Source organism: Escherichia sp. WS33 (genome assembly GCF_046486385.1).
In the GTDB taxonomy this organism is placed as follows: Bacteria; Pseudomonadota; Gammaproteobacteria; order Enterobacterales; family Enterobacteriaceae; genus ECMA0423.
In genome coordinates this window covers 56,437-112,513 of the sequence record NZ_JBJQLJ010000017.1, presented here as the reverse complement: position 1 = coordinate 112,513, position 56,077 = coordinate 56,437, and the positions used below count along the sequence as shown (strand labels likewise).

Here is a 56,077-nt window from a genome sequence, read left to right as displayed (position 1 = left end):
AGCATTATAACGAATGGCATCCGCATAGTGCACTGGGTTATCGCTCGCCACGGGAATATCTGCGGCAGCAGGCCAGTAATGGGTTAAGTGATAACAGGTGTCTGGAAATATAGGGGCAAATCCAGAAATATATCGACAGTACAAATCTATTTAACTGAACAACGCAGTGGGATGCGTTGGCCGGTAAAACTCAAAGGATTTAAAACAGCCATTGTAAGTAGCGATGAAGCGCCGCCAGGATGCAAGGGGGGCAAAGGGCTTCAGACGAATCTTAAGGATTCTAATAGATCTTCATGTACAGAAGATGGTCAACATTATTATATATACGATACAAAGTTTCTTACGCTCTACCTTGAGCAGACAGAGATGAAGAATTTGCCGATTGGTGGCGTCTGGAAGGGGAAAGTTAAATTACATTCGAACAGCCCGGCCCAGGACTATTTCGCAAATATTACCCTGAATACGCTCGACCCCAACCATATTGACGTGTTCTTCCCGGAGTTCGCCCACGCCACGCCAAGGGTGCAGTTAGACTTGCATCCAACAGGAAGCGTTAACGGCAGCAACTACGCGCAAGATCTGACCATGTTGGACATGTGCCTGTACGATGGTTTTAACGGTAATGCCATCAGTTATGAAATCATGCTCAAAGATGAAGGGCGACCAGCTGCAGGGCGCAGAGACGGTTACTTCTCTATCTATCGTCAGGGAGGGACCACCACCGACGAGGGAGAACGCATTGATTACCGGGTCAAAATGTACAACCCGGAAACCGGTGGGCAAATTGATGTGCGCAATAATGAAAATATGGTCTGGAACAGCATTAACCTGAAACGTGTGCGTCCGGTGGTACTGCCCGGTATTCGCTATGCCGTGATGTGTGTGCCGACACCCTTGACTCTGGCAGTCGATAAATTCAGCGTGATGGATAAACAGGCCGGGTACTACATGGGCAAATTGTCAGTAATCTTTACGCCTTCCTTGCCAACCATCAATTAACCCTGCAAACCGGACAAACGCTTTTTTCTATATAAACGACGAAGCCGTCTGATAAGGCGGCTTCGTCATTACAACTTAAGTTAAACGTTAATGTTGCGGTGCGGGATCGTTATGTGTTTCCTGCGCCACCTCAATCGCCGGTTTGTTCTGCAACACGGTCCAGATAACCAGCGCACCCAGCAGGTCAAATACTGCCAGAACTGCGAACAGCGGGCTGAAGCCGATGGTGTCAGCCAGTGCACCGACAACCAGCGCAAACAGCGTACTTGCCAGCCATGCGGACATCCCGGTTAAACCGTTCGCCGTCGCCACTTCGTTACGACCGAACACGTCAGAAGAGAGCGTAATCAGCGCGCCAGACAGTGCCTGGTGGGCAAAACCACCGATACACAGCAGCATAATTGCGACATACGGGTTGGTGAACAGACCGATCATACCCGGGCCAATCATCAGCACAGCACCCAGCGTTACGACCATCTTACGGGAAACGATCAGGTTCACACCAAACCAACGCTGGAACAGCGGCGGCAGGTAACCACCGAGGATACAACCGAGGTCAGCAAACAGCATCGGCATCCAGGCGAACATCGCGATCTCTTTCAGGTTAAAGCCGTAAACTTTAAACATGAACAGCGGGATCCACGCGTTAAAAGTACCCCAGGCCGGTTCTGCCAGGAAACGCGGCAGCGCGATACCCCAGAACTGACGGTTACGCAGGATCTGACCAACGGACATTTTCTTCGCCGTGCTCACCTGGTGCTGGGCTTCCTGACCATTAATAATATAGTCGCGTTCTTCATCGGTCAGATGCTTCTGGTCGCGTGGATGTTTATAGAAAATCAGCCATGCCATCGCCCAGATAAAGCTCAATGCACCGGAGATGATAAATGCCATCTGCCAGCTGTGCATTACGATTGCCCATACCACCAGCGGCGGCGCAATCATCGCACCAATCGAAGAACCTACGTTAAAGTAACCTACCGCGATGGAACGCTCTTTCGCCGGAAACCATTCGGAGCTGGCTTTCAGACCCGCCGGGATCATCGCTGCTTCCGCGGCACCGACTGCACCACGAGCAATCGCCAGGCCACCCCAGCTACCAGCCAGCGCGGTTGCACCACAGAACACGGCCCACAGCACAGCAAACATTGCATAACCGATTTTCGTACCCAGCACATCCAGTACATAACCTGCTACCGGTTGCATGACCGTATAAGCAGCAGAATAGGCTGCGATGATATAGGAATACTGTTGGGTGGAGATGTTTAACTCTTCCATCAGAGTTGGCGCAGCTGCCGCCACAGTGTTACGCGTCAGGTAACCAAGCACGGTGCCGAGCGTCACCAGTGCGATCATATACCAACGTAACCCTTTAATTTTACGCATGTAAAACCTCATCGTTTTGTTATATCCGCAGGAAGCGCGGCCATCATCCCGCCAGAGGCTGAAGATGTTAGTTACGACCGGGTAACCGAAAAAAAACCGGCACGCCCCGAACGTTGCCATGAAAGTTTCGTGCTAATTCGGCTTCCGTACCGGTTAACCCGATTCATCTAACAAATGAATGAATCGGCAATTTGCATTCCGTCGACTTATGATTTGCGACGGCAGAAAGATAACTTGTCATACAACTTTAAAAGGTGAGAGCCATCACAAATGTGCGAATATTTGTAGGGACATTACCTGACGACAGCGAGGCCAGTACTGGCGCGGCCTGCAGAGAGATTTACCACTTTGAGAGTAATTTTTTTAACTACGTTTATTGATCTAACTCACGAAAATATCTTCGGACTCTGGAAATTGGTGTGATAACTTTGTCAGCATCGCACCATAAGCAAGCTAGCTCACTCGTTGAGAGGAAGACGAAAATGACTCCGTTTATGACTGAAGATTTCCTGTTAGATACCGAATTTGCCCGCCGTCTGTATCACGACTACGCAAAAGACCAGCCGATTTTCGATTACCATTGCCATTTGCCGCCGCAGCAGATTGCGGAAGACTATCGTTTTAAAAACCTGTATGACATCTGGCTGAAAGGCGATCACTACAAATGGCGCGCTATGCGTACCAACGGTGTGGCCGAGCGTCTGTGTACCGGTGATGCGTCTGACCGTGAAAAATTTGACGCCTGGGCGGCGACTGTTCCGCACACTATCGGCAACCCGTTATACCACTGGACGCACCTCGAACTGCGTCGTCCGTTTGGTATCACTGGCAAATTGCTTTCTCCGTCAACTGCCGATGAAATCTGGAACGAATGTAACGAACTGCTGGCGCAGGATAACTTCTCCGCGCGCGGCATCATGCAGCAGATGAACGTGAAAATGGTCGGCACCACCGATGACCCGATCGATTCTCTGGAGCATCACGCAGAGATCGCCAAAGACGGCTCTTTCACCATCAAAGTGCTGCCGAGCTGGCGTCCGGACAAAGCCTTCAACATCGAACAGGCGACCTTTAACGACTACATGGCGAAGCTGGGCGAAGTTTCCGATACCGACATTCGCCGCTTTGCTGACCTGCAAACTGCCTTGACCAAACGTCTGGATCACTTCGCCGCTCACGGCTGTAAAGTGTCTGACCATGCGCTGGACGTGGTGATGTTTGCTGAAGCGAACGAAGCGGAACTGGACAGCATTCTGGCGCGCCGTCTGGCTGGCGAACCCCTGAGCGAGCACGAAGTGGCACAGTTCAAAACTGCGGTACTGGTGTTCCTTGGTGCCGAATATGCACGTCGCGGCTGGGTACAGCAGTACCACATTGGCGCGCTGCGTAATAACAACCTGCGTCAGTTCAAACTGCTGGGGCCGGATGTAGGCTTTGACTCCATCAACGACCGTCCGATGGCGGAAGAGTTGTCTAAGCTGCTGAGCAAGCAGAACGAAGAAAACCTGCTGCCGAAAACCATTCTCTACTGCCTGAACCCGCGCGATAACGAAGTGCTGGGCACCATGATCGGTAACTTCCAGGGCGAAGGTATGCCGGGCAAAATGCAGTTCGGTTCCGGCTGGTGGTTTAACGATCAGAAAGACGGTATGGAACGTCAGATGACCCAACTGGCGCAGCTCGGTCTGCTGAGCCGCTTTGTCGGTATGCTGACTGACAGCCGTAGCTTCCTGTCATACACCCGTCACGAATACTTCCGCCGCATTCTGTGCCAGATGATCGGTCGCTGGGTGGAAGCGGGCGAAGCACCGGCGGACATCAACCTGCTGGGCGAGATGGTGAAAAATATTTGCTTTAACAATGCGCGTGACTACTTCGCCATTGAACTGAACTAAGGTCTGGGGTTGATATGCAATACATCAAGATCCATGCGCTGGATAACGTCGCGGTCGCTTTAGCAGATTTGGCTGAAGGCACAGAAGTCAGTGTCGATAACCAGACTGTTACGCTGCGCCAGGATGTTGCTCGTGGACATAAATTTGCGTTAACGGATATCGCAAAAGGGGCCAACGTCATCAAATATGGCCTGCCGATTGGTTATGCATTGGCGGATATTGCGGCGGGGGAACACGTCCACGCCCACAATACGCGCACGAATCTGAGCGATCTGGATCAGTATCGCTATCAACCTGATTTTCAGGATCTGCCTGCGCAAGCGGCAGATCGTGAAGTGCAGATCTATCGTCGCGCTAACGGCGATGTCGGGGTGCGTAATGAGCTGTGGATCCTGCCAACCGTGGGCTGTGTCAACGGCATCGCGCGGCAAATCCAGAACCGTTTCCTGAAAGAGACCAACAACGCCGAAGGTACCGACGGCGTGTTCCTCTTCAGCCACACCTACGGCTGCTCACAACTGGGCGACGATCACATCAACACCCGCACCATGCTGCAAAACATGGTGCGCCACCCGAACGCGGGCGCAGTGCTGGTGATTGGTCTGGGCTGTGAAAACAACCAGGTTGCCGCATTCCGTGAAACGTTGGGCGATATCGATCCTGAACGCGTTCATTTCATGATCTGCCAACAGCAGGATGATGAGATCGAAGCCGGGATCGAGCATTTGCATCAGCTGTATAACGTGATGCGCAACGATAAACGCGAGCCAGGCAAACTCAGCGAACTGAAGTTTGGTCTGGAGTGCGGTGGTTCTGACGGTCTTTCTGGTATTACTGCTAACCCGATGCTGGGGCGTTTCTCTGACTACGTGATTGCTAACGGCGGTACTACCGTACTGACCGAAGTGCCGGAGATGTTTGGCGCAGAGCAGTTGCTGATGGACCATTGCCGCGACGAAGCAACGTTTGAAAAACTGGTCACCATGGTCAACGACTTCAAACAGTACTTTATTGCCCATGACCAGCCGATCTATGAAAACCCATCGCCGGGGAACAAAGCGGGCGGTATCACCACGCTGGAAGATAAATCCCTTGGCTGTACCCAGAAAGCGGGTTCCAGCGTCGTGGTTGACGTGCTGCGTTACGGCGAGCGTCTGAAAACGCCGGGGCTGAACTTGTTAAGTGCGCCGGGTAACGATGCCGTAGCGACCAGCGCCCTGGCGGGTGCGGGCTGCCATATGGTGCTGTTCAGTACTGGTCGTGGCACGCCATACGGCGGCTTTGTACCGACGGTGAAAATCGCTACCAACAGTGAACTGGCGGCGAAGAAAAAACACTGGATCGACTTTGACGCGGGTCAGCTGATCCACGGTAAAGCGATGCCGCAGTTGCTGGAAGAATTTATCGACACCATCGTTGAGTTTGCCAACGGTAAACAAACCTGCAACGAGCGTAACGACTTCCGCGAACTGGCGATCTTCAAAAGCGGCGTAACGCTATAAAGTCGAAATGAGTTGTTAATAAAAAACGGCGTTTCATAATGTGAAGCGCCGTTTGCTTTTCCATACCTGATAAGGATTTATCATGACCGCGTATTGGCTGGCCCAGGGCGTGGGTGTCATCGCCTTTCTGATTGGTATCACAACATTTTTCAATCGTGACGAACGTCGCTTCAAAAAGCAGCTTTCGGTCTATAGCGCCGTTATTGGCGTACATTTTTTTCTTCTGGGCACCTATCCCGCTGGTGCCAGTGCCATCCTTAATGCCATTCGTACATTGATTACCTTACGCACGCGCAGCTTATGGGTAATGGCGATTTTTATTGTGCTGACTGGCGGAATTGGCCTCGCGAAGTTCCATCATCCTGTCGAACTATTGCCGGTTATCGGTACGATTGTCAGTACCTGGGCGCTGTTCCGCTGTAAAGGGCTCACCATGCGCTGCGTGATGTGGTTTTCAACGTGTTGCTGGGTGATTCACAACTTCTGGGCGGGGTCGATAGGCGGCACAATGATTGAGGGTAGTTTTCTGCTTATGAATGGCTTGAATATCATTCGTTTCTGGCGGATGCAGAAAAGGGGAATTGATCCGTTTAAAGTAGAGAAAACCCCTCCCGCCGTAGACGAAAGGGGTTAAACAATTAATTACGCAGGGCGCTATTTGCCAGACGATCGTCTTCCGCCTGGCAAGCTGCCGCAGTGAACAGCACGTCAGTTGAAGAGTTCAGCGCGGTTTCGCAAGAGTCCTGCAATACGCCGATGATAAAGCCGACGGCAACCACCTGCATGGCGATATCGTTCGAAATACCGAACATATTACAGGCCAGCGGGATCAGCAGCAGAGAACCCCCCGCCACGCCGGATGCGCCACAGGCACACAGAGAAGCCACCACGCTCAACAGCAGCGCCGTGGGCAGATCGACCGGGATACCCAGCGTATTAACCGCAGCCAGCGTCAACACGGTAATGGTGATTGCTGCGCCCGCCATATTGATGGTGGCACCCAGCGGAATAGAAACGGAATAGGTATCGCGATCCAGATTCAGCTTTTCACACAGTGCCATATTCACCGGAATGTTCGCCGCAGAGCTGCGGGTGAAGAAGGCATACACGCCGCTTTCGCGCAGGCACAGCAGCACCAGCGGGAACGGGTTACGACGAATTTTCCACCACACCAGCAATGGGTTAACCACCAGCGCCACCAGTAACATACAGCCAACCAGCACGACCAGCAGTTGCGCGTAGCCCCACAGTGTGGAGAAACCGGTGGTTGCCAGGGTAGAAGAAACCAGACCAAAAATACCAATCGGTGCGAAGCGAATGACCAGTTTCACCATAAAGGTGACGGCATTCGACATATCGTTGACCAGGTTTTTGGTGGTCTCGTTACCGTGACGCAGTGCGAAACCGAGGCCAATTGCCCACACCAGGATCCCGATGTAGTTACCTTTCAGCAGCGCGTCGATGGGGTTGGAAACCATGCTCATTACCAGCCCGCGCATCACTTCGACAATGCCTGACGGCGGCGAAATATCACCCGCGCTACTGGATAAATGCAGGGTAGAAGGGAAGGCAAAGCTGAAGACTACTGCGGCCAGAGCAGCAGAGAAGGTACCCAGCAGATAGAGGAACAAAATAGGGCGGATATTGGTTTTCTGCCCGTGCTGGTGGTTAGCAATAGATGCCATCACCAGCATCAACACCAGGATGGGGGCAACGGCTTTCAGTGCGCCGACGAACAAAGTACCTAACAGACCAACAGCTTCCGCCGCGGGTTTTGAGATCCATGCCAGAAGAATCCCCAGAACAAGGCCGACCAGGATTTGTTTTACCAGGCTGCCATGAGCCAGACGCCGGAATAGCCCCGGTGAACGTTGCGTAGTCATTTTTCGATCCTTTCATTGTGTTGTCGCACATCCCTGGTGCGTTCTGTCGACGCATCTTTCAGGATGTAACAAAGTGTTTGCAAGGTCGAGTATAAGGAAAGTTACAGCTTCGGGAAGCGAAAAATGCTGGATTTTAAAGAGAGGTCATATTTTGCAACTTAATTGTTACATTTGTTTGACATAAACAGAGGGAAGGACTGGCTACTAAGGCTGATTAGATAACATATGGGCAAAACTATTTGGAATATGAGAACGGTTGCGCTCCTTTAATGTGTTATGCCATATAAAGTCACTGGCGCAGGGAGCGCGCAGGGGGCGGCCAATCGCCGCCGCCCCCTGCACCCCCAGGCTCTGGCGAACAAAATCGCCGCTGCGCGGTTCCCTCAGCTTATCCCTTGCGGCTACCGGGTCGGGCGCAAGGTAACGTCCCTGTAAGATGCGCCCTCGCCGCGCATCCATGCGCGTCGCCCCGGCCTCCAGGGAACGCTTCGGCGATTTTGACGCCACCAACACCCGTGCGGTCTTTTTGTAAAGAGCTATAAGCCGATTACATAATTAATAGCTCACCTTTGTCTGGAATGAGTTATCTCTAGTAATGGCTTAATATACAGCGGATCATTCTCCCCGCTGCTTATCATGCCGATAATTCACCCAGGCGTTGATAATAAACGTCATCACCAGAATGCCAAACACCACGCCCAGCGAGACGGCGATTGGAATATGGTAGAAGTCGACAATCAGCATCTTGATACCGATAAACACCAGAATCACCGCCAGGCCATATTTGAGCATCGAGAAACGCTCTGCTACGCCCGCCAGCAGGAAATACATCGCACGCAGGCCGAGGATTGCAAACAGGTTTGAGGTCAGCACAATAAACGGATCAGTGGTCACGGCGAAGATAGCCGGAATGCTATCCACGGCAAAAATCACGTCGCTCAATTCCACCAGAATCAGTACCAGCATCAGCGGTGTGGCGTACAGCAATCCATTCTTACGCACAAAGAAATGCTCGTTGTCGATGGTGTCGGTCATGCGCAAATGACCGCGTAGCCAGCGCACCAGCGGCTTGTCGCCAATGCCTGATTCATCTTCATGGGCGAGCGCCATCTTCACGCCGGTAAACAGCAGGAAGGCACCGAAGATATACAGGATCCAGTCGAACTGTGAAATCAGCCAGCTGCCTGTGAAGATCATGATGGTACGCAGAACAATCGCCCCGAGCACGCCATACACCAGCACGCGGCGTTGTAATGCCGCCGGAACAGAGAAATAGCTGAACAACATCAGCCAGACAAAGACGTTATCGACCGCCAGCGATTTCTCAATCAGATAGCCCGTGAGAAAGGCCAGTGCCTGTGGATCGGCAACGGCGCGACCTTCAGTTTGCACCAGATACCACCAGAAAGCGGCGTTAAACAGTAACGACAGCGTCACCCAGACCAGCGACCAGGCCGCAGCCTGTTTCATGGTCATGGCATGTGCCCCACGACGCCCCTGCAACAACAGGTCGATAGCCAGCATAATGGCGACAACAACAGCGAATCCGCCCCATAGCAACGGCGTGCCGACAGTATTCATAGAAGTTCCTTACACATAAAAAAACGGCCAACGTCGGAAGACGTCAGCCGCTGCTTTTTATGCATAGACCTCGCCTTCCGGCAAGGTCTCACTTACAACAAAAAAGGAATACGTCTGCGTATTCCTTTCGGGTTGCCCGGTGACCGGATGTGGTTTTTCACACATCGTAATGACGATCGACCGGCAATGAAGTTACTCCCCTTTGCAGGTAACAAAGTATGACAGACCATTCAGCCAGTCAATGGTCTGTTACATACCTTTTACACTGTTTTACTTTGGCAATTATAGTTTTACGCTATCTGCCGGAAAAATCACCCCAGTCTGGCGGCGGATCTCGGTCAGCAGTTTGGCGGTGATGCGACTGACCGCCAGCCCCGGATGATCCACCAGATGCTCATCCACCAGGGTAGCGAACAGCTCTGCTTCGTAGAGCATGGTATTAATATGCTGCGGCTGGGTGAGATCCTGCATTTGGCTGCCACGCGGCACGAAGCACACTTTCTGGCATTCAGACAGTTTTTCAATCACCAGCGATCCTGCTTCGCCCTGAATCTCGCTCGCCAGGACAGAATCACTGACTTTTGAGTGCTGCAAGGTGACGCTGAAATCACCGTAATCCATCACCACCACGCCGTGGGCATCTACACCGCTTGCCAGCAAACTGGCGGTTGCCTGCACGCTTTTCGGCTCACCAAATAACGCCACCGCCGACGCCAGGCAGTAAAAGCCGATATCCATAATTGAACCGTTAGAGAATGACGGATTAAAGGTGTTGGGATTTTCACCGTCCAGGTAACGTTGATAGCGCGAGGAATACTGGCAATAGTTGAAAAAGACTTTACGCAATTTGCCGACTTTCGGCAGCGCCTGGCGCAGCAAATGAAAGTTCGGCAGGCAGGCGGTTTTAAATGCCTCAAACAGCACCACCTGATTTTCCCGCGCACAGGCAATGGCGGCATCCACTTCCGCCAGATTCGACGCCAGTGGTTTCTCGCAAATCACATGAATTTTATGGCTAAGGAAAAGTTGTGTCTGGGAAAAGTGCAGGGCATTCGGGCTGGCAATATACACCGCGTCAATGGCATCGCTTTCCGCCATCGCTTCCAGCGAGGTAAACAGATGCTCGACAGAAAAATCATTGGCGAAGTGCTGAGCCTGCTCAAGGCTGCGGGAATATACGGCGGTTAACTTGTATTTACCGCTCTCATGGGCGGCCTCGACGAACTGGCGAGTGATCCAGTTCGTACCAATCACAGCGAAACGTATCATAACGCGTGGATACTCCATAAAGGGATTCTGTCGTCAATGTAGCACGCCTTTTTCATCTTCGACGTGCGCAGATACGCATTATTCTTTTGCCGGACAGCCATGCTCACTAAACGGCCCAATCATGACCGATGGCCCGAGATATTTCGGCTGGCGATGGAGGATTTTGGCGTCAATCACGGCGCTGACACGAGCGAGTTTCTCCCGCAGTTGAGTATAAAAACCGTGCTTCATATTGAGGTCAGGCGCGTTAAAACCGATAGCGTCGATGCCGTACTGTTTTGCCAGCCAGATGGCGCGTTGATTATGAAATTCTTGCGAGATAATGGTGATATGGTTTTCACCAAAAACCTTTTTGGCACGCACTACCGAATCCAGCGTTGAGAATCCGGCATAGTCGCAGAAGATCACTTTCGCCGGTACGCCTTTAGCGATCAAAGCCTGCTGCATACCTGAGGCTTCATCGTAATTTTTACGTCCGTTATCGCCACTTACCAGTAGCCATTTCACTTTTCCGGCGTGGTACAACGCTGCTGCGGTATCAATACGTCGGGTAAAGTAGCGATTACCCGGCCTGGCCCCCAGCAATAAGCCCACGTTACGCGCCGGAACTGCGTTGACATCGCTCCAGGTCAGCTGCTTGCTGGCGTTGACCATAACGCGATCGGCAATAAAAATGGTCGCTCCTGCTATAAGCAACAACAAACAGCCAATCTTAAGAGTCCGGCGAGAAAAACAAATACGGAGAAGAAGACGGGGCTGCATGGTCGTTATCCTTAACGAAAGGGGGGAGGTCGATTTTAGGCGCTAAAGAAAGAAAAGATAACGCCTGACATCATTTTCAGATTTTGTCCTGCCCAAGCGACAACTGCGTTAGCCACAGCCGGGTGTCGAACTCAAGCTGGTGGTACTGCGGCTCCATATGGCAGCACAACTGGTAAAACGCTTTGTTATGCTCTTTCTCCTTCAGGTGCGCCAGTTCGTGCACCACGATCATACGTAAAAACGGTTCCGGCGCGTTGCGAAACACAGTAGCGACGCGGATCTCTGCTTTTGCTTTCAGCTTGCCGCCCTGCACACGAGAAACAGCGGTATGTAACCCGAGCGCGTTTTTTAGCACATGGATCTTATTGTCATACATCACTTTATTGATCGGCGGGGCATTACGCAGAAACTGATTTTTCAGATCCTGAGTATATTGCCAGAGGGCTTTATCGGTGGCGTAGTCGTGTGTTCCCGGATAGCGTTTTGCCAGCACATCGCCCAGACGCTGTTCGTTAATCAGCGTTCGCACCTGGGAAAGTAGCTGCTCGGGATAACCCTGAAGATAAGTAAGATTGTTCATAACCGCCCACGAAAAAGAGAAAAAGGGTATACTCACGCACCCTTTTCAGGGGCAACGTCGAAATTTTATCATTCAGGAGGGCCGATGAGCCACTTAGACAACGGTTTCCGTTCACTGACACTACAACGTTTTCCGGCGACGGATGACGTTAACCCGCTACAGGCGTGGGAAGCGGCGGATGAATATTTGCTGCAACAGTTGGACGACACAGAAATCCGCGGCCCGGTGTTGATCCTGAATGATGCCTTTGGTGCGTTAAGCTGCGCGCTGGCGGAACATAAGCCGTACAGCATTGGCGACTCATACATCAGTGAACTGGCGACGCGCGAGAATTTACGCCTCAACGGGATTGATGAGTCGAGCGTGAAGTTTCTCGACAGCACCGCCGACTACCCGCAACAGCCGGGTGTGGTGCTGATCAAAGTGCCGAAAACACTGGCATTGCTGGAACAGCAACTGCGTGCGCTGCGCAAAGTGGTCACGTCGGATACACGTATTATTGCCGGTGCCAAAGCCCGTGACATTCACACTTCCACGCTGGAGCTGTTCGAGAAAGTGCTCGGCCCGACCACCACTACGCTGGCATGGAAAAAAGCGCGCCTGATTAATTGCACTTTCAATGAACCGCCGCTGGCCGATGCGCCGCAGACCGTTAGCTGGAAGCTGGAAGGTACTGACTGGACTATCCACAACCATGCGAATGTCTTCTCCCGCACCGGGCTGGATATTGGCGCACGCTTCTTTATGCAACATCTGCCAGAGAATCTCGAAGGTGAGATTGTCGATCTCGGCTGTGGTAACGGCGTTATTGGCCTGACGCTGCTTGATAAAAACCCGCAGGCGAAAGTGGTGTTTGTCGATGAATCGCCGATGGCGGTCGCTTCCAGCCGAATGAATGTTGAAACCAACATGCCAGAGGCGTTGGATCGCTGCGAGTTTATGATCAACAACGCGCTCTCCGGAGTGGAGCCTTTCCGCTTTAATGCTGTGCTCTGCAACCCGCCGTTTCATCAGCAACATGCGCTGACCGATAACGTCGCCTGGGAGATGTTCCACCACGCCCGCCGCTGCCTGAAAATCAACGGCGAACTGTATATCGTTGCCAACCGTCACCTGGATTACTTCCATAAACTGAAGAAGATTTTCGGCAACTGCACCACCATCGCCACGAATAATAAATTTGTGGTGCTGAAAACAGTGAAGCTGGGGCGTCGTCGGTAAGATTGGGAGTTACCTGCCGGATGCGGCGTTAACGCCTTATCCGGCCTACGTTCAGCACGTTACTCCCAGGCCGGATAAGACGCGGCAAGCGTCGCATCCGGCAATGTCTGCCCAGTTCTGGAATCGCGCTTCCATAAAACAAAAAATCCCTGTCACCATCCTCTACATTCTCTTGTTTAGCGTTGTTCAACGTTTATGCTACATACGTGAAGTTATGACGCATAAAGAATACGATTTCTTTACCGCTGTTCATCGTACTAAGGGGAAAAAATGATTGCGATTGCCGACATCTTGCAAGCAGGAGAAAAGCTAACTGCTGTGGCACCTTTTCTGGCGGGTATTCAGAACGAGGAACAATACACCCAGGCGCTGGAACTGGTAGATCATCTGCTGCTCAACGATCCTGAAAACCCCTTGCTGGATCTGGTGTGTGCAAAAATAACCGCGTGGGAAGAATCAGCGCCCGAATTTGCGGAATTTAATGCCATGGCTCAAGCCATGCCTGGCGGTATAGCCGTGATTCGTACCCTTATGGATCAATATGGTTTAACCCTTTCCGATCTGCCGGAAATTGGCAGTAAATCTATGGTGTCACGCGTTTTGAGCGGGAAGAGGAAATTAACGCTGGAACACGCTAAAAAATTGGCAACGCGATTCGGCATTTCTCCCGCCTTGTTTATTGATTAACGCGACGTGCCGGATGCGTTGCATCCGGCGCTTCAAATAACGATTTAAATCTCCAGCGCCAGCCGTGTTCCCTGGGCAATTGCCCGTCGTGCGTCCAGCTCCATAGCCACATCGCAGCCGCCAATTAAATGCACAGTTTTCCCGCTATCAATCAGCGGTTGCGCCAGCGCGCGGTTTGGCTCTTGCCCTGCGCAGATCACCACATTGTCCACTGCTAATACCTGCGTTTCGCCGTTGATCACCACATGCAGCCCGTCATCGTCAATCTTCTGATAACTTACGCCTGGGATCATTTTCACACCCCGCGAGAGCAGGGTGGTGCGATGGATCCAGCCGGTGGTTTTGCCTAACCCCTGTCCCGGTTTGCTGGCTTTGCGCTGGAGCATCACAATTTGCCGTGGGCTACGCGGGATCTGCATTCCCTGCGGGCTTAAGCCACCAGCCTGTTGTAGGCTGCTGTCGATCCCCCACTCATTACAGAACCTGGCGATATTCTGGCTGGTGGATTCGCCCGGCTGACTTAAATACATCGCCGTATCAAAACCAATCCCGCCACAACCGATGATGGCAACCTTGTTGCCTACCGGCGCTTTGTCGCGCAGTACATCGAGATAACTCAATACCTTCGGATGATCGATCCCGTCGATAGGCGGAACGCGCGGCACGATCCCACTGGCGAGGATCGTTTCATCGAACGCCTGTAACTGATCCGCCGTCACGGTGTGATTGAGTTTCAGCGTCACGCCCGTCACTTCGATCATCCGGTGGTAATAGCGCAGCGTTTCGTAAAACTCCTCTTTGCCGGGGATCTGTTTGGCGATATTAAACTGCCCGCCGATCTCGCTGTGGGCATCAAACAATGTTACCTGATGCCCACGCGCCGCCGCGTTAATGGCAAACGCCAGCCCAGCAGGTCCCGCACCGACCACCGCCAGATTTTTTTTCTGCACGGCAGGAAGGATTGGCATTTTGGTTTCGTGGCAGGCGCGAGGATTCACCAGGCACGAGGTGACTTTGCCAACGAAGATCTGATCGAGGCAGGCCTGATTGCAGCCAATGCAGGTGTTGATCTCATCGGCTCGCCCCGATTGCGCTTTTGACAGCAGTTCCGCATCAGCAAGAAACGGTCGTGCCATCGATACCATATCGGCATCGCCGCGCGAGAGAATGTCGTCGGCAACCTGCGGATCGTTAATCCGGTTGGTGGTCACCAGCGGCAGCGAGACGTGGCCTTTCAGTTTGCGCGTGACCCAAGTAAATGCGCCGCGCGGCACGGGCGTGGCAATGGTCGGAATACGTGCTTCATGCCAGCCAATGCCGGTGTTGATAATGGTCGCGCCCGCCGCTTCAATGGCCTGCGCCAGTTCTACCGTTTCGGCAAAAGTGCCGCCGCCTTCGACCAGGTCGAGCATCGACAACCGGTAGATAATAATGAAGTCGTTGCCGACGCGTTCGCGCACCGTACGCACTACTTCTACGGCAAATCGCATCCGGTTGCGGTAATCGCCGCCCCACTGGTCACTACGCTGATTGGTGCGCAGCGTCAGAAATTCGTTGATCAAATACCCTTCGGACCCCATTACCTCTACACCGTCGTATCCTGCCTCCCGTGCCAGTTGCGCGCAGTGGGCGAAATCGTCGATCAGTTGCAGGATCTCTTCATGCGTGAGTTCGTGAGGAACGAAACGGTTGATGGGGGCCTGCAATGCGGAGGGAGCGACCAGATGCGGTTGGTAGCTGTAGCGCCCGGTATGCAAAATTTGCAGGGCTATTTTGCCGCCTTCCTGATGTACCGCTTCGGTAATGGTGCGATGGTGTGGGATCTGGCTGGCGTCGTTGAGCATTGCGCCACCTTCCATGCCAACGCCTGTTAAATCTGGTGCAATGCCGCCGCTGACAATCAGCGCCACGCCGTGACGGGCGCGTTCGGCATAAAACGCTGCCAGCCGCTCGGCACCGTCCGGGTATTCCTCCAGCCCGGTGTGCATTGAGCCCATCAACACGCGGTTTTTTAACGTGGTAAAACCTAAATCCAGCGGGGCGAACAGCGACGGGTAGCTCATAAAATTGTCCAGTATGTAAAATAATTGTTATGTGGTCGGATGAGTTCTAATTTAGCCGTCGCCGGAGAAAAGGGAAAAGGGGAGTGCGGGGTTTGTGATGGGATTCAAAAAGAATACGCCCGGTGGTAACGCCGGATGCGACGCTTGCCGCGTTTTATCCGGCCTGGGGGATTGCACATGTAGGGCGGATAAGGCGTTCACGCCGCATCCGCCAGTGGCGCGGTGCAGTTGCCGGATGCAACGCTTGCCGCGTTTTATCCGGCCAGGAGGATTGCACATGTAGGGCGGATAAGGCGTTTACGCCGCATCCGCCAGCAGTTGCAAATTATTGCTTACGGAAAAAATCGTTATACAACATATACAAATGCGCGGCACTCCAGGAGAAATTTGGTGCGCCTTGCTGTGCGCCTGTCAGCGGGTTGTAATTTTCCTGAATTGGTCCATCGGCGGTTAACCCTTTGGCGTGCCGGAAGAACGTATCCGCCAGCTTCAGGGCATCATCACGATAACCGTAACGCTCCATCCCTTTCAGACCAAACCAGAACTGATCCACCCATACGCGCCCACGCCAGTAGATATCAGCGCCAAAAGCCGGATTGGTTAACGCCGCCGTTCCCAGCGGGACAAAGGTGTTGAACTCTTTAGGATCGAGCATCACCTTCACCACCGCGTCGGCATTGGCCTGCGTTGCCGCACCGTTAAACAGCGGCGACCAGCCTTCCGGCCCTTTACCGCGCTCAACAATCGGTTTGCCCGCGCAGCCGTTCGCCAGTGGTTTATCTTCAATACGTACGTCATAGTAGAACTGGGTAGTCGGGTCGAACATACAGGTGTTGATGTAGTCCGCGAGCTGCTGTGCCAACTGGCGATAGCGTTTGGCCTCTTCTGGCTTACCGAGGATGGTTGCCATCTCCGCCAGATAATGGTTATCGCTGTACATATAGCTGGCCTGATCCACCGACTCCTGCAATAGCGAGTAGCCCAGCAACGTTCCGTCCTGACTGCGGTTTTCGGCGAATTTCACCGTCCAGTCGCTACGTTTGCCGCCGCTTGCAACATATTTATCCAGCTGTTCTTTGTCGATAAAACCAAAGACGGCGGCATCATCACGCCCCGATTCCCACGACGCAGCGACCTGTGCCGGAATTTCCAGACTGTCGTACTGGCCTTTCTCCACCACGCGGGCGTAGTTGTTCAGCCCAGACTGCGTCTCTTCTTTGTTGCCTTTCTTCACCGTAAACAGCATCTCGCCGCTCTCAGTGTTGTGGGCTTTGTCGCGGGTCGCGCCATATTCCGGCACGCCGTTGCCGTTGTGATCGCGGTTACGTAACCACCAGTCGTGATAGGCCACCAGTTTCGGGTACATCTCTGCCAACCAGGCTTTATCCTGGGTGACGTTGTACACTTCCATCACCGACCAGGCGGCAAGGCTGGGTTTGGTATTACGTTCGTTCCAGTTGCCGCCATCGCCACCACGCTCGGGGCTAAGGTTCCACGCTATCAGGTCGGGGACAAAGCCCACATCCTGCGGACGCACGCTATCGCCAGGCTGGATCTGCCAGGAGAAGACCGCGCGGATATTCTCTTTGGCGATGTCCGGATTGAAATGCGCCATCGCAAACGCCTGCTTCCAGGTATCCCACGGCCAGGTCTGATTGCCGGAGAACCAGCGCCCGGTCACCGACGGTGTAACGGTGTTAAATTTCACCGCACCGCCCGGTGAGCGCCAGTTACCGTTGAGCGTTTCGATCGCTTTCACCGCGACGCGCGTCTGTTCCGGCGTCGCATCCGGATTGGTTAACCCTTTCTTCAGGTATTCTTCCCAGCGTTGCTGCGAGGCGGTGAGATAAAACGCCGGACGCGCCAGAATATCGCGGATCTGCATTTGCTCTTTGCTAACTTCCTGAGCGGTCAGCAGATGGGAATAGGTGGTGTAGAGCGTGGTCGAACCGTTGATATGCGCCTTACTGGTAAAGCGATTACCGTTGATTTCAGTCTGCACCGGCAGGGATTTATGCACCTGATATTCCGATTCGCCGGAGGTCAGCAGATCCCAGGTGGCGCGCACTTTGCCAAAGGTGACTTTCAGGCCATCACGGGTGGCGCTGATTTTGCGCTGATAGTCAGGGTATTCGCCAGCAATGGTTTTATCGGAAAGCGGTTTCCCTTCTTTCGCTTCCAGTTTTTCCAGCAGTTCGCCGTCCCACACCAGATCCAGCGGTTTATTGCTGGTGATTTTGGTTTCCAGTAGTGACGTGCGCGGCGTGGCGAAGCGCAGAGTCATTTCGACTTGCACATCTTTTGCTGTCAGTTTTTGCACCAGCGCACCGGGAATACTGTATGCCTCCAGCGTAAAGTCGACTTTCTTGCCGTCCTGCCAGACGGTCAGGCGGTCGAAATTGCTGGCCATAAAGTTGATGTACTCTTCCGTCAGCAGCGCAACGCCCGGAAAGCCGCCCATGGTGTTAGGGCCGTCTGGCAACAGATGACCATGCCAGGCTCCGAGATCGAAAAACGGATTAAAACGCTGGTGATCGTCGTAATCGTAATCCTTCATGTACTGCGGCGCGCCAGTACGGTTAATCACGTTTTTATAATTGTCGGCGTTAGCGGCATGGGCGGAAAAACTTATCAGCAGAGCGCAGGTTACTGGCGTTAAAATAGTTTTTATTTTCATGAAATTACAGTCCTTATTACCAGTAGAAATATTGCATCAGGAAGATTTGGTCGCTGGGATCGTGAGAGGCATTTTTCATGTAGAAGCGGCTATCAAAAGCCGTGGCGAAACGTCCGCCGCCGTATTCGTACCAGATACCAAACTGCATGAAAGAGGTGGTTTCATCGTCAGCGTGGTCAGGGCGATGTTTGGCGTAGGTGTAAGCGGTGGAGAGATAAACGCCCTTTAACGCTTCATACATGGCGCTCACCATCATCCCACTTTCACTTCCCGGTACGTCCAGCCCGTCGGCGCGTCCGGTATGGTGCCAGGCGCGAGCGGCAAAGTTAGGAGTTAGCAGGCCCGTGAGATAGAGCTGTCCTGTGCCGTCGGTGATTTCCAGACCGTTCATCCAGGTGATGCCTTCGGCAAGGTCATACTGGATGTAACCGTTCATCATTGCCGGATAGGTGTATTTGTCGTCATAGCGATCGTACTTGCCAAAATGTAGCCAGGCTTTGCTTTCGTCATGATGTCCGGCAGGTGTGGCGGTGACGCTATAACGAAAGTTGCCGCTTAAGTTCTGCACCTTCAGCGCGGTCATAATGTCGCGGGTATTGGGAATGACGTAGCCCAGATCGGGGGTGAAGTCGCCCCACCATTGCAGGTCATCCAGCGAGGAATCCTGACGCAGACTGAGCATGATTTCGGTGCCATCATTGGTACGATAACCGCCATAGAAACGGTTAATTCCGCCCTCGAAACCACCCCAGCTATGGTCTGGCACCCAGGCATTGCCGTCGTGGTCGGCCTGCACGGTCCAGCCTTCGCCGTAAATCAGGCCGAACCAGGAGCCGTACTTCATCTCCAGGCCACCTTCAATATAGGTACCGTCGCTGTATTTATGTTTATTCTCACCCTCTAAATCCATATATCCACCAACCCCTAATTCGCCGTAAAAACGAAATGAAGGAGAAGATGTCGAGGTAATTGCAGGTGTTTTTGTGTCGTCATGTTCTGCCGGACGTGCTTCTTCTCCTGCCGCAGAAAAGGCGTAGCAAAACGGCAGAGCAAGTAATGCTCTGCATGGTGCAGTGATTAATTTCATTGTGTTAATCCATGAGCTAAAGAAAAAGTACAGCCTTTTATCGTTGTAATTATAAAAATATAAAGGCAGAAACTATTTTCCCTCTCCTCATCCAGGAAGAGGGAAAATGCCTGCTCATTTTTTATTATTCTGCTTAATCAACATTGCTGGCTGGCGTCGCTTCAATATGGCGCTCTTCAGCCGTTAATCCCTTTATATATTTACTGTATTTCCACCACGCAAAGCCAAGGAAGATAACAATACCGCCGACGTTATAAAAAATGATGGTCAGAATATTCGCGCCAGTCGGGAATGTCGAAGCGACAAACCCTACGGCAAATATCGCAATCAGCATTGAAACAACGATAATACCGGTGCGGCGGGAGCCCATACGGAAATCGCGTGGCAGGTGATCTAATTTGGCGCGTAAATTCAGGTAAGCCAGCATGATGAATAACGGCGGAAGCATGGACGCTGCGGCGGTCATATTAATAATAGTATTCATCAGATCCTGCACGGTATTGGAACCGAGCATCGGGATAATCATCAGCGGGATGACGATCAGGAACTGGATCCACGCTGCGCGCGCCGGAACGCCGTTTTCGTTCAGTTCGACGGTTTTCTTACCAAAGATGCCTTCCGGGATTTCGGAGAAGAAAATTTTCACCGGCGTTGCGGTCCACATCAGCAGGGAACCGAACATCGCGGTAAAGGACACCAGACCGACAAAGCGATTCATCAACGCTTCCGGTAGACCAAAATACGCCGCCATGCCGTGGAATACCTGCACCGATCCGCCGGTAAATTTCAACTCTTTGCTGCTGACGAAGACGTTAATCAGCACCGAGGAGACGGAATACAGTACGCCGATAAAAATCCCGGCGAGGATGATCACTTTAACGAACGATTTCGAACCGCCTTTGACGTCGTTAACGTACACAGCGACGGACTCCGCGCCACCTGCGGCCATAAAGATCCAGGTGGTAACGCCGAGGAACGCCCAGTTGAAGTTCGGGATCATCGCGTCAACGGTGATGGGGTCAGCAGGCTGTACGCCGCCAACCAGCGCCGTACCTGCCAGTAAAATGTAGGAGAGCGTTAACAGCAGCATCAGCGTTGAAGTGACGGAGGTAATTGGCCCCAGCATTTTCGCCCCGTTGGTGGAAACCCAGGTGGAGAAGGCGAACAGCACCATACTGATAATGGTGGTGGCAACCGGCGTCATAATATATTCGTAGCCGAGGAAGGCATACGAAGCATAAGCAATAACGCGCGGCAACAGTGAGGTGAAAAAGAACAGGTTTACGAACCAGTAGGTATAGGCAGTAATAAATGCCCAACGTCCGCCCAGCGAACTTTTTACCCACGCGTAGACACCGGCTTCTGAGTTTTTATTTAACGAAACAAATTCTGCGATGATCAGACAGAAGGGAATAAAATAAAAAATCGTCGCGAGGAAAAACATCGGTGCCGAGGCCAGTCCAAGCTCAATATTATTATTGATAACGTTGTTAAAGCTGTAAACGGCGGCAAAAGTCAGCGAGAGCAAGCCGAATTTGCCGATTGTATTACGTTTGGTATCAGACATAACACATCTCCGAAAATGTGTAGGGTAGCGGTGGCGGCAAACTCCTTTTGCCGCCGTAGTTGTTATTTGTTATGGAAATAACCATCTTCGATGGTGACTTTGAGAACCACTTTTTTGACCGCGTTATTGCAGATAAACCGATACGCTTCATGGATATCGCAAATAACGATTTGCCCTTCGTGGACCTCAACGGTTTCTCCGCAGCCTTTTAAATATTCACGGTCAGTTTCATCACGATAATATTCCACTACCTGTAATGTCTCTTTCGGCGCATATTCAATTTTTTGCTGCCCTTGCAGGTAGTAATGCACTTCAAAATAGCGTCGATGCCCGGTAAATAGCGCATCGGTCGCGGAGTCTGTCTCCACGCGGTAAGTCAATGAGTCACCGATGGAGTGGGCGACGCCAGGCTGAATGTTGTCGATATTTTCAATCGCTTCAACGCAGCGTTGCCACTTCTTGCCAGAGGCGTAAATCTGGCGGAACTGTTCTAAGTTATCGATGATCCTCATTGCTTATTCTCGCTGTGCAAATTCGTGGAAAAGAACCCTGCGCCGAACTCATACGACGCCAGGCTTTGCGCGGTAGCTTCTCCGCCAGAAACCGGCAGCAACGTAAAGCCGTAGCTGAAGTCACGGAACCAGACGCGCCAGGAGTCCAGCACCTCGCTGCCCCAGGAGTTGGAGCCGAGGCCAAGCAGCTGGTGGTCGAGGTTCAGGGTGATGTCATCACTGCGCTGCAGCTCGTTACAGTGCTGGGCAGCGTGGATGTTTTCCTGGGTATAGCGCCAGGCGCTGAAGTTAATTGGGCGCTGCGGAACCACCAGCAGACCGTTGCCGTGGCGGTTAGTCAGTGCCGTCCAGCGGACATGCTGACGGTTGCCGTTGTTCTGCGGGAAGGGATAGTTCTCGAACATGGCATCGACGGTGCTGCGCCAGATATCGATGATGTTAGCCTGCTGGCTGTCGGCGTAGTTTTCGCCCGGTCCACGACCGTAATACGCCACCTGATCGTATTCGCCGTTAATCCCCATGGTGAAACCGATGCACGGAATGATGTGCGGATAGTCGCCGTAACGCTCGCCGGAAAGCGCCACGTTAACCTGGCCATCGGCAGCGATGCGCCAGATGTAGGTGCAGCGCATCCCGAAGTCAAACACCGGCGGGGCAATAACTGTGCGGCTGATGATCAACACTTCACCATCGCTCTGTTCTACGGCAAAGTCGCGCAGATGTTCCTGCATGATCTGCAAATGATTCGGTTGCCACAGCCCTTCGTACTCCTGCTTGTGGTTGTCGATCATTGGCTTGAAGAAGTTGATCTTTGGCTCGCGGGTCAGCAGCGACTCGCCATTCACCTGCCAGGATGTCGGTTTGCCACTCATTTTTGAGAAGGTGATCGCGAAGTTGTAGCCGCGAACGGTGCAGCTCAAACGATCGTCTTCCAGCGTCAGCGGACGCGCATTATTTGGTGCGAAAGGCACTGGTTGCGCGGTGTTTTCCTTCAGCGGGAACTGATAAGTGGCGATAGAATGCCCGGCTTCGCTGTAGCGGGTGCGGGAATCTTTGGTCACCGTAATGTTGAGGAACGCTTCGCGGGCGTCCAGCTGCGGCAGCGTGATCTGCAAGGGGGCTTCGCTGTTCGGCGCAACGTCGCGCAGTTTAATCTGCTGCGTCGCGAGCGTTTCACCTTCGACGCGCACCTCTGCGTGCAGGGTGTAGTCATCAAGCGTGGTAAACCACAGTTTATTTTCGACTTTCAGCTCGCCGTGAGTCAGATCCAGCGCGTGGATTTTTACCGGCGCGATAACCTGTTTGTACTCTTTCAGGCCCGGTCCCGGCGTCTGATCGGAATAGATCAAACCATCAAGACAGAAGTTATAGTTGTTGGGATAGTCGCCGTAGTCGCCGCCGAATTTATACCAGACGTTGCCGTTGTCATCCTGCGCCTGGATCCCGTGGTCGCACCACTCCCAAACATAATGTCCCTGAATACAATCGTGCTTATAGAAGACGTTCTGGTACTCCGTCAGCCCGCCTGGTCCGTTCCCCATCGCATGAGCATATTCACAGATGATGCGCGGCTTCGGATGCGGGTATTCACCAAACTCATTCATCAGCGGCACGCGGGTGTACATGGTGGAAATAATATCGACCACTTCAGCATCGCGATCTTCTTCGTAATGCACCAGTCGCGTGTCATCCAGCGCCTTCGCTGCGTGGTACATCGCGCGGATGTTACAGCCATAGCCGGATTCATTGCCCAGCGACCAGATGATGATCGACGGATGGTTTTTCTGCGCGTGAATATGGCGAACAATGCGCTCGACGTAGACTTTTTCCCACTGCGGATCGTCGGTAATACGGCTGATATCGCCGACATTAGCAAAGCCGTGCGATTCGACGTCGGTTTCCGCCATCACAAACAAGCCGTAGATATCACACAGTTCGTAAAAACGCGGATCGTTCGGGTAGTGAGCGGTACGCACGGAGTTGATATTGTGCTGCTTCATCAACTGGAGATCTTTCTCGACGCGATCCATTCCAACGGCGCGGCCTTTGCGATGATCGTTGTCGTGACGGTTGACGCCGTGCAGCATCACATAACGGTTATTGATCCAGAACAGACCGTCGCGCACTTTGATATCACGGAAGCCAACGCGTTGTGGCACCACTTCCAGAACGTTGCCGTTGGCGTCTTTCAGCGTCATGACCAGATGGTAAAGATAAGGGGATTCTGCTGACCATTGCTGCGGCTGTTCGACAGTAAAAGCAAAGCTGGCGCTGGTCAGTTTTTCAATTGCCAAATGATCAATGGCGCTGCTGTGCACCACGCGTTCGCCATCAAACAGGGTATATTCCAGCGTCGTGACGACAGGGGAGGCGGCGAGATTTTCCAGCACCACTTCGCAGGAAAGCGTGGCATCGCAATAGGCTTCGTCAAAGTCGGTACGCACAGTGAAATCGTTAATATGCGTTAGGTGTTTTCCGACCAGATAAACATCGCGGAAGATCCCCGCTGACCACCACATATCCTGGTCTTCCACGTAGGTAGAGTCCGCCCACTGCATCACGCGCACACACAACAGGTTGTCGCCGGTTTTAACCATCGCGCTGATGTCAAACTCTGCGGTCAGGCGACTGCCCTTGCTGAAACCCACATACTGACCGTTAACATAGACTTCAAAATAGGTTTCGACGCCGTCAAATTTAATCAGCGTCTGTTTACCCTGCCAGCCGTCGCTGAGGGTGAAAATACGTTGATAGGCACCGGTTGGGTTATCGCTGGGGACAAACGGCACATCGATGGGGAACGGAAAACCTTCGTCGGTATATTGCAGTTTGCCGTGACCTTCCATTTGCCACATGGCGGGGACGGTAATATGCCCCCAGTCAGCCATTAACTCAGAGGTGAAGGCTTCTGGTACTTGCAGCGGATGGTCAAAAAAGTGGAAATTCCACTGACCGCTTAAGGGCAGAAACAGGCTGCTGGTTTCGCGGGCAAAGGTACGCGCTTGCGCAACAGAATCATATGAAAAAAAGTACGCACGCGGCGCAAGTCGGTTTTCGTGGGTGAGCTGAATGTTTTCCCAGCGATTCATAGGGCCTCCCGGTAGAGAGAAATCGGAACCATTCATGGTGATGGTAGTTTGTGTAATTGCTGGGGAGTTTAGTAAAATTTTTACTAAAAAGTAGCAGGTAAATGCATTTACTTTAACTGGATCACGAAAATAAACGGCAGCACTGTCCGGCAAAAACGATTGCCGGACAGTGTGTAAGGGGATTTAACGGGTCGTGCCGCGCAGTTTTAATTTGCTGGGAACGAAGACTAACAGCGGCAGCGCGCGACCATCGCGGGCTTTTTCATACACCAGGTTAACGCCCTGACTTCCCATCATCTCGGAATGGATGCGCACGGTGGAGAGCGGCGGAAAGGTAAATCGCGCGGTGGGGATATCGTTAACGCTGATAAGCGAAATATCCTGTGGGATGTTCAGGCCTCGTTCATGAATTGCCCGCAGTACGCCGATAGCAATGGAATCGGAAGCAACAAACAGTGCCTTCGGATAGTCTTCCCGCGCCAGCATTTGTTTTGCCAGTTCATAACCCGACGAACTGGAAAAACCGCCGCGCCAGATATCCTCTTCGCGTACCACTTGTTTCAGTCGGCCATATTCCGCAAAGGCGACCTCACGAATATCCGCCTTGCCAGGCTCATCTTCACCGCCAATAAAACCAATACGATTAACGCCCTGGTTGATATAGAAGTCGATGATTTCTTTACTGATGCGTGCCAGATCGATATCCACCGCATCGTAACCGCTGCCGGGTTCGTGAAAGTCGATAAAACAGATATTGTCGGTCAACGCACAGGCGGCGGCGCGCAGGGCGGGCGTGGGTTTGCCGACAATTAAAATACCGGTGACGTTTTTAATGTCTGGTAATCCGCTGTGTTCATAACAGTTGGTGAGCTCAATGCCCAGCTTTTCGCACTGAGTTTCAATGCCGTGGCGGATCGCCAGATAGTAAGGATCGTTGATCTCCAGCTCCTGTTGGTAGCTGTAGATAGCCAGAATATGGTGTTGGTTGACTGCACCTGTCTGGAGTTTACGGGCACTACTGGTCTTGTACTCCAGCTTTTCGGCGATCTCGAGAATGCGATGTTTCGTCTCTTCTTTCACATTCAATGTCGGATCGTCATTTAAGACCCTGGATACTGTCGCCAGGGATACGCCAGCTTCGATTGCGATGTCTTTTAGTGTTGCCATGTTTACCTTTTTTACTTTCCCTGATGTGCGCCCCCATTGTAGAGGAAGTGCTTATCGGGTCACCTGTTTTCAGTAAATAAAGCGCGTTTCTTTGACGCTGTAACGGTAACACAGCGGCTCACGAATGTGATCACGCCTGCATTCTCCATTTTTAGCCTACAGGATTGAGAAAAACTTTTGCTATAGTTTAGTAAAATTTTACCCGAAGGGAGGAAACAATGGAAACCGTGGCTTACGCTGATTTTGCACGTCTGGAAATGCGCGTCGGAAAGATTGTGGAAGTGAAACGCCATGAAAACGCCGACAAGCTGTACATCGTACAGGTTGATGTGGGGGAAAAAACACTGCAAACCGTGACCAGCCTGGTGCCGTACTACAGCGAAGAAGAGCTGATGGGGAAAACGGTGGTGGTCTTATGCAATCTGCAAAAAGCGAAAATGCGTGGTGAAACGTCGGAATGCATGCTGTTGTGTGCGGAAACCGATGACGGCAGTGAAAGCGTGTTGTTAACGCCGGAGCGGATGATGCCTGCGGGCGTACGCGTCGTATAAAAAGATCGGATGGCGACGTCGTATCGCCATCCGATTTGATATTACGCTTCTTCGACACTTACTCGCATGGCCGCCAGCGCCTTACGCGCCGCTTTGATCACCAGTTCACACTGTTCAATGGTCAGTGTCAGTGGCGGTTCAATGCGGATCGTTTTGGCGTTATTGAGCGTTCCGGCCACCAGTACGCGCTGGCGGAACATCTCGCTGGCAAAGTTATAGCCGATTTCGTTATCAACAAACTCAATTGCCATCAACATCCCTTTACCACGCGCTTCCTGTACCAGATCGGGATATTCCCGCGCCAGTTGACGGAAACCGTCCAGCAACATATCGCCTTTTTGCTCAGCCTGAGCCGGTAAGTTCTGCTCCAGCAACACATTGATGGTCGCCAGCGCCGCCGCACAGGCCAGCGGGTTGCCGCCAAAGGTGGTGGTATGCAGGAATGGGTTGTCGAACAGAACTGAAAACACCTCTTCAGTGGCGATGGTCGCGCCAATCGGCATCACGCCGCCGCCGAGCGCTTTGGCAAGGCAGAGGATATCCGGCTGTACGTTCTCATGCTCGCAGGCGAACATCTTGCCCGTGCGCCCCATGCCCGTTTGTACTTCATCGAGGATCATCAGTGCGCCGAACTCATCGCATAGCTTACGTACGGCGGTGAGATAGCCCGGCGGCGGCAGAATTACGCCACCTTCACCCTGAATCGGTTCGAGGATCACCGCAGCCACATCATCACCGGTTTTTTTGCACTCGTTAAGAGCCGTGCGCATGGCTTCGATATTGCCAAACGGCACATGACGGAAGCCCGGCAGCAGTGGCATAAACGGTTTGCGGAAGGTCGATTTCGCCGTGGCCGACAGCGCGCCAAGTGATTTACCGTGGAACGCGCCGCTGGTGGCAATAAAAGTAAACTTGCCGCGCGGTGACTGGTAAGCTTTCGCCAGCTTCAGCGCTGCTTCAACGGACTCGGTGCCGCTATTACAGAAGAAGCTGTATTTCAGTTTACCGGGCGTTAGCGCAGCAAGGGTTTTCGCCAACATCGCCCGTAACGGATCGAGCAGCTCCTGGCTGTGCAGCGGTTGTTTCGCAAGTTGATTCTGTACGGCGGAAACCACAACTGGATTACGGTGCCCCACGTTGAAAATTCCAAAACCTCCCAGGCAGTCGATAAACTCCTGTCCCTGGGTGTCGACAAGCGTATTTAAACCTCCCGCTTGCCACTCTACGGCTCCGTAATCCCCGCCGGCGGTAACAGATTTGCGATACTCTAAAAACCCCGGATTGACATGCTCTTTGAAGTATTCAATCACCTCTCGGTTAAGTGCTTTCATCTCCTCATGATCCAGCGTTCGCTTCTCAATGAGATTCAGGGCGTGGGCGCTGCACGCTAAAGCCGATGCGCTCGAAGGTAACCTGTTCAAAATATGCTCCGGAGGCTCGCGTATCACATGATACCGATTTAAGTATTGCAGGGATTGCGCCACTCCGGCTGCGATCGCGAAAATCGGGATAAACACAAATTCGGTTATCATTTGTGCAATATTTAATGCTATCTGTTAACATTTGTTGTTATTTTGCACGGTTTTTGTCGGGTATGGATTTGATGATTGCTGCGCAAATGCACGTTTTCAGGGCAATAATTGCCTGATTTTTGGGCAAGATAATTAACGTTTTCGTATAGTAACAGAGTGAAAGTATTTTAAATCAAAGAATTAGATTTGTGCTTTAATCGCAAATTGCGATCTAAATCAAATTAATCGGTTAAAGATAACCGCAGCGGGGCCGACATAAACTCTGACAAGAAGTTAACAACCATATAACCTGCACAGGACGCGAACATGTCTTCTCATCCGTATGTCACCCAGCAAAATACCCCGCTGGCGGACGATACCACTCTGATGTCCACTACCGATCTGCAAAGCTATATCACTCATGCTAATGACACTTTTGTGCAGGTGAGCGGCTTTACCTTGCAAGAGTTACAAGGGCAGCCGCACAACATGGTGCGTCACCCGGATATGCCAAAAGCGGCGTTTGCGGATATGTGGTTCACCCTGAAAAAAGGGGAGCCCTGGAGCGGCATCGTGAAAAATCGCCGCAAAAATGGCGACCATTATTGGGTGCGGGCCAATGCGGTACCGATGGTGCGCGAGGGAAAAATCAGTGGCTATATGTCGATTCGTACCCGGGCGACGGATGAAGAGATTGCGGCGGTGGAGCCGCTGTACAAAGCGCTGAACGCCGGACGTACCAGTAAGCGTATTCATAAAGGCCTGGTGGTGCGTAAAGGCTGGCTGGGTAAACTGCCTTCATTACCGCTTCGCTGGCGGGCGCGTGGAGTGATGACCCTGATGTTTATCTTGCTGGCGGCCATGCTTTGGTTTGTTGCTGCCCCGGTGGTGACGTATTTCCTCTGTGTGTTAGTGGTATTGTTGGCAAGCGCTTGTTTTGAATGGCAGATTGTGCGCCCGATAGAAAATGTCGCCCGTCAGGCACTGAAGGTGGCGACCGGAGAGCGTAATAGTGTTGAGCACCTGAATCGCAGCGATGAGCTGGGGCTGACATTACGCGCGGTAGGGCAGCTTGGCCTGATGTGCCGTTGGCTAATTAACGATGTCTCAAGCCAGGTGTCCAGTGTCAGAAATGGCAGTGAGACGCTGGCGAAAGGCACCGATGAACTGAACGAACATACCCAGCAGACAGTTGATAACGTTCAGCAAACGGTGGCGACCATGAACCAAATGGCGGCGTCGGTGAAACAGAACTCTGCCACGGCGTCGGCTGCCGATAAACTTTCTATCACCGCCAGTAATGCGGCAGTGCAGGGTGGGGAGGCGATGACCACGGTGATCAAGACAATGGACGATATCGCCGACAGTACCCAGCGCATTGGCACCATTACTTCGCTGATTAACGATATTGCGTTTCAGACCAATATTCTGGCCCTGAATGCGGCGGTGGAAGCGGCGCGTGCCGGCGAACAGGGCAAAGGTTTTGCAGTGGTGGCAGGGGAAGTGCGTCATTTAGCCAGCCGCAGCGCTAATGCTGCCAACGATATTCGCAAGCTGATTGATGCCAGTGCTGATAAGGTGCAATCCGGTTCGCAGCAGGTACACGCCGCCGGACGGACGATGGAAGATATTGTGGCACAGGTGAAAAACGTCACCCAGTTGATCGCCCAGATTAGCCATTCAACGCTGGAACAGGCCGATGGGCTTTCCAGCCTGACCCGTGCAGTGGATGAGCTTAACCTGATCACCCAGAAAAATGCCGAGCTGGTGGAAGAGAGTGCGCAGGTGTCGGCGATGGTGAAACACCGCGCCAGCCGACTGGAAGACGCGGTGACGGTGCTGCATTAATCGGTATGCCGGATCCGGCGGTTGGAGCACAATGCCTGATGCGATGCTGGCGCATCTTATCAGGCCTGCGGGGTGTGTAGCGGGTGTAGGCCGGATAAGGCGCGTCAAGCGTCGCATCCGGCAATTGCACCGCGCCACTGGCGGATGCGGCGATTAATCCAGTTGCGTAATATCAAAAGCGGCGCGGTCGATCACCGCAATGATCTTTTTTATTTGTGCATCACTGATATCGCTCTGGTTGACGCGTAAATCCAGCACCGCTTTAAAATTATCCAGCGCCCGCTTCATTTGCGGGTTCTGGCGCAGCGCCGCGCCAACGCAACGCGCTTTGATGCGTTCTTCAATCATCTCCACCTGTTCGCGGTTTTCTTCCAGCCACTGCGCGCCTTGTTCGGTCAGCGCAATCTGCTTCTTACCACCTTCCTCTTCGCGGATGGTAATCAGCGACTGCTCCTGCAGAAAATCCAGCGTTGGGTAGATGACGCCCGGGCTTGGGGTGTAATTCCCCTGGGTTAGGTTCTCAATCGCTTTAATCAATTCGTAACCGTGGCTGTCATCGCGCGAGAGAATATCCAGAATCACCAGACGCAATTCACCGTGACCAAAGAAACGTTGCCGACGACCGCCGCCGCGACCGTGGCGACCACCGCAGCATTGACCGTGTTCATGCTGGTGACCGTGTCCGCAGTGCTCGTGTTCTGACTTCTCACCTTTGCAGCAGCCCTCATGGCGTGGCTGGCCTTCATGTTTACAACACCCTTCGTGATGATGGCTCATATCAGCCTCCTTTTGCTTGATTAGATATATCTAATTTATATCTGATGTGAGCACTCTTGCAAGAATAAAAATGATTTTTAAATGTGGACTCATCTCACACGTAGGCCGGATAAGGCGTTCACGCCGCATCCGGCGTTGAGTAATGATGCCTGAGAAGAGGCGGTTCGTCTTGTCAGACTATAGACATATCAGTTCTACAAATCGCTTGCATTTATCATGATTAACAATCATTATCATTTGCGAAAATTATTTAGATATATCTGATTACCATCACGAAGGCGATAACAATGAATAACTCCCCCCGCTACCCGCAGCGCGTTCGCAATGATCTGCGCTTCCGTGAATTGACTGTGCTACGCGTTGAGCGTATTAGCGCCGGTTTTCAGCGCATTGTCCTTGGCGGCGAGGCGCTGGACGGTTTTACATCGCGCGGCTTTGACGATCACAGCAAACTCTTCTTTCCTCAATCTGATGCTCACTTTGTGCCGCCAACGGTAACGGAAGAGGGCATCGTCTGGCCGGAAGGACCACGCCCACCGTCGCGTGACTATACGCCGCTGTATGACGAACTACGCCATGAACTGGCGATTGATTTCTTTATTCACGACGGTGGGGTCGCCAGCGGCTGGGCGATGCAGGCGCAACCGGGCGATAAACTTACGGTGGCAGGTCCGCGCGGTTCGCTGGTGGTGCCGGAAGATTACGCGTATCAGCTGTATGTCTGCGATGAATCCGGAATGCCCGCACTGCGCCGCCGCCTGGAAACGTTGAGCAAACTTGCCGTTAAACCGCAAGTTAGTGCGCTGGTTAGCGTGCGGGATAACGCCTGTCAGGATTATCTCGCGCACCTTGATGGTTTTAATATCGAATGGCTGGCACATGATGAGCAGGCGGTAGATGCGCGTCTGGCGCAGATGCAAATCCCTGCCGATGATTACTTCATCTGGATAACCGGCGAAGGTAAAGTCGTTAAGAATTTAAGCCGCCGCTTTGAAGCGGAACAGTATGACCCACAGCGGGTACGTGCAGCGGCTTACTGGCACGCAAAGTAACTGATATATAAAAAGAAAAAGGCTGACGATTTCTCGTCAGCCTTTGCTATATCTGGTGGCCCCTGCTGGACTTGAACCAGCGACCAAGCGATTATGAGTCGCCTGCTCTAACCACTGAGCTAAGGGGCCATGGTAGCGGATTATAAAGTAACTCCGTGTCGCAATCCAGCCATTACCGTGCGCCTGCTGTTTTTATAAACAATGTATTTTCAATCCGTTATACTTTTCCTGGTGATGTTAGAAAGGAGTAAATATGGTTGAGGATATTTTGGCTCCAGGGTTACGGGTCGTGTTTTGCGGTATCAACCCTGGGCTTTCATCCGCCGGGACTGGTTTTCCCTTTGCTCATCCAGCAAATCGCTTCTGGAAGGTGATATATCAGGCCGGGTTTACCGACCGTCAGTTGAAGCCGCAGGAGGCACAGCATCTGCTGGATTATCGTTGTGGCGTCACCAAACTGGTAGACCGTCCAACGGTGCAAGCCAATGAAGTTTCAAAGCAGGAGCTGCACGCAGGTGGGCGTAAGCTGATTGAAAAAATTGAAGATTATCAGCCGCAGGCGTTGGCGATTCTGGGCAAACAAGCATATGAACAGGGATTCAGCCAGCGCGGTGCACAGTGGGGGAAACAAACGCTCACCATTGGTTCGACGCAGATTTGGGTGCTGCCAAATCCCAGCGGTTTAAGTCGCGTTTCACTAGAGAAACTGGTTGAAGCGTATCGCGAGCTGGACCAGGCGCTGGTAGTGCGTGGGCGATAAAAAACGCCACCGAAAAGGTGGCGTTTGTGCAAAGGGACTAGTGCCGGGTGCGGCGTAACGCCTGATCCGGCCTACCGATTAATCGTCCAGGAAGCTACGCAACACTTCAGAACGGCTCGGGTGACGCAGTTTGCGCAGCGCCTTCGCTTCGATCTGACGGATACGTTCGCGGGTAACGTCGAACTGTTTACCCACTTCTTCCAGCGTGTGGTCGGTGTTCATATCGATACCGAAACGCATACGCAGAACTTTCGCTTCACGCGCGGTCAGGCCAGCCAGCACGTCGTGCGTTGCCGCACGCAGGCTTTCGGTGGTCGCAGAATCCAGCGGCAGCTCGAGGGTGGTATCCTCGATGAAATCCCCCAGATGCGAATCTTCATCATCACCGATCGGCGTTTCCATGGAGATTGGCTCTTTGGCGATCTTCAGCACTTTGCGGATCTTGTCTTCCGGCATCAGCATACGTTCAGCCAGTTCTTCCGGCGTCGGTTCACGGCCCATCTCTTGCAGCATCTGGCGAGAAATACGGTTGAGTTTGTTGATAGTCTCAATCATATGCACCGGAATACGGATGGTGCGCGCCTGATCCGCGATAGAACGGGTGATCGCCTGACGGATCCACCAGGTTGCGTAGGTGGAGAACTTGTAACCACGGCGGTATTCGAATTTATCAACCGCTTTCATCAGACCGATGTTGCCTTCCTGAATCAGGTCAAGGAACTGCAAGCCACGGTTGGTGTATTTCTTGGCGATAGAAATAACCAGACGTAAGTTCGCTTCAACCATCTCTTTCTTCGCACGGCGGGCTTTCGCTTCACCGATGGACATACGACGGTTGATATCTTTAACCTGCTCGATGGTCAGGCCGGTTTCTTCTTCAATCTGCTGCAGTTTCTGCAGGGCGCGATGCACTTCTTCAGAGACATCGTGCAGTTTTTCCGACCACGGCTTGTTCATCGCAATTGCCGCGTTGAACCAGGTATCGCTGGTTTCGTTGCCGGTAAACAGGGTAATGAAGTTTTTCTTCGGCATTTTGCACTGCTCAACGCAGAGCTTCATGATCAGACGTTCTTGCGTACGAACGCGGTCCATCATGACGCGCATGCTGTTGACCAGGTAGTCAAACTGCTTCGGCACCAGGCGGAACTGTTTGAATACTTCAGACAGTTTCAGGATCTCTTCCTGAGCGGCAGCGTGACTGCGACCTTTCGCTTTGATGGTGTCACGCGTTACAACGTACTGAGCGCGTAGTTCCGCAAATTTTTCGCGAGCCAGTTCCGGGTCGATGCTGTTGTCATCATCGGCGCTGTCGTCATCGCCATCTTCTTCGTCTTCATCTTCGTCATCGTCCAGATCTTCCTGGGAAAGCTCAGAACCGACGTGAGTGGCGGTAGGTGCCAGATCTTCTTCTGCGTTCGGGTCAACAAAGCCGGTGATCAGATCGGACAGACGCGCTTCTTCTGCTTCAACACGATCGTACTGTTCCAGCAGATAGGTGATCGCTTCCGGATATTCAGCAACGGAGCATTGAACCTGGTTGATCCCGTCTTCAATACGCTTAGCGATGTCAATTTCGCCTTCGCGGGTCAACAGTTCAACGGTGCCCATTTCACGCATGTACATGCGTACCGGGTCAGTCGTGCGCCCGATTTCAGATTCCACGCTGGAAAGCACCTGCGCGGCGGCTTCGGCAGCATCTTCGTCCGCGGTGTTTTCAGCCAGCATCAGATCATCGGCATCCGGTGCTTCTTCCATCACCTGAATGCCCATGTCGTTGATCATTTGGATGATGTCTTCGATCTGATCTGAATCGACGATATCTTCCGGCAGATGGTCATTGACCTCGGCATAGGTCAGATAGCCTTGCTCCTTACCACGGGTGACAAGAAGTTTCAGCTGTGACTGCGGGTTTTGCTCCATAAGACGGTATCCACACTTATTTCATGAGGTTGGTGTTGGGCGATTGACCCGATGTCCTTCAGCCGTTAACGCTGAAATCCAACGGTTGTTTACCGCCAACGATAATTACGAGGGCGTACTTATATATTTGCCGCTGCCTCTCAGTGCGGCTGTCGGGGGCTTCCCGATCGCTCTTCGGCACTTAAGCCGTTAAATCACTTTTTCGCCAGCTCCTGGTTTAATGTCCAGAGCTCCAGGCGTTCTTCGTTGCTTAAACCATGCGTGCGCTCACGAGCGATTAACTCTTCCTGGCGCAGTTCAAGCAGCGAATCAAACATATGGTTGAGTGAGTCGGTGAAGGTTTGCTCAGCAATATTCTTATCTGCTATATCGTCCCACATCGACAGTTTTTCAAGGGTGGCAGCATTATTTGTACCACGATAGTGCTCTAAAAGTTGCCCGGTGGTCAGACCTGGCTGGGAGAGACAAGTGTTGACCAGTTCTCTGAATAAGCCAAGTCCAGGGAGCTTATTTTCATCCAGATTCTCAAGCGGCGGGACCAACGTCGCTAATTCTGGATTTTGCACCAGCAACCCTATAAGTATACGCATGGTCGTGCGTTTTAGCTGCGGAACAGGGCGAGAAACGCCGCTCTCTGCCGCTTTTGGCATTAATCGTTCAAGCTGGCTGTCATCAAGTATGCCTAATTTGTTGCCTAATTCCTGACGAAGATATATTCGCAGCGTTTCGCCCGGCACTTGCGATATCAATGGCAGTGCCAGCGTACTCAAACGTGCGCGCCCGTCAGGGGTACTCAGATCAACTTGCGGCATCAGGCTGTTAAACAGAAATGCGGAAAGCGGCATCGCCTGCTCCATCCGCGCTTCAAACGCTTCTTTACCCTCTTTTCGTACCAGCGTGTCAGGGTCTTCGCCATCCGGCAAAAACATAAAGCGTAGCTGACGGCCGTCTGTCATGTAAGGCAGCGCCGTTTCCAGCGCTCGCCATGCGGCATCGCGGCCTGCACGGTCGCCGTCATAACAGCAAATGACATTGTTGGTCGCGCGGAACAACAGTTGTATGTGATCGGCGGTGGTTGACGTACCTAACGACGCAACGGCGTAATTAATGCCGTATTGCGCCAGCGCCACCACGTCCATATAGCCTTCGACCACAAGCAGACGATTGGGTTCAGCGTTATCCTGCTGCGCTTCATAAAGACCGTAAAGCTGGCGGCCTTTATGGAAAATGTCTGTTTCCGGCGAGTTCAGGTATTTGGGGGTATCGTTGCCCAGCACGCGCCCGCCAAAACCAATCACCCGACCGCGTTTATCGCGAATGGGGAACATCACCCGCTCGCGGAAACGATCGTAACTGCGTCCCTGATCGTTAGTGACCAACATCCCCGCATCAATCAATGACTGGCGATTTTCTGGATTGCCGCCAAACCGCTTCAGGACGTTGTCCCAGCCGGGGGGCGCAAAACCAATCGCAAAGCGAGCGATAACCTCGTGGCTTAATCCGCGTTTTTCCAGATACTGGCGCGCAGACGTGGCAACAGGTTGTTGTAAAGATTGTTGGTAAAACGTATTCAGACCGTCCATCAACTGATAAAGCGTTTGCCTCTGATGGCGCTCGATCTGGCTGGGGCCGCTGCCTGCTTCAAATGGCACTTCAAGATTGTGCATTGCTGCCAGCTCTTCGACCGTTTCAACGAACTCGAGCTTGTCGTAGTTCATCAGGAAGTCGATCGCGTTGCCGTGCGCGCCACATCCAAAGCAGTGGTAAAACTGTTTCTCACCGTTAACGGTGAATGACGGGGTTTTCTCGTTGTGGAATGGACAACACGCGTGGAAATTCTTGCCCTGCTTTTTCAGCTTCACACGGGCATCGATCAGATCGACGATGTCAGTGCGTGCCAGCAGATCATTAATGAATACGCGTGGGATTCGTCCAGCCATAGGCCCCGATTTTTAGCAATTCATAAACGAAAATAAGCCGCGCATTCCTTTCGGAAGCACGGCCTTACAACTACAACTCGGTCTGATCGGAGAGCAACGCTCTCGGGGAATTAGTACAGACGAGTGCGGCGTGCGTTTTCGCGAGCCAGTTTCTTCGCGTGACGTTTCACTGCAGAAGCTTTAGCGCGCTTACGTTCGGTAGTCGGTTTTTCATAGAACTCACGACGACGAACTTCCGCCAGAACACCTGCTTTTTCGCAGGAACGCTTGAAGCGACGCAGAGCTACGTCGAACGGCTCGTTTTCACGTACTTTAATTACCGGCATGTGCCTCTCACCTTTGATTAATTCGGTTTGCCGCTGGCATCAACGCCAGCTTATTTCAAAATGGTGCGGAATTTTACTGCAATTGCTGCTGCTTTGTAAAGCACCGCGGCCTTTTTGAAAGGGACTTTTATAAGGGTGAGGAGTATACACGAGGCTTTCTCCAGGGGCGAACAAAGTTTTACATCAACCCGCATTGGTCCTACACTGCGCGGTAATAAAGCGAGGTAAAACAAGTCATGCGTGTACTGGGTATTGAAACTTCCTGCGATGAAACCGGCATCGCCATTTACGACGATGAAAAAGGTTTGTTAGCCAACCAATTGTATAGTCAGGTGAAATTGCACGCTGACTACGGCGGCGTCGTGCCTGAACTGGCCTCCCGCGATCACGTGCGCAAAACCGTACCGTTGATCCAGGCGGCGCTAAAGGAGTCTGGCTTAACGGCAAAAGACATTGATGCTGTGGCCTATACCGCAGGCCCTGGATTAGTCGGCGCACTGCTGGTTGGCGCAACCGTGGGGCGTTCTCTGGCGTTTGCCTGGAACGTTCCGGCAATCCCGGTACACCATATGGAAGGGCATCTGTTAGCGCCGATGCTGGAAGATAACCCGCCGGAATTTCCGTTTGTCGCGCTGCTGGTGTCCGGCGGTCATACGCAGTTAATCAGCGTGACTGGCATTGGTCAGTACGAGCTGCTCGGCGAGTCTATCGATGATGCCGCCGGTGAAGCGTTTGATAAAACCGCGAAGCTGCTGGGGCTGGATTATCCTGGCGGACCGTTACTGTCGAAAATGGCGGCTCAGGGTACTGCCGGGCGCTTTGTTTTCCCGCGTCCGATGACCGACCGTCCGGGGCTGGATTTCAGCTTTTCTGGTCTGAAAACCTTTGCGGCGAACACGATTCGTGACAACGGCACCGACGACCAGACGCGTGCTGATATCGCCCGCGCCTTTGAAGATGCGGTGGTCGATACGTTGATGATTAAGTGTAAGCGAGCGTTGGATCAGACGGGCTTTAAGCGACTGGTCATGGCGGGCGGCGTGAGTGCTAACCGCACGTTACGGGCGAAGCTGGCGGAAATGATGAAAAAACGCCGCGGCGAAGTGTTCTACGCGCGTCCGGAATTTTGTACTGATAACGGCGCGATGATCGCCTATGCCGGAATGGTGCGGTTTAAAGCAGGCGCGACGGCGGATCTCGGCGTTAGCGTGCGTCCGCGCTGGCCACTGGCAGAGTTACCGGCTGCGTAAAACTATCCGGTGCCGGAGAGCAATTTCCGGCACCGTCCTCACTTAAAGCAACACCGCGGGCATCCACAGCAAGCCGGTAATCACCAGCAACACGAGGAATATCAGTCCAAAAATCGCCCCCAGTCGCCAGTAATCCACCGTTGGCAGATAACCACTACCGTAGTAAATCGGACTGGGTCCGGTGGCGTATGGTGTAAGAATGCTCCCCAGACCAATTGCCGCGCCAACCATCAGGCAGAACACCGGCAGCGGGATTTCCGGCATCGCCAGCGCAGCGGCAATCATCATCGGTGCGAGGGCGGAGGTATACGCCGTGGCGCTGGCGAAAAAGTAGCGCAGCAGATAAAACACCACAATCAACGCCACCATCACCATCGTTGGCGAATAACCGCTTAAGCTGCCTGCTAACAGTTTGCCAAACCAGCTAATAAAACCGGTGTTGTTGAGTCCGGTAGCGAGGGTGATAAGCGAGGCCAGCCAGAAGAAAACGTTCCACGCCGCTTTATTACTGACAATGTCGTCCCAACTGATAATGCGCAGAAGCAGCATCAGTGCCACCACGCTGTAACCGACCATCGCGGCATCGATATAATCACCGCCGAAAATCCACAGCACCAGCGCGCCTACCATCAGCCCCAGCATCCGTTTTTCACGCGAACAGAGCGGGCCCATTGCCTGCAGTTCCGTCTCTGCCCAGCGCGGCACCTGATCGCCAGACTTCAGTACCGGCGGGTACAGCACATAAGCCAGCCAGGGAACCAGCAGCACCAGCAAAATACTGAGCGGCAACATCCCGAGGAACCAGTCGCCCCAACTCAGCGTGGCGTGAGATGCGCTTTTCATCAGTCCAATTAACAGCAAGTTTGGTGCCATCGCCGTCAAGAAAATGGCGCTGGTCACGCAGTCGGCAACAATCCCCATCCACATGATGTACGAGCCAATGCTGCGCGAACTGCTGTCGTTTGGTTGTGATTGATAGAGCGGTGGCAGGTTACGGATGATGGGATAGATAATCCCCGCACCACGCGCCGAGTTGGACGGTGTTACAGGTGCGAGGATCAGCTCGGAGAACATCACCGCATAGCCGAGAAACAGCGTGCGATGTCCCATCTTTTTCACCAGAAACAGCGCAATGCGGCGTCCAAGCCCGGTTTTTTCATAGCCTGTGCCAAACATAAAGGCGGCGAAAATCAGCCAGATAACCGAATTAGAAAAACCGGAAACCGCCCACGAGAGGGATTTTGCAGTGAATTTAAAGCCTGGCTGGGCGAGCTGTTCGGGGCTGAACAGCAGCCAGGGAGAGAGTATGGCGATGATGGAGATACCCACCATCGCCACCACGGCACCCGGCACGGGTTCGAGGATCAGTCCAACGATCACGCCAGTAAAAACGGCAAAGTAGAGCCAGGTATGGTTCTCCAGCCCTGCGGGAACCGGAAGTAGAGCAATAATGGCGATGACCGCCAGCGGCGCAAGATATCGCCACCATTCAGTGGAAGGTTTCATCGTGTTATGCCTGCGAAAAAGGAGAGGGGTGAGCCTCTCCGGGAGGGTTATTTGATGTAATGGACGTGCTCGCAGATCTCTTCCACGATGGGATCGCGGCGTTCGGCGAACAGCTTTTTGTTTTCGGCTATCAGGTTGTTGCCGTGGGTATCAATAGAGACAATCAGCGGGCCGAACTCTTTGACCCGGCAGACCCACAGTGACTCCGGCATCCCGAGTTCTGTCCAGTGCACTTCTTCAATCTCTTCTACCTGGGTTGCCGCCAGCACCGCGCAGCCTGCCGGGAAAATCACATGTAGCGCCTTGAATTTCTGGCAGCCTTCTTCGGTCAGCGGCCCCATACCACCTTTGCCAACCACCAGTTTCACGCCGGTCTGCTCGATAAATTCACGTTCAAAACTTTCCATACGCATACTGGTTGTCGGGCCAACGGAAACCATCTCCCATTTATCGCCGTTTTTGCGCACGATGGGGCCAGCGTGGAAAATCGCTTTGCCGTTGAGATCGTAAGGGATCGGACGTTTCAGTTCGATCAAGCGGCGGTGACAAACGTCACGGCAGGTCACCAGCGTACCGGTCAGGTAGATCACATCGCCGACGCGAATATCTTGCAGATCTTCAGCTTTGATCGGGGTTGTCAGGATCTTTTTCATAACGCGCTCCGGGTGTGAGACAGATTTTCAAAGGTGAGATCGGCATGAACCAGCAGTGTGCCGCGACGATGCGCCCAGCAGCCTGTAGAAACAGCAACGCCGATGGTTGACGGATGGCGGGCGGCAGATTCGATATGCACGCCCATCACTGAACTGTTGCCAGTCAGCCCTTGTGGGCCAATTCCCAGACGGTTGAGTCCTTCTTCCAGGCGTAGCTCCAGCTCTGCCGCTTTTGGATTGGGATGGCGGCTGCCAATCGGGCGCAAAATGGCTTTTCGCGAGAGCACGGCGGCGGTTTCCACCGAGGTGGCGATGCCCACGCCCACCAGTACCGGTGGACAGGCGTTTACGGCGAGGGTGGAGATATTTTCGAAGACGAATTTCACTACGCCTTCGTAGCCTTCTGACGGCATTAACACTTTCGAGCGGCCAGGTAGCGTGCAGCCGCCGCCTGCCATGTAAACTTCGATTTCCGCATCGTCATTGTCGGGGATGATGTCCCAGGTGACCCACGGTACGCCGCTACCGGTATTTTTGCCGGTGTTTACTTCGTCAAAAATTTCTACCGCATTGTGACGTAGTGGCGCTTTGACGGTTGCCTCTTCCACGGCTTGTTTGAGTATGCTTTGCAGCTCGCCAAGCAGTGGGAAGCGGGAACCGACTTTAACGAAGAACATAATCTCCCCGGTGTCCTGACAGGCAGGACGATTCAGGTCAATCGCTTTTTGCATGTTGTCGAACATCGTATGGTAGATAATTTTCCCCATCGACGACGTTTCGGCATCCTTTAGCTGTTTTAGTTTATCCACCACGTCATCAGGCATTCGGGTAGAAATCATGGCGGTAAAGTTAGCGACAATCTCTGTCAACTTATTCACTGCCTGTTGCTTATTACTTTCGCTCATCATGGCAACTCCAGTTTTTGTATTTGTCTGGAAAAATTCACCGCCACAAACTACCACTAAAAATGTGGTTTTATATTTTTTGCCACCGTGAATATGTAATTAACAGTTCGTGAATCAACGCGAAAATAAGAATGAATATTGCGCCAGAGCAGGGAATGGCAATGTTTTGCGAAATACACTGCGCTTATCACAACTGCGGATAATTAACGATGCTGAATAGCTGGCCTTTAGCCAAAGACTTGCAGGTACTGGTAGAAATCGTCCACAGCGGGAGTTTTAGCGCCGCAGCGGCGACGCTTGGGCAGACGCCTGCATTTGTCACCAAGCGGATCCAAATCCTTGAAAATACGCTGGCAACAACGCTGCTGAACCGCTCCGCTCGCGGCGTGGCGCTGACTGAAAGTGGCCAACGTTGTTACGAACATGCGCTGGAAATCCTCACCCAATATCAGCGACTGGTCGATGACGTCACGCAAATCAAAACGCGCCCGGAGGGGATGATTCGTATTGGCTGTAGTTTTGGTTTTGGGCGCAGCCATATTGCGCCAGCCATTACCGAACTTATGCGCAATTATCCTGAGTTACAGGTGCATTTTGAATTGTTCGATCGGCAAATTGATTTAGTGCAGGATAATATTGATCTGGATATTCGTATTAATGACGAAATTCCTGATTATTATATTGCGCATCTGTTAACGAAAAATAAAAGAATATTATGCGCAGCACCTGAGTATCTGCAAAAATATCCGCAGCCACAATCATTACAGGAATTAAGTCGTCATGACTGTCTGGTGACCAAAGAGCGCGATATGACCCACGGAATATGGGAGTTGGGGAACGGTCAGGAGAAAAAATCGGTGAAGGTTAGCGGGCATCTTTCCTCCAATAGCGGCGAGATAGTGTTGCAATGGGCGCTGGAGGGCAAAGGGATTATGCTGCGTTCCGAGTGGGATGTGTTGCCGTTTCTGGAGAGTGGCAAACTGGTGCAAGTATTGCCGGAGTATGCACAAAGCGCCAATATCTGGGCTGTTTACCGGGAGCCGCTCTATCGCAGCATGAAATTACGTGTCTGCGTGGAATTTCTGGCGGCATGGTGCCAGCAACGGCTGGGCAAGCCCGATGAAGGCTATCAGGTCATGTAGATCCACCAGAAATCACTCGGGATCCTTTTCGCGCTTTCTTTTGAATTTCGTCCAGATTTTTGTCTCCTGACGACGCCACAGACGCTGGATGTTGTCATGATGACGCAGCAGGATCAGGCAAGAGAGCATCGAAACCGGGAAGGTGAATTGTGGCTTAAACCACCATACATAAAACGGAGCAATCAGTGCACTGACAATCGCTCCCAGCGACGAGTATCCGCTCAATAGCACGGTCAGTAACCAGGTTCCCGCCATTACTCCGGTGAGATCCCAGCCAATGGGTGCGATGGCACCAAAAGCGGTAGCAACGCCTTTTCCTCCTTTAAATCCGAAGAAAACGGGCCAGATGTGTCCAAGACAGGCGGCGATGGCAATTAAGCCTAGCCAGAAGGGGCTGACACCTAATTCATACGCGCCCCAGACGGGCAACATTCCTTTCAGAACGTCGAAAATCAGTACTGCTACGGCTGCTCCCTTGCCACCGATACGTAACACATTGGTTGCGCCTGGATTGCCGGAGCCGCTGGTTCGCGGATCGGGCAGCCCACACAAGCGGCAAACCAGAATGGCACTGGAAATGGAGCCGCAGAGGTACGCGATGAGGATCATTCCAGGCGCGATTGCACTCATAAGCTGTTCCGTTTTGAAAATTCGTGTTCAACGATGAATCTGTGGATAATACGCACATTTCGCCGGAAGTGGTATCCGGTTAGCCAAAAAGCAGGCAGGACGTGATGGATATTGTATTTATAGAGCAACTTTCGGTAATCACCACTATTGGTGTTTACGACTGGGAACAGACCATCGAACAGAAGTTAGTGTTCGATATCGAAATGGCATGGGATAACCGTAAAGCGGCGAAAAGTGATGATGTGGCGGATTGCCTCAGTTACGCTGACATTGCAGAAACGGTGGTCAGCCACGTCGAGGGGGCGCGTTTTGCGCTGGTGGAACGCGTGGCTGAAGAGGTGGCGGAGCTGCTGTTAGCACGCTTCAACTCGCCGTGGGTGCGTATCAAACTCAGCAAGCCAGGCGCAGTGGCGCGGGCGGCGAATGTTGGCGTAATCATTGAGCGTGGCAATAATCTGAAAGAAAATAATTAATTTTACAGCTGTTAAACCAAACGGTTATAACCTGGTCATACGCAGTAGTTCGGACAAGCGGTACATTTTAATAATTTAGGGGTTTATTGATGAGCGATATGCACTCGCTGCTGATAGCGGCAATATTGGGTGTGGTCGAAGGATTGACAGAATTTCTGCCGGTATCCAGCACGGGCCATATGATTATTGTCGGTCACTTGTTGGGGTTCGAGGGCGACACGGCGAAAACCTTTGAAGTTGTGATCCAGTTAGGATCAATTCTGGCGGTAGTAGTGATGTTCTGGCGGCGTCTGTTTGGCCTGATTGGCATCCACTTTGGCCGCCCGTTGCAGCACGAAGGAGAAAGCAAAGGTCGTTTAACGCTGATCCACATTTTGCTGGGGATGATTCCGGCGGTGGTACTGGGGCTGTTGTTCCACGACACGATTAAGTCATTGTTTAACCCGATAAATGTGATGTATGCACTGGTCGTTGGCGGTTTGTTGCTGATTGCCGCCGAATGCCTGAAGCCGAAAGAGCCGCGTGCGCCGGGTCTTGATGATATGACCTATCGTCAGGCGTTTATGATTGGCTGTTTCCAGTGTCTGGCGCTGTGGCCTGGTTTCTCCCGTTCCGGGGCCACCATTTCAGGTGGGATGCTGATGGGCGTGAGCCGTTACGCTGCTTCCGAGTTCTCGTTCCTGCTGGCGGTACCGATGATGATGGGCGCAACGGCGCTCGATCTCTACAAAAGCTGGGGCTTCCTGACAACCGGCGATATCCCGATGTTTGCCGTTGGGTTTATCACCGCTTTTGTGGTGGCGCTGATAGCGATTAAAACCTTCCTGCAATTGATTAAGCGCATTTCGTTTATCCCGTTCGCCATTTATCGCTTTATTGTGGCGGCTGCGGTGTACGTCGTGTTCTTTTGATTGAGAAAAGGTTCGGGAGCAGGCCTGGTTTTCTCCCTCGCTCTGTAGGGAGAGGGCCGGGGTGGGGGTGATTGTTCGCACCGGTGCTGGTCTGTTCCCCTCACCCTAACCCTCTCCCCGAAGGGGCGAGGGGATGGTTCGTGTTAACGTTTAGTTTTATACTCAGTCAGGCTTTGGGCAACGTTGTTCCTTCCAACTGGCTACCGCCGCAATCCGCCGTCGGGTCAGCTCCTCGCGAATCTCCACACCTTTAAATCCCGCTTCAACGACCGCTTTTGTCGGCACTGACTGCGCCACTTCCCAGGCTTCGCGCAACCAACGGCCTTGCGGGTAGTCCGCTGATTCAAAACCGGTTCTGCCGCGCACGTCAGCCTCGCTGGTCAGCGCCAGTTGCTCGACACGCTGCGGTTTACGCCAGGCATCGATGGAATCAAACAATTTGACGATAGTTTTTGGGTTCAGCATTGGGAAGGTGTGGATGAGATCGTGAAACTCAGCCACCAGTCTGGCTAAATCGCGAATTTCATTTGGCACGCGCAGACGCTGGCAGAGTTGTTCCACTAATTTCACACCCGCCGGACCGTGACCATGATGACGCGGCCAAAGTTCTGGCGGCGTCAGTCCTTTACCGAGATCGTGGCATAAAGTTGCGAAACGGACATCGACCTGCGGACTCAGCATCGCCGCCATTGAGAGCGTCATTAAGGTATGAATACCCGTGTCGATTTCCGGATGCCACCTGGCAGGGGCCGGAACGCCAAACAGTGCGTCAATTTCCGGGAATAAAACGCGCAGTGCGCCACAATCGCGCAGTACCTGGAAGAACACCTGTGGATTGCGGGTGGTGAGGGCGCTTTCCGTCTCTTTCCATACCCGTTCAGGCGTCAGGTGTTCCAGTTCACCCGCATGGGTCATCTCGCGCATCAGCGTCAGAGTTTCATCGGCAATACGAAAACCGAGGTGGGCATAACGCGCAGCAAAACGCGCCACGCGCAGAACGCGTAACGGATCTTCGCCAAAAGCGGGGGAAACATGGCGCAACAGACGATTTTGCAGATCGCCCAGACCGTTGTACGGGTCGATAATCTCGCCGTTATCGTCCTGGGCCAGCGCATTAATGGTCAGATCGCGACGCTTAAGATCATCTTCCAGCGTGACATCCGGTGCGGCATAGCAAGTAAAACCGGTGTAACCGGAACCGGATTTCCGTTCGGTACGTGCCAGCGCATACTCTTCATGCGTTTGCGGATGCAGAAACACAGGAAAATCGCGGCCTACCTGCTGGTAGCCCGCGTCGAGCATCTCCTGTGGCGTACTGCCGACCACCACCCAATCTCTGTCTTTGACCGGTAGCCCTAACAATGCATCCCGAACAGCACCACCGACCAGATAAATCTTCACGCCATCATCCCTTCGTCAAATACACAATTCCTAATAATAAGACAGTGCAACGAAGAAGGCGATTTAGTTCATCCAGCGATCTTTGCGTTTGCGCGTTGGGATCAGGTGTGGCAGTACCAGACCGAGCAGCAAGCCAAGCCCCAGCACGCCACCGCCATACATAAACCATTGCATGATGATGGTGCGCTGTTTGTCATCCAACTGTACGCTGGCGGCATCGACCTTTTTCTGCGCGACAATCAGCTCGTTTTTCAATTTCTGATTTTCTTCTTTTAATCCGTTGATCACGCTGTCGCTCTGCGCCACTTTTTGCTGCATTTCTGCGGTGCGCTGATTCCAGGTGTTATCGATATTGGTGAGTTTATCGGTCAGGGTTTTGACCTGATTTTCCAGATCTGGCACACGGGAGCGCAGGCTTGGCTCAGTGCTAAGTTGTTTCAACGGGATCCAGGCGGTACGGCCAGAGCTGTCTTTCACCTGGGCATAATTGGTGTTGGCGTCAGTTTGTAATAAGGTCACTTCCTCGCCGGCGTTAACCGTGCCCACGAGGCGATAATGATCTCCCGGACCGCTACGGACCCAGGTATTCAGTTCATCAGAAACATAGCGCGTTTCTTCAGCGTGTGAGACGGCAGTGGCGCTAAGTGCGAGTAAAGTTAATCCGATCAGGCGTAATTTTGGCATCAGGCTGTCGTTATTGTCATGGAAAGTGGAACGATAGTAGTGGCATCAGTGTCGCTACGCAAAGCATTCGACATCAATCGGAATCCTCTGTGTCAGGTCTTGCCACTGCTTCAAACTTTTACGCCCGTCAAATTGCCCGTTGCATGGCAATTTGGCGCAAAATACTATCTACTGACAAAAAAGATCGTATTAAGTTCGCCGTTCATCGTCACTTATGTGACATAACCGATAAGTAAAGGCCATGGCTCAGGAAATCGAATTAAAGTTTATTGTTAATCACAGTGCCGTTGAGGCGTTGCGTGACCATCTCAATACGCTGGGCGGCGAGCACCATGACCCCGTGCAGTTACTGAATATTTACTACGAAACGCCGGATAACTGGCTGCGTGGGCACGATATGGGCTTACGTATTCGTGGCGAAAACGGTCGCTATGAGATGACCATGAAAGTTGCAGGAAGAGTGACAGGCGGCTTACACCAGCGCCCGGAATATAACGTGGCGTTGAGCGAACCGACGCTCGACCTGGCGCAGTTACCGACGGAAGTCTGGCCGAACGGCGAATTGCCCGCCGATCTCGCTTCCCGCGTACAACCGCTGTTCAGCACCGATTTTTATCGCGAAAAATGGCTGGTGGCGGTCGATGACAGCCGAATTGAAATCGCTCTCGATCAGGGGGAGGTGAAAGCGGGGGAATTTGCTGAACCTATCTGTGAGCTGGAACTGGAACTGCTTAGCGGCGACACGCGCGCGGTGCTGAAACTGGCGAACCAACTGGTATCGCAAACCGGATTACGCCAGGGCAGCCTGAGCAAAGCGGCGCGTGGCTATCATCTGGCGCAGGGCAATCCGGCGCGTGAAATCAAACCGACCACCATTTTGCATGTTGCGGCAAAAGCCGATGTGGAACAGGGGCTGGAAGCGGCGCTCGAGCTGGCGTTAGCGCAATGGCAGTATCATGAAGAACTGTGGGTACGCGGCAACGATGCGGCGAAAGAGCAGGTGCTGGCAGCCATTGGCCTTGTTCGCCATGCACTGATGCTGTTCGGTGGCATTGTGCCGCGTAAAGCGAGCACTCACTTACGTGATTTGCTGACTCAATGCGAAGCGACCATCGCTTCTGCGGTTTCTGCCGTGACGGCGGTCTACTCTACCGAAACGGCAATGGCAAAGCTGGCGTTGACCGAATGGTTGGTAAGCAAAGCCTGGCAGCCGTTTTTAGATGCCAAAGCGCAGAGTAAAATGAGCGATTCCTTCAAACGCTTTGCCGATATCCATCTTTCCCGCCATGCCGCTGAACTGAAAAGCGTTTTCTGCCAGCCGTTGGGCGATCGCTACCGTGACCAGTTGCCACGTCTGACGCGTGATATTGACTCAATACTGTTGCTGGCGGGTTACTATGATCCTGTCGTCGCGCAAGCCTGGCTGGAGAACTGGCAGGGGCTGCGTCACGCTATTGCGACCGGGCAACGCATTGAAATTGAACATTTCCGTAATGAGGCAAACAATCAGGAACCGTTCTGGTTGCACAGCGGAAAACGTTAATCAGGCAAGGATAAAATCGCTTATGAAGCCGCTCTCTTCACCGTTACAGCAGTACTGGCAGACCGTTGTTGAGCGGCTGCCAGAGCCTTTAGCCGAGAAATCACTTAGCGCACAGGCGAAGTCAGTACTTACTTTCAGTGATTTTGTGCAGGACAGCGTGATTGCGCATCCAGAGTGGCTGACGGAACTGGAAAGCCAATCGCCGCAGGCTGATGAATGGCAGCATTACGCGGCATGGTTGCAGGAGGCGCTCAGCAATGTGAGTGACGAAGCCGGGTTAATGCGCGAGCTGCGGCTATTCCGGCGGCGCATTATGGTGCGCATCGCCTGGGCGCAAACGCTGGCTTTGGTTACTGAAGAGAGCATATTGCAGCAGCTCAGCCATCTGGCGGAGACGCTGATTGTCGCCGCGCGTGACTGGCTGTATGACGCTTGCTGCCGCGAGTGGGGAACGCCGTGCAATGCGCAGGGCGAAGCGCAACCGCTGCTGATTTTAGGCATGGGTAAGCTGGGCGGTGGGGAACTGAATTTCTCCTCAGATATCGATCTGATTTTTGCCTGGCCGGAACATGGTTGTACGCAGGGCGGACGCCGGGAACTGGATAACGCGCAGTTTTTTACCCGCATGGGGCAGCGGCTGATTAAAGTGTTGGATCAACCAACGCAGGATGGCTTCGTCTATCGCGTGGATATGCGGCTGCGTCCGTTTGGCGAAAGTGGCCCGCTGGTGCTGAGCTTTGCCGCGTTGGAGGATTATTACCAGGAGCAGGGGCGCGACTGGGAGCGTTACGCGATGGTCAAGGCGCGGATTATGGGCGATAGCGAAGGCGTCTATGCTAACGAGTTGCGTGCGATGCTGCGCCCGTTTGTTTTCCGTCGTTACATCGATTTCAGCGTGATTCAGTCGCTGCGCAACATGAAAGGGATGATTGCCCGTGAAGTGCGTCGACGTGGTTTGACCGACAATATCAAACTCGGCGCAGGCGGCATTCGCGAAATTGAATTTATCGTTCAGGTGTTCCAGCTCATTCGCGGTGGGCGCGAACCGTCGCTGCAGTCGCGCTCTTTACTGCCAACGCTCAGCGTCATTGCCGCGCTGCATCTGCTTTCTGAAAACGATGCTGAACAATTGCGAGTGGCGTATCTGTTCCTGCGGCGTCTGGAAAACCTGCTGCAAAGCATTAACGACGAACAAACCCAGACGCTTCCTTCTGATGAGCTTAACCGTGCGCGGCTGGCGTGGGCGATGGACTTTGCTGACTGGCCGCAACTGACCGGGGCGCTGACCGCACATATGACCAATGTGCGCCGGGTGTTTAATGAATTGATTGGCGACGACGAAAGTGAAACTCAGGAAGAGTCGCTGTCGGAACAGTGGCGTGAGCTGTGGCAGGATGCGTTGCAGGAAGATGACACTACGCCAGTGCTGGCGCATCTTAGCGAGGATGATCGCAAACAGGTGCTAACGCTGATTGCCGATTTCCGCAAAGAGCTGGATAAGCGCACCATCGGGCCGCGAGGACGTCAGGTGCTCGACCATCTGATGCCGCATCTGCTAAGTGATGTCTGTGCGCGTGAAGACGCTGCCGTTACGCTGTCGCGCATTACCGCCTTGCTGGTGGGGATTGTTACCCGCACCACCTATTTAGAATTGCTCAGTGAATTCCCCGCGGCGCTTAAACATTTGATTTCTCTGTGTGCCGCGTCGCCGATGATTGCCAGCCAACTGGCGCGTTATCCATTATTGCTGGATGAATTGCTCGATCCAAACACCCTTTACCAGCCGACGGCGACCGATGCCTACCGCGATGAGTTGCGCCAGTATTTGCTGCGCGTGCCGGAAGATGACGAAGAGCAACAGCTTGAGGCGCTGCGTCAGTTCAAACAGGCGCAGCTGTTACGCATCGCCGCAGCGGATATCGCTGGTACGCTACCGGTGATGAAAGTGAGCGATCACTTAACCTGGCTGGCAGAGGCTATGATAGATGCCGTCGTTCAGCAGGCGTGGGTTCAAATGGTGGCCCGCTACGGTAAGCCAAATCACCTCAACGATCGCGAAGGCCGTGGTTTTGCGGTGGTCGGCTACGGCAAGCTGGGCGGCTGGGAGTTAGGCTACAGTTCCGATCTTGACCTGATCTTCCTCCATGATTGCCCAATGGATGCGATGACTGACGGCGAGCGGGAAATCGACGGGCGACAGTTTTATCTGCGTCTGGCGCAACGCATTATGCATCTGTTCAGTACGCGTACCTCTTCCGGCATTTTGTATGAAGTGGATGCACGGCTACGCCCGTCCGGGGCCGCGGGAATGCTGGTGACATCCGCAGAAGCATTTGCCGATTATCAGAAAAACGAGGCCTGGACGTGGGAACATCAGGCGCTGGTGCGTGCGCGGGTAGTGTACGGCGATCCGCAGCTCACCGCGCACTTTGACGCGGTGCGTCGCGAGATTATGACGCTGCCGCGTGAAGGTAAAACTCTGCAAACGGAAGTGCGGGAAATGCGCGAGAAAATGCGCGCTCATCTCGGCAATAAACATCGCGATCGCTTTGATATCAAAGCTGATGAAGGCGGAATTACCGATATCGAATTTATTACCCAATATCTGGTGTTGCGCTACGCTCATGAAAAACCGAAGTTAACGCGCTGGTCAGACAACGTGCGCATTCTGGAACTACTGGCGCAAAACGACATTATGGAAGAGCAGGAAGCGATGGCGCTGACCCGTGCTTATACTACGCTGCGCGATGAACTTCATCATCTGGCATTACAGGAATTGCCGGGCCATGTGCCGGAGGATTGCTTCACCGCAGAGCGTGAACTGGTGCGGGCAAGCTGGCAGAAGTGGCTGGTGGAAGAATGAAGTATGGTATTATCGCGCGCAAATTTTGAATCTCTCAGGAGACAGGAATGAAAGTAACGCTGCCAGAGTTTGAACGTGCAGGAGTGATGGTGGTTGGTGATGTGATGCTGGATCGTTACTGGTACGGTCCCACCAGCCGTATCTCGCCGGAAGCGCCGGTGCCCGTGGTTAAAGTCAATACCATCGAAGAACGTCCGGGCGGCGCGGCTAACGTGGCAATGAACATCGCTTCTCTCGGTGCCAATGCTCGCCTGGTCGGGCTGACGGGCATTGACGATGCGGCGCGTGCGCTGAGTAAATCTCTGGCCGACGTCAACGTCAAATGCGACTTCGTTTCTGTACCGACGCATCCGACTATCACCAAATTACGGGTACTTTCCCGCAACCAACAGCTGATCCGCCTGGATTTTGAAGAAGGTTTCGAAGGTGTTGATCCGCAGCCGCTGCACGAGCGGATTAATCAGGCGCTGAGTTCGATTGGCGCGCTGGTGCTTTCTGACTACGCCAAAGGTGCGCTGGCAAGCGTACAGCAGATGATCCAACTGGCGCGTAAAGCGGGCGTTCCGGTGCTGATTGATCCAAAAGGTACCGATTTTGAGCGCTACCGCGGCGCTACGCTGTTAACGCCGAATCTCTCGGAATTTGAAGCTGTTGTCGGTAAATGTAAGACCGAAGAAGAGATTGTTGAGCGCGGCATGAAACTGATTGCCGATTACGAACTCTCGGCTCTGTTAGTGACCCGTTCCGAACAGGGTATGTCGCTGCTGCAACCGGGTAAAGCGCCGCTGCATATGCCAACCCAGGCGCAGGAAGTGTATGACGTTACCGGTGCGGGCGACACGGTGATTGGCGTCCTGGCGGCAACGCTGGCAGCGGGTAATTCGCTGGAAGAAGCCTGCTTCTTTGCCAATGCGGCGGCTGGCGTGGTGGTCGGCAAACTGGGAACCTCCACGGTTTCGCCGATCGAGCTGGAAAATGCAGTGCGTGGGCGCGCAGATACCGGCTTTGGTGTGATGACCGAAGAGGAACTGAAGCTTGCTGTAGCGGCAGCGCGTAAACGCGGCGAAAAGGTGGTAATGACCAACGGTGTCTTTGACATCCTGCACGCCGGGCACGTCTCCTATCTGGCAAATGCTCGCAAACTGGGTGACCGTCTGATTGTCGCTGTGAACAGCGATGCCTCCACCAAACGGCTGAAAGGGGATTCCCGCCCGGTAAACCCACTCGAGCAGCGTATGATTGTGCTGGGCGCACTGGAAGCAGTCGACTGGGTAGTGTCGTTTGAAGAAGACACGCCGCAGCGTCTGATCGCCGGGATCCTGCCAGATCTGCTGGTGAAAGGCGGCGACTATAAACCAGAAGAAATTGCCGGGAGTAAAGAAGTCTGGGCCAACGGCGGCGAAGTGCTGGTGCTCAACTTCGAAGACGGTTGCTCGACCACTAACATCATCAAGAAGATCCAACAGGATAAAAAAGGCTAACCGGAAAGCGGTTCACAGATCTCGCTTCGTAGCAGGCAGGCCTATTGACGCTGTTGTTTTTTCAACCTAAAGTAAAGGAACAAGGGTAAGGGAGGATTTCTCCCCCCTCTGATCAGTTGTTAGTAAGTCGGGAAACTTAACAGTAACAACACAACCAGTATGATGACGAACTTCATCATAACCCTTTCCTTCTATAAGGCCCCTTCCTCGGGAGGGGCTTTCCCGTTTCAGCCCCTTGCTGACTCCCCGATTGTTGATGAGCGCCGGACCCCGCGCAACGCTTTCCCTGAAGCAGTTTTGCCTTCCCCGAGCGGTCACGCAAAACGCTGCAACGTCCTGAGCATTTGCACCTTTTAGCGGAACGCAGATATAAAAAATCCCCGGCTTTTTGGGCCAGGGATATGTGTTAATGAAACCTTCTTGACGCTGATTTTTTTTCAACCTAAAGTAAAGGAACAAGGGTGAGGGAGGATTTCTCCCCCCTCTGATTGGCTGTTAATAAGCTGCGAAACTTACGAGTAACAACACAATCAGTATGATGACGAGCTTCATCATAACCCTTTCCTTCTGTAAGGCCCCTTCCTCGGGAGGGGCTTTCCCGTTTCAGCCCTTTGCTGACTCCCCGATTGTTGATGAGCGCCGGACCTCGCGCAACGCTTTCCCAGAGGCAGTTTTGCCTTCCCCGAGCGGTCACGCAAAACGTTGCAACGACCTGATCATTTGCAGTTTTTAGCGGAACGCAGATATAAAAAATCCCCGGCTTTTTGTGCCAGGGACGTTCATAGCTGAAAATTTATTCTACGTTTTCGGCGACGGGAGTTGTTGAGGTTAAGGGTGAAGTCAATGCCGCCAGTGAGCCGCCTGAAACGCCAATTTCATTGAGCAAGGAGTCAATCAGCGGTGCCTGTGTGCGGTAAGAGAGAGCGGCTGATAATGCTTGTTCCGCCAGGTTTCCGCCCCCCACATTACCCGTGTTTGCATCACCCGCAGCGCTGCCACGATTCAGACCATCGACCTGAATAATCTTGATACCGTCAATAGATTTCATCGGCTCAACGGATTTTTCTATTACCGCAGGTAGCGCCTGCAACAAGGCCAGTTTGAATTTAAGGCTGGTTTGTTCATCAGAAAGTACGTTGATAGCATCGTTCAGCGCACGTTGTGCTTCTGCTTCCGCCAGACCCTTTTTACGTGTAGCTTCGGCTAACTCAACGATAGCCGCCGCCTGCATCTCTGCGGCTTCTTTTTCTGCTTTCGCCCGCACGGTCAGTTCAACCGCTTTGGTTTCTGCATCCTGCGCGGCAGCGATTAGGGCAACTTGTTTAGCACGATCGGCTTCTGCGGTCTGGCGAGTGGTTTCTACGTTTTGTTGCGCACTTACTGCTTCTGCGAGTGCAAGGTTAGCACGCGCTTCTGCCTGGGACTGTTGTTCCGATTTGGCGGCAATAGCGATCGATTTCGTCTGGTTGGCGATTTCGGTGACCTGCTGTTGTTCGATCTCTTTAATACGAACTTCACGTTCAGCCTCAACCTTTCTTGAGCGGACGGCCTGCTCGCGCTCGATCTCCGTTTCCTGAATTTGTCGTTCAGCCAGAATTCGCGTCTGCTCTGCTTCACGACGACGTTCAGCTTCAAAAGCCGCAATACGTGCATTCTGTTCGGCAGTACGGGTTTTAACCTGCTGCTCCTGCTCAAGCGTCATAAACGCTTCTTGTTGTTCAATCTCCAACTTGCGCGAAAGTGCATCACGGTTTTTCTCACGCACCGCAACTTCTACATCCTGTTCAACTTCGTTACGTTCGCGACGACGGCGCTCCGTCTCCTGAGTCAGTTTGGTTAAACCTTCGGCGTCAAAGGCATTGTTCGGATTGAAATGTTCTTTCGAGGTCTGGTTAAAGTTGGTAAGTGAAACGCTTTCCAGCTCAAGACCGTTTTTCGACAGGTCTTCTGCGACAGTATTTTGTACTCCCTGCACGAAGTTCTCGCGGGTATCCTGTAACTCATGCATGGTCATTTGTGCAGCTGTTGCACGGAGGGCATCGACAAATTTATCTTCAACCAACATACGTAAGTCTTCTGGTGATAGCGTGCGTTGCCCCAACGTCTGCGCCGCAGTGGCGATGCCTTCTACAGACGGTTTTACCCGTACAAAGAAAGCGACTACTACATCAACACGCATACGATCTTTCGTAATCAGGCTATCAATGGTTGAGCGGCTGACTTCCAGCTTCAGAGTATTCATATTGATGGGGATTATTTCATGAAAGATCGGCATCACGATTGCGCCACCGCTCATCACCACTTTTTGCCCACCTAAACCAGTACGAACAAAAGCTTGCTCTGCCGAAGCGCGACGATAGAGCCTGGCGAAAATAATTCCAATAATAAACAGAATGCATACGGCAATAATCGCGGTAAACATCCAGGAGGGCACAGAATTAACAATATCATCCATTATTAAATTTCCTTTTGATTAATAAATTACAATATTTGTGGCCAGGGATTGTTTTCCGCCAAATATCGCGTTGCAGAAAGTCGGCAAATAATTAACACTTTGTCTCCTTTAGTGAAAAATTTTCCTTCTTCAGGCTCCAGTAGTAAATAATGTATTTGGCCAAATTGATCGGTGAGTTTTCCTTCGCAGGGATTACCTGAAGTGGCTTGATGACCGGTAATTAATGCCATGCTACCAATATATTCTTCTTCTGTAATAGCTGAACTATGGTCGCGTGGAATCCAGGGCGCAACTATTTTACCGGTATAATGCACCGCAATAATCGTAAACAGTAAACTGACAGGAACCACGAACAGGTTCGACAGTGGTGATTGCCAGACCATGATGCAGGCATGCTGCAACAGGATGCCAATAAGACCAAAAAAACCAGCCAGCAAGCAGAGAACGACGAGAGCTGGCAATCTTCCGATATTGAGATAATGAAGTGCCTGGCTAATATGACCTGTGGTTATGGAATCATAATGGTCAAGATGTGCATCAAGAGCACCGGAGAGCATGTGACCGCAGATAAGCGCTAAAATTTCTAAAAGGCCGATCAACAGTACAAAGGAAATAGCGAAAAGATAAGGGGTATTATAGTCGGCGAATAAAATCATATGTCACTCCAATGTCCATTTAGTGACGCAATATTTACTTTGGGATAGTTTCCTTGCTTACATTTATCTTTGTTAATAATAACACATGTTAGAGAAGTTCTGGAAGAGAAAGTTTTTTAATATGGTTTTTTATTTTTCACTAAAAAGTGTGATCGGGGACAATATATTTACGCACGTTATGTTTAAAGGCACTACACTGATTGGGGAATACTGAAATCAGAAAAAGCATATGGCCTTAAAAGGTATGCGATAACCGGAGGATGTGCTTATGGATCATAGTCTTAATTCTTTAAATAATTTCGATTTCCTGGCGCGTAGTTTTGCCAGAATGCACGCAGAAGGTCGCCCGGTCGATATTCTTGCCGTTACTGGTAACATGGATGAAGAACATAGAACCTGGTTTTGCGCACGTTATGCCTGGTATTGTCAACAGATGATGCAGGCAAGAGAGCTGGAGTTAGAGCACTGATATAACGGGCCTGATGGCCCGTTTTAGTGTTTGTATTAGATGCTAGTTATAGGTGATTTTGAGGATGACGTCTTTACTAAACGGTCCCTCAACAACAGTCTCTGCCGGATTCGCACTAAGTTCTGCCCTGAATGGTGCGGTGACCGAAGGTGCACTAGACGATGAAAAAGAAGCAAATTGTGAGAAGCGGTTAAATTCCGTTGCTGTTCCATCTTTATGAAATATCTTCAATAGCAGTCCATTACCCATATCCAGATGGCTATAATCACTCAAAATATCCGTAGTGAAAAAGCTCCCTAAAATATTGAATTGCTCAGTACAGGCCGCACCAGGATCTTTTGTCATGACTACACTAAACGTCTCACTAACGCTGGTATTTTTAATTGTTCGGGAATTTATTTTACCAAAGTCAACAACGCCATCAGCTGGTTCCAGTGCGACAT

General features: G+C 52.5%; 46 protein-coding genes, 1 tRNA gene and 2 pseudogenes (1 of these 49 cut by a window edge). 19 read left to right on the top strand and 30 right to left on the bottom strand.

What is annotated here, in order from left to right; genetic code table 11:
* Positions 1-126: 126 nt before the first annotated feature.
* A pseudogene (locus ACJHXA_RS15200) lies at positions 127-999 on the top strand (CfaE/CblD family pilus tip adhesin); the annotation flags it as partial.
* An 87-nt stretch (positions 1,000-1,086) separates the two neighbouring features.
* Here ACJHXA_RS15200 and exuT read toward each other — a convergent pair.
* The gene (gene exuT, locus ACJHXA_RS15195) at positions 1,087-2,385 is read right to left on the bottom strand and encodes a hexuronate transporter ExuT (RefSeq protein WP_001226463.1); all 1,299 of its coding nucleotides are present in this window, start codon (positions 2,383-2,385) and stop codon (positions 1,087-1,089) included.
* 482 nt (positions 2,386-2,867) lie between these two features.
* Between exuT and uxaC the strand changes: the two genes are divergently transcribed.
* The 3 genes from uxaC (at position 2,868) to ACJHXA_RS15180 (ending at position 6,416) form a co-directional block, all read left to right on the top strand.
* On the top strand, positions 2,868-4,280 hold the full coding sequence (gene uxaC / locus ACJHXA_RS15190; protein ID WP_000187441.1) for a glucuronate isomerase: 1,413 nt from the start codon (positions 2,868-2,870) through the stop codon (positions 4,278-4,280).
* A gap of 14 nt (positions 4,281-4,294) precedes the next feature.
* A complete protein-coding gene (gene uxaA / locus ACJHXA_RS15185) occupies positions 4,295-5,782 on the top strand; it encodes an altronate dehydratase (RefSeq protein ID WP_001199376.1) in 1,488 nt (495 codons plus the stop codon).
* Positions 5,783-5,864: 82 nt separating this feature from the next.
* Positions 5,865-6,416: a YgjV family protein gene (locus ACJHXA_RS15180; RefSeq protein ID WP_000128137.1), complete on the top strand. Its 552-nt coding sequence runs from the start codon at positions 5,865-5,867 to the stop codon at positions 6,414-6,416.
* A 4-nt stretch (positions 6,417-6,420) separates the two neighbouring features.
* On the opposite strand, the gene sstT is transcribed toward ACJHXA_RS15180, so the two are convergent.
* From sstT to ACJHXA_RS15155, 5 genes are all read right to left on the bottom strand, one after another.
* Positions 6,421-7,665 (bottom strand): serine/threonine transporter SstT, encoded by a 1,245-nt coding sequence (gene sstT, locus ACJHXA_RS15175; RefSeq protein WP_000211655.1) that lies wholly within the window; start codon positions 7,663-7,665, stop codon positions 6,421-6,423.
* Between the two features lie 615 nt (positions 7,666-8,280).
* Positions 8,281-9,246, bottom strand: coding sequence for a TerC family membrane protein Alx (gene alx, locus ACJHXA_RS15170; RefSeq protein ID WP_001098805.1), 966 nt, complete (start codon positions 9,244-9,246; stop codon positions 8,281-8,283).
* 282 nt (positions 9,247-9,528) lie between these two features.
* Positions 9,529-10,515 carry a Gfo/Idh/MocA family protein gene (locus ACJHXA_RS15165; protein WP_001297165.1) on the bottom strand — a complete coding sequence of 329 codons (987 nt, stop codon included), beginning with the start codon at positions 10,513-10,515 and terminating at the stop codon, positions 9,529-9,531.
* Positions 10,516-10,593: 78 nt separating this feature from the next.
* Complete coding sequence (locus tag ACJHXA_RS15160; protein ID WP_001183042.1) at positions 10,594-11,277, bottom strand: vancomycin high temperature exclusion protein; 684 nt, start codon at positions 11,275-11,277, stop codon at positions 10,594-10,596.
* A 76-nt stretch (positions 11,278-11,353) separates the two neighbouring features.
* Positions 11,354-11,857, bottom strand: a complete 504-nt coding sequence (locus ACJHXA_RS15155) for a M48 family metallopeptidase (RefSeq protein ID WP_001297151.1) — start codon at positions 11,855-11,857, stop codon at positions 11,354-11,356.
* A gap of 84 nt (positions 11,858-11,941) precedes the next feature.
* Here ACJHXA_RS15155 and rlmG point away from each other — a divergent pair, with 84 nt between their 5' ends.
* From rlmG to higA, 3 genes and pseudogenes are all read left to right on the top strand, one after another.
* A complete protein-coding gene (gene rlmG, locus ACJHXA_RS15150; RefSeq protein WP_000018690.1) occupies positions 11,942-13,078 on the top strand; it encodes a 23S rRNA (guanine(1835)-N(2))-methyltransferase RlmG in 1,137 nt (378 codons plus the stop codon).
* 196 nt (positions 13,079-13,274) lie between these two features.
* Positions 13,275-13,352, top strand: a pseudogene (locus ACJHXA_RS15145) (type II toxin-antitoxin system HigB family toxin); the annotation flags it as partial.
* Positions 13,349-13,765, top strand: a complete 417-nt coding sequence (gene higA, locus ACJHXA_RS15140) for a type II toxin-antitoxin system antitoxin HigA (RefSeq protein WP_000560266.1) — start codon at positions 13,349-13,351, stop codon at positions 13,763-13,765. The pseudogene ACJHXA_RS15145 and the gene higA, both read left to right, overlap by 4 nt.
* 44 nt (positions 13,766-13,809) lie before the next feature.
* Here higA and fadH read toward each other — a convergent pair whose 3' ends face one another.
* The 7 genes from fadH to ebgR all read right to left on the bottom strand — a co-directional run bounded on the left by fadH (position 13,810) and on the right by ebgR (position 25,927).
* Positions 13,810-15,828: an NADPH-dependent 2,4-dienoyl-CoA reductase gene (gene fadH / locus ACJHXA_RS15135; protein ID WP_000121472.1), complete on the bottom strand. Its 2,019-nt coding sequence runs from the start codon at positions 15,826-15,828 to the stop codon at positions 13,810-13,812.
* A gap of 325 nt (positions 15,829-16,153) precedes the next feature.
* The gene (ygjK, locus tag ACJHXA_RS15130) at positions 16,154-18,505 is read right to left on the bottom strand and encodes an alpha-glucosidase (protein WP_000695482.1); all 2,352 of its coding nucleotides are present in this window, start codon (positions 18,503-18,505) and stop codon (positions 16,154-16,156) included.
* Between the two features lie 16 nt (positions 18,506-18,521).
* The gene (gene ygjJ, locus ACJHXA_RS15125; protein ID WP_000767652.1) at positions 18,522-19,592 is read right to left on the bottom strand and encodes a protein YgjJ; all 1,071 of its coding nucleotides are present in this window, start codon (positions 19,590-19,592) and stop codon (positions 18,522-18,524) included.
* A gap of 133 nt (positions 19,593-19,725) precedes the next feature.
* The gene (locus ACJHXA_RS15120; protein WP_001285446.1) at positions 19,726-21,159 is read right to left on the bottom strand and encodes an amino acid permease; all 1,434 of its coding nucleotides are present in this window, start codon (positions 21,157-21,159) and stop codon (positions 19,726-19,728) included.
* 62 nt (positions 21,160-21,221) lie between these two features.
* Positions 21,222-21,671, bottom strand: a complete 450-nt coding sequence (locus ACJHXA_RS15115) for a beta-galactosidase subunit beta (protein WP_001219954.1) — start codon at positions 21,669-21,671, stop codon at positions 21,222-21,224.
* Positions 21,668-24,760 (bottom strand): beta-galactosidase subunit alpha, encoded by a 3,093-nt coding sequence (gene ebgA, locus ACJHXA_RS15110; protein WP_001082869.1) that lies wholly within the window; start codon positions 24,758-24,760, stop codon positions 21,668-21,670. Before ebgA ends, ACJHXA_RS15115 begins: the two co-directional genes overlap by 4 nt.
* Positions 24,761-24,943: 183 nt before the next feature.
* Entirely contained in the window at positions 24,944-25,927 is a 984-nt protein-coding gene (gene ebgR / locus ACJHXA_RS15105; protein WP_000212470.1) for a transcriptional regulator EbgR, read from the bottom strand.
* A 218-nt stretch (positions 25,928-26,145) separates the two neighbouring features.
* Between ebgR and ACJHXA_RS15100 the strand changes: the two genes are divergently transcribed.
* Positions 26,146-26,478, top strand: coding sequence for a tRNA-binding protein (locus tag ACJHXA_RS15100; RefSeq protein WP_000450589.1), 333 nt, complete (start codon positions 26,146-26,148; stop codon positions 26,476-26,478).
* A 41-nt stretch (positions 26,479-26,519) separates the two neighbouring features.
* Here ACJHXA_RS15100 and ygjG read toward each other — a convergent pair whose 3' ends face one another.
* Positions 26,520-27,899 carry a putrescine aminotransferase gene (gene ygjG, locus ACJHXA_RS15095; RefSeq protein ID WP_001297164.1) on the bottom strand — a complete coding sequence of 460 codons (1,380 nt, stop codon included), beginning with the start codon at positions 27,897-27,899 and terminating at the stop codon, positions 26,520-26,522.
* Positions 27,900-28,316: 417 nt separating this feature from the next.
* Here ygjG and aer point away from each other — a divergent pair, with 417 nt between their 5' ends.
* Positions 28,317-29,837, top strand: coding sequence for an aerotaxis sensor receptor Aer (gene aer, locus ACJHXA_RS15090; protein ID WP_000094682.1), 1,521 nt, complete (start codon positions 28,317-28,319; stop codon positions 29,835-29,837).
* A 153-nt stretch (positions 29,838-29,990) separates the two neighbouring features.
* Here the strand turns inward: aer and nfeR are convergent, their stop codons facing one another.
* Entirely contained in the window at positions 29,991-30,614 is a 624-nt protein-coding gene (gene nfeR / locus ACJHXA_RS15085; RefSeq protein ID WP_000018003.1) for a DNA-binding transcriptional regulator NfeR, read from the bottom strand.
* Between the two features lie 287 nt (positions 30,615-30,901).
* Here nfeR and nfeF point away from each other — a divergent pair, with 287 nt between their 5' ends.
* Entirely contained in the window at positions 30,902-31,666 is a 765-nt protein-coding gene (gene nfeF, locus ACJHXA_RS15080; protein ID WP_001065909.1) for an NADPH-dependent ferric chelate reductase NfeF, read from the top strand.
* A gap of 53 nt (positions 31,667-31,719) precedes the next feature.
* Here the strand turns inward: nfeF and ACJHXA_RS15075 are convergent.
* Positions 31,720-31,795, bottom strand: a tRNA-Ile gene (locus tag ACJHXA_RS15075).
* Positions 31,796-31,919: 124 nt separating this feature from the next.
* Here ACJHXA_RS15075 and mug point away from each other — a divergent pair.
* Entirely contained in the window at positions 31,920-32,426 is a 507-nt protein-coding gene (gene mug / locus ACJHXA_RS15070) for a G/U mismatch-specific DNA glycosylase (protein ID WP_000228937.1), read from the top strand.
* A gap of 78 nt (positions 32,427-32,504) precedes the next feature.
* Here the strand turns inward: mug and rpoD are convergent, their stop codons facing one another.
* From rpoD to rpsU, 3 genes are all read right to left on the bottom strand, one after another.
* Positions 32,505-34,346 (bottom strand): RNA polymerase sigma factor RpoD, encoded by a 1,842-nt coding sequence (gene rpoD, locus ACJHXA_RS15065; protein ID WP_000437371.1) that lies wholly within the window; start codon positions 34,344-34,346, stop codon positions 32,505-32,507.
* A gap of 194 nt (positions 34,347-34,540) precedes the next feature.
* Positions 34,541-36,286 carry a DNA primase gene (gene dnaG, locus ACJHXA_RS15060; protein WP_000918827.1) on the bottom strand — a complete coding sequence of 582 codons (1,746 nt, stop codon included), beginning with the start codon at positions 36,284-36,286 and terminating at the stop codon, positions 34,541-34,543.
* 110 nt (positions 36,287-36,396) lie between these two features.
* Positions 36,397-36,612 carry a 30S ribosomal protein S21 gene (gene rpsU, locus ACJHXA_RS15055; protein WP_001144069.1) on the bottom strand — a complete coding sequence of 72 codons (216 nt, stop codon included), beginning with the start codon at positions 36,610-36,612 and terminating at the stop codon, positions 36,397-36,399.
* Between the two features lie 236 nt (positions 36,613-36,848).
* Between rpsU and tsaD the strand changes: the two genes are divergently transcribed.
* Positions 36,849-37,862, top strand: coding sequence for a tRNA (adenosine(37)-N6)-threonylcarbamoyltransferase complex transferase subunit TsaD (gene tsaD / locus ACJHXA_RS15050; RefSeq protein ID WP_001264365.1), 1,014 nt, complete (start codon positions 36,849-36,851; stop codon positions 37,860-37,862).
* A gap of 42 nt (positions 37,863-37,904) precedes the next feature.
* Here tsaD and ttdT read toward each other — a convergent pair whose 3' ends face one another.
* The 3 genes from ttdT to ttdA are packed head-to-tail and all read right to left on the bottom strand — an operon-like array spanning position 37,905 to position 40,929.
* A complete protein-coding gene (gene ttdT, locus ACJHXA_RS15045; RefSeq protein ID WP_001560764.1) occupies positions 37,905-39,368 on the bottom strand; it encodes an L-tartrate/succinate antiporter in 1,464 nt (487 codons plus the stop codon).
* Positions 39,369-39,415: 47 nt separating this feature from the next.
* Positions 39,416-40,021: a L(+)-tartrate dehydratase subunit beta gene (ttdB, locus tag ACJHXA_RS15040; protein ID WP_000722957.1), complete on the bottom strand. Its 606-nt coding sequence runs from the start codon at positions 40,019-40,021 to the stop codon at positions 39,416-39,418.
* Positions 40,018-40,929 (bottom strand): L(+)-tartrate dehydratase subunit alpha, encoded by a 912-nt coding sequence (gene ttdA / locus ACJHXA_RS15035; RefSeq protein ID WP_000986797.1) that lies wholly within the window; start codon positions 40,927-40,929, stop codon positions 40,018-40,020. The genes ttdB and ttdA overlap by 4 nt, the downstream gene beginning before the upstream one ends.
* A gap of 206 nt (positions 40,930-41,135) precedes the next feature.
* Here ttdA and ttdR point away from each other — a divergent pair, with 206 nt between their 5' ends.
* A complete protein-coding gene (gene ttdR, locus ACJHXA_RS15030) occupies positions 41,136-42,068 on the top strand; it encodes an L-tartrate utilization transcriptional activator TtdR (protein ID WP_000935206.1) in 933 nt (310 codons plus the stop codon).
* A gap of 12 nt (positions 42,069-42,080) precedes the next feature.
* Here the strand turns inward: ttdR and plsY are convergent, their stop codons facing one another.
* Positions 42,081-42,698: a glycerol-3-phosphate 1-O-acyltransferase PlsY gene (plsY, locus tag ACJHXA_RS15025; RefSeq protein WP_001272796.1), complete on the bottom strand. Its 618-nt coding sequence runs from the start codon at positions 42,696-42,698 to the stop codon at positions 42,081-42,083.
* 104 nt (positions 42,699-42,802) lie between these two features.
* Between plsY and folB the strand changes: the two genes are divergently transcribed.
* Positions 42,803-43,171: a bifunctional dihydroneopterin aldolase/7,8-dihydroneopterin epimerase gene (gene folB / locus ACJHXA_RS15020; RefSeq protein ID WP_001295541.1), complete on the top strand. Its 369-nt coding sequence runs from the start codon at positions 42,803-42,805 to the stop codon at positions 43,169-43,171.
* A gap of 89 nt (positions 43,172-43,260) precedes the next feature.
* Positions 43,261-44,082: an undecaprenyl-diphosphate phosphatase gene (gene bacA / locus ACJHXA_RS15015; protein ID WP_001305111.1), complete on the top strand. Its 822-nt coding sequence runs from the start codon at positions 43,261-43,263 to the stop codon at positions 44,080-44,082.
* A 162-nt stretch (positions 44,083-44,244) separates the two neighbouring features.
* Here the strand turns inward: bacA and cca are convergent, their stop codons facing one another.
* The gene (gene cca / locus ACJHXA_RS15010) at positions 44,245-45,483 is read right to left on the bottom strand and encodes a fused tRNA nucleotidyltransferase/2',3'-cyclic phosphodiesterase/2' nucleotidase/phosphatase Cca (protein ID WP_000708501.1); all 1,239 of its coding nucleotides are present in this window, start codon (positions 45,481-45,483) and stop codon (positions 44,245-44,247) included.
* Positions 45,484-45,546: 63 nt separating this feature from the next.
* Positions 45,547-46,167, bottom strand: coding sequence for a TIGR04211 family SH3 domain-containing protein (locus tag ACJHXA_RS15005; RefSeq protein ID WP_001125332.1), 621 nt, complete (start codon positions 46,165-46,167; stop codon positions 45,547-45,549).
* A gap of 241 nt (positions 46,168-46,408) precedes the next feature.
* On the opposite strand from ACJHXA_RS15005, the gene ygiF reads away from it, so the two are divergent.
* Genes ygiF through hldE form a run of 3 tightly spaced genes read left to right on the top strand, consistent with a single transcriptional unit; the run spans position 46,409 to position 52,054 of the window.
* Entirely contained in the window at positions 46,409-47,710 is a 1,302-nt protein-coding gene (ygiF, locus tag ACJHXA_RS15000) for an inorganic triphosphatase (protein ID WP_000046270.1), read from the top strand.
* A 22-nt stretch (positions 47,711-47,732) separates the two neighbouring features.
* Positions 47,733-50,573 (top strand): bifunctional [glutamate--ammonia ligase]-adenylyl-L-tyrosine phosphorylase/[glutamate--ammonia-ligase] adenylyltransferase, encoded by a 2,841-nt coding sequence (gene glnE, locus ACJHXA_RS14995; RefSeq protein ID WP_001298736.1) that lies wholly within the window; start codon positions 47,733-47,735, stop codon positions 50,571-50,573.
* A 47-nt stretch (positions 50,574-50,620) separates the two neighbouring features.
* On the top strand, positions 50,621-52,054 hold the full coding sequence (hldE, locus tag ACJHXA_RS14990; RefSeq protein WP_000869178.1) for a bifunctional D-glycero-beta-D-manno-heptose-7-phosphate kinase/D-glycero-beta-D-manno-heptose 1-phosphate adenylyltransferase HldE: 1,434 nt from the start codon (positions 50,621-50,623) through the stop codon (positions 52,052-52,054).
* A gap of 119 nt (positions 52,055-52,173) precedes the next feature.
* Here hldE and ibsE read toward each other — a convergent pair whose 3' ends face one another.
* From ibsE to ACJHXA_RS14970, 4 genes are all read right to left on the bottom strand, one after another.
* Complete coding sequence (gene ibsE, locus ACJHXA_RS14985) at positions 52,174-52,233, bottom strand: type I toxin-antitoxin system Ibs family toxin (protein WP_001387082.1); 60 nt, start codon at positions 52,231-52,233, stop codon at positions 52,174-52,176.
* 316 nt (positions 52,234-52,549) lie between these two features.
* The gene (locus ACJHXA_RS14980) at positions 52,550-52,609 is read right to left on the bottom strand and encodes a type I toxin-antitoxin system Ibs family toxin (RefSeq protein WP_001387081.1); all 60 of its coding nucleotides are present in this window, start codon (positions 52,607-52,609) and stop codon (positions 52,550-52,552) included.
* 238 nt (positions 52,610-52,847) lie between these two features.
* Positions 52,848-54,509 carry a flotillin family protein gene (locus tag ACJHXA_RS14975; protein ID WP_000341046.1) on the bottom strand — a complete coding sequence of 554 codons (1,662 nt, stop codon included), beginning with the start codon at positions 54,507-54,509 and terminating at the stop codon, positions 52,848-52,850.
* A gap of 26 nt (positions 54,510-54,535) precedes the next feature.
* Positions 54,536-55,165, bottom strand: a complete 630-nt coding sequence (locus ACJHXA_RS14970; protein ID WP_000599947.1) for an OB-fold-containig protein — start codon at positions 55,163-55,165, stop codon at positions 54,536-54,538.
* 268 nt (positions 55,166-55,433) lie between these two features.
* On the opposite strand from ACJHXA_RS14970, the gene glgS reads away from it, so the two are divergent.
* Positions 55,434-55,634, top strand: a complete 201-nt coding sequence (glgS, locus tag ACJHXA_RS14965; protein ID WP_000350095.1) for a cell surface composition regulator GlgS — start codon at positions 55,434-55,436, stop codon at positions 55,632-55,634.
* Positions 55,635-55,676: 42 nt separating this feature from the next.
* Here the strand turns inward: glgS and ACJHXA_RS14960 are convergent, their stop codons facing one another.
* Positions 55,677-56,077, bottom strand: the 3' portion of a protein-coding gene (locus ACJHXA_RS14960) for a fimbrial protein (protein WP_001269793.1). It continues 664 nt past the right edge of the window; 401 of the gene's 1,065 nt are visible here — the last part of the coding sequence; its start codon lies beyond the right edge, outside the window; its stop codon occupies positions 55,677-55,679.

Coding starts and splice junctions, on each gene's coding strand:
- ebgA (WP_001082869.1), bottom strand. CDS start 24,760: ATGAATCGCTGGGAAAACATTCAGCTCACCCACGAAAACCGACTTGCG.
- ACJHXA_RS15120 (WP_001285446.1), bottom strand. CDS start 21,159: ATGTCTGATACCAAACGTAATACAATCGGCAAATTCGGCTTGCTCTCG.
- glnE (WP_001298736.1), top strand. CDS start 47,733: ATGAAGCCGCTCTCTTCACCGTTACAGCAGTACTGGCAGACCGTTGTT.
- ACJHXA_RS15115 (WP_001219954.1), bottom strand. CDS start 21,671: ATGAGGATCATCGATAACTTAGAACAGTTCCGCCAGATTTACGCCTCT.
- ACJHXA_RS14975 (WP_000341046.1), bottom strand. CDS start 54,509: ATGGATGATATTGTTAATTCTGTGCCCTCCTGGATGTTTACCGCGATT.
- alx (WP_001098805.1), bottom strand. CDS start 9,246: ATGAATACTGTCGGCACGCCGTTGCTATGGGGCGGATTCGCTGTTGTT.
- ACJHXA_RS15005 (WP_001125332.1), bottom strand. CDS start 46,167: ATGCCAAAATTACGCCTGATCGGATTAACTTTACTCGCACTTAGCGCC.
- ygjK (WP_000695482.1), bottom strand. CDS start 18,505: ATGAAAATAAAAACTATTTTAACGCCAGTAACCTGCGCTCTGCTGATA.
- ttdB (WP_000722957.1), bottom strand. CDS start 40,021: ATGAAAAAGATCCTGACAACCCCGATCAAAGCTGAAGATCTGCAAGAT.
- aer (WP_000094682.1), top strand. CDS start 28,317: ATGTCTTCTCATCCGTATGTCACCCAGCAAAATACCCCGCTGGCGGAC.
- ACJHXA_RS15100 (WP_000450589.1), top strand. CDS start 26,146: ATGGAAACCGTGGCTTACGCTGATTTTGCACGTCTGGAAATGCGCGTC.
- uxaA (WP_001199376.1), top strand. CDS start 4,295: ATGCAATACATCAAGATCCATGCGCTGGATAACGTCGCGGTCGCTTTA.
- rpsU (WP_001144069.1), bottom strand. CDS start 36,612: ATGCCGGTAATTAAAGTACGTGAAAACGAGCCGTTCGACGTAGCTCTG.
- nfeR (WP_000018003.1), bottom strand. CDS start 30,614: ATGAGCCATCATCACGAAGGGTGTTGTAAACATGAAGGCCAGCCACGC.
- mug (WP_000228937.1), top strand. CDS start 31,920: ATGGTTGAGGATATTTTGGCTCCAGGGTTACGGGTCGTGTTTTGCGGT.
- ACJHXA_RS15180 (WP_000128137.1), top strand. CDS start 5,865: ATGACCGCGTATTGGCTGGCCCAGGGCGTGGGTGTCATCGCCTTTCTG.
- fadH (WP_000121472.1), bottom strand. CDS start 15,828: ATGAGCTACCCGTCGCTGTTCGCCCCGCTGGATTTAGGTTTTACCACG.
- rlmG (WP_000018690.1), top strand. CDS start 11,942: ATGAGCCACTTAGACAACGGTTTCCGTTCACTGACACTACAACGTTTT.
- ttdT (WP_001560764.1), bottom strand. CDS start 39,368: ATGAAACCTTCCACTGAATGGTGGCGATATCTTGCGCCGCTGGCGGTC.
- nfeF (WP_001065909.1), top strand. CDS start 30,902: ATGAATAACTCCCCCCGCTACCCGCAGCGCGTTCGCAATGATCTGCGC.
- ygjJ (WP_000767652.1), bottom strand. CDS start 19,592: ATGAAATTAATCACTGCACCATGCAGAGCATTACTTGCTCTGCCGTTT.
- rpoD (WP_000437371.1), bottom strand. CDS start 34,346: ATGGAGCAAAACCCGCAGTCACAGCTGAAACTTCTTGTCACCCGTGGT.
- tsaD (WP_001264365.1), top strand. CDS start 36,849: ATGCGTGTACTGGGTATTGAAACTTCCTGCGATGAAACCGGCATCGCC.
- ACJHXA_RS15155 (WP_001297151.1), bottom strand. CDS start 11,857: ATGAACAATCTTACTTATCTTCAGGGTTATCCCGAGCAGCTACTTTCC.
- higA (WP_000560266.1), top strand. CDS start 13,349: ATGATTGCGATTGCCGACATCTTGCAAGCAGGAGAAAAGCTAACTGCT.
- ACJHXA_RS15165 (WP_001297165.1), bottom strand. CDS start 10,515: ATGATACGTTTCGCTGTGATTGGTACGAACTGGATCACTCGCCAGTTC.
- ACJHXA_RS15160 (WP_001183042.1), bottom strand. CDS start 11,277: ATGCAGCCCCGTCTTCTTCTCCGTATTTGTTTTTCTCGCCGGACTCTT.
- glgS (WP_000350095.1), top strand. CDS start 55,434: ATGGATCATAGTCTTAATTCTTTAAATAATTTCGATTTCCTGGCGCGT.
- ttdA (WP_000986797.1), bottom strand. CDS start 40,929: ATGATGAGCGAAAGTAATAAGCAACAGGCAGTGAATAAGTTGACAGAG.
- ACJHXA_RS14970 (WP_000599947.1), bottom strand. CDS start 55,165: ATGATTTTATTCGCCGACTATAATACCCCTTATCTTTTCGCTATTTCC.
- ygiF (WP_000046270.1), top strand. CDS start 46,409: ATGGCTCAGGAAATCGAATTAAAGTTTATTGTTAATCACAGTGCCGTT.
- ebgR (WP_000212470.1), bottom strand. CDS start 25,927: ATGGCAACACTAAAAGACATCGCAATCGAAGCTGGCGTATCCCTGGCG.
- hldE (WP_000869178.1), top strand. CDS start 50,621: ATGAAAGTAACGCTGCCAGAGTTTGAACGTGCAGGAGTGATGGTGGTT.
- plsY (WP_001272796.1), bottom strand. CDS start 42,698: ATGAGTGCAATCGCGCCTGGAATGATCCTCATCGCGTACCTCTGCGGC.
- ttdR (WP_000935206.1), top strand. CDS start 41,136: ATGCTGAATAGCTGGCCTTTAGCCAAAGACTTGCAGGTACTGGTAGAA.
- bacA (WP_001305111.1), top strand. CDS start 43,261: ATGAGCGATATGCACTCGCTGCTGATAGCGGCAATATTGGGTGTGGTC.
- dnaG (WP_000918827.1), bottom strand. CDS start 36,286: ATGGCTGGACGAATCCCACGCGTATTCATTAATGATCTGCTGGCACGC.
- folB (WP_001295541.1), top strand. CDS start 42,803: ATGGATATTGTATTTATAGAGCAACTTTCGGTAATCACCACTATTGGT.
- uxaC (WP_000187441.1), top strand. CDS start 2,868: ATGACTCCGTTTATGACTGAAGATTTCCTGTTAGATACCGAATTTGCC.
- sstT (WP_000211655.1), bottom strand. CDS start 7,665: ATGACTACGCAACGTTCACCGGGGCTATTCCGGCGTCTGGCTCATGGC.
- exuT (WP_001226463.1), bottom strand. CDS start 2,385: ATGCGTAAAATTAAAGGGTTACGTTGGTATATGATCGCACTGGTGACG.